General features: G+C 61.0%; 54 protein-coding genes, 1 other RNA gene and 1 pseudogene (1 of these 56 cut by a window edge). 34 read left to right on the top strand and 22 right to left on the bottom strand.

Annotated features, from left to right (window positions below):
* Window positions 1-315, top strand: partial view of a 2,3-bisphosphoglycerate-dependent phosphoglycerate mutase gene (locus ACPYOI_RS10820; protein ID WP_481415689.1) — the final stretch only. The gene continues 321 nt to the left of window position 1, outside the view; 315 of the gene's 636 nt are visible here — the last part of the coding sequence; the start codon falls outside the window, past its left edge; its stop codon occupies window positions 313-315.
* 46 nt (window positions 316-361) lie between these two features.
* Here ACPYOI_RS10820 and phnF read toward each other — a convergent pair whose 3' ends face one another.
* Complete coding sequence (phnF, locus tag ACPYOI_RS10815) at window positions 362-1,093, bottom strand: phosphonate metabolism transcriptional regulator PhnF (protein WP_481415688.1); 732 nt, start codon at window positions 1,091-1,093, stop codon at window positions 362-364.
* Between the two features lie 99 nt (window positions 1,094-1,192).
* On the opposite strand from phnF, the gene phnG reads away from it, so the two are divergent.
* The 15 genes from phnG (at window position 1,193) to ACPYOI_RS10740 (ending at window position 13,801) form a co-directional block, all read left to right on the top strand.
* Window positions 1,193-1,660, top strand: a complete 468-nt coding sequence (gene phnG, locus ACPYOI_RS10810; RefSeq protein WP_481415687.1) for a phosphonate C-P lyase system protein PhnG — start codon at window positions 1,193-1,195, stop codon at window positions 1,658-1,660.
* Window positions 1,660-2,268 (top strand): phosphonate C-P lyase system protein PhnH, encoded by a 609-nt coding sequence (gene phnH, locus ACPYOI_RS10805; RefSeq protein WP_481415686.1) that lies wholly within the window; start codon window positions 1,660-1,662, stop codon window positions 2,266-2,268. Before phnG ends, phnH begins: the two co-directional genes overlap by 1 nt.
* A 4-nt stretch (window positions 2,269-2,272) precedes the next feature.
* Window positions 2,273-3,379: a carbon-phosphorus lyase complex subunit gene (locus ACPYOI_RS10800; RefSeq protein ID WP_481415685.1), complete on the top strand. Its 1,107-nt coding sequence runs from the start codon at window positions 2,273-2,275 to the stop codon at window positions 3,377-3,379.
* The gene (locus tag ACPYOI_RS10795) at window positions 3,376-4,254 is read left to right on the top strand and encodes an alpha-D-ribose 1-methylphosphonate 5-phosphate C-P-lyase PhnJ (RefSeq protein ID WP_168827894.1); all 879 of its coding nucleotides are present in this window, start codon (window positions 3,376-3,378) and stop codon (window positions 4,252-4,254) included. Before ACPYOI_RS10800 ends, ACPYOI_RS10795 begins: the two co-directional genes overlap by 4 nt.
* Window positions 4,251-5,027 (top strand): phosphonate C-P lyase system protein PhnK, encoded by a 777-nt coding sequence (gene phnK, locus ACPYOI_RS10790; RefSeq protein WP_481415684.1) that lies wholly within the window; start codon window positions 4,251-4,253, stop codon window positions 5,025-5,027. The genes ACPYOI_RS10795 and phnK overlap by 4 nt, the downstream gene beginning before the upstream one ends.
* Before the next feature lie 12 nt (window positions 5,028-5,039).
* Complete coding sequence (gene phnL, locus ACPYOI_RS10785; protein ID WP_168827892.1) at window positions 5,040-5,750, top strand: phosphonate C-P lyase system protein PhnL; 711 nt, start codon at window positions 5,040-5,042, stop codon at window positions 5,748-5,750.
* Window positions 5,747-6,364, top strand: coding sequence for a DapH/DapD/GlmU-related protein (locus tag ACPYOI_RS10780; RefSeq protein ID WP_481415683.1), 618 nt, complete (start codon window positions 5,747-5,749; stop codon window positions 6,362-6,364). The genes phnL and ACPYOI_RS10780 overlap by 4 nt, the downstream gene beginning before the upstream one ends.
* A 110-nt stretch (window positions 6,365-6,474) precedes the next feature.
* Entirely contained in the window at window positions 6,475-7,320 is an 846-nt protein-coding gene (phnC, locus tag ACPYOI_RS10775; protein ID WP_481415682.1) for a phosphonate ABC transporter ATP-binding protein, read from the top strand.
* Between the two features lie 90 nt (window positions 7,321-7,410).
* Complete coding sequence (gene phnD / locus ACPYOI_RS10770) at window positions 7,411-8,316, top strand: phosphonate ABC transporter substrate-binding protein (protein WP_168827889.1); 906 nt, start codon at window positions 7,411-7,413, stop codon at window positions 8,314-8,316.
* A gap of 68 nt (window positions 8,317-8,384) precedes the next feature.
* Window positions 8,385-9,356, top strand: a complete 972-nt coding sequence (phnE, locus tag ACPYOI_RS10765) for a phosphonate ABC transporter, permease protein PhnE (protein ID WP_168827888.1) — start codon at window positions 8,385-8,387, stop codon at window positions 9,354-9,356.
* 7 nt (window positions 9,357-9,363) lie between these two features.
* Window positions 9,364-10,704 (top strand): phosphonate ABC transporter, permease protein PhnE, encoded by a 1,341-nt coding sequence (phnE, locus tag ACPYOI_RS10760; protein WP_481415681.1) that lies wholly within the window; start codon window positions 9,364-9,366, stop codon window positions 10,702-10,704.
* Between the two features lie 131 nt (window positions 10,705-10,835).
* A complete protein-coding gene (locus ACPYOI_RS10755) occupies window positions 10,836-11,531 on the top strand; it encodes a DUF1045 domain-containing protein (protein WP_481415680.1) in 696 nt (231 codons plus the stop codon).
* 11 nt (window positions 11,532-11,542) lie between these two features.
* The gene (locus tag ACPYOI_RS10750) at window positions 11,543-12,682 is read left to right on the top strand and encodes an alpha-D-ribose 1-methylphosphonate 5-triphosphate diphosphatase (RefSeq protein ID WP_481415679.1); all 1,140 of its coding nucleotides are present in this window, start codon (window positions 11,543-11,545) and stop codon (window positions 12,680-12,682) included.
* Entirely contained in the window at window positions 12,679-13,278 is a 600-nt protein-coding gene (phnN, locus tag ACPYOI_RS10745; RefSeq protein WP_481415678.1) for a phosphonate metabolism protein/1,5-bisphosphokinase (PRPP-forming) PhnN, read from the top strand. Before ACPYOI_RS10750 ends, phnN begins: the two co-directional genes overlap by 4 nt.
* A gap of 16 nt (window positions 13,279-13,294) precedes the next feature.
* The gene (locus ACPYOI_RS10740) at window positions 13,295-13,801 is read left to right on the top strand and encodes a GrpB family protein (RefSeq protein ID WP_481415677.1); all 507 of its coding nucleotides are present in this window, start codon (window positions 13,295-13,297) and stop codon (window positions 13,799-13,801) included.
* 150 nt (window positions 13,802-13,951) lie between these two features.
* On the opposite strand, the gene ACPYOI_RS10735 is transcribed toward ACPYOI_RS10740, so the two are convergent.
* Together ACPYOI_RS10735 and polA are read right to left on the bottom strand one after the other, a co-directional pair.
* On the bottom strand, window positions 13,952-16,276 hold the full coding sequence (locus tag ACPYOI_RS10735) for a DNA translocase FtsK (protein WP_481415676.1): 2,325 nt from the start codon (window positions 16,274-16,276) through the stop codon (window positions 13,952-13,954).
* 167 nt (window positions 16,277-16,443) lie between these two features.
* A complete protein-coding gene (gene polA / locus ACPYOI_RS10730) occupies window positions 16,444-19,434 on the bottom strand; it encodes a DNA polymerase I (protein WP_481415675.1) in 2,991 nt (996 codons plus the stop codon).
* Window positions 19,435-19,841: 407 nt separating this feature from the next.
* On the opposite strand from polA, the gene ACPYOI_RS10725 reads away from it, so the two are divergent.
* The 7 genes from ACPYOI_RS10725 to ACPYOI_RS10695 all read left to right on the top strand — a co-directional run bounded on the left by ACPYOI_RS10725 (window position 19,842) and on the right by ACPYOI_RS10695 (window position 29,945).
* Window positions 19,842-20,258 carry a MarR family winged helix-turn-helix transcriptional regulator gene (locus tag ACPYOI_RS10725; protein WP_168828728.1) on the top strand — a complete coding sequence of 139 codons (417 nt, stop codon included), beginning with the start codon at window positions 19,842-19,844 and terminating at the stop codon, window positions 20,256-20,258.
* Between the two features lie 168 nt (window positions 20,259-20,426).
* Complete coding sequence (locus ACPYOI_RS10720) at window positions 20,427-21,815, top strand: M20/M25/M40 family metallo-hydrolase (protein WP_481415674.1); 1,389 nt, start codon at window positions 20,427-20,429, stop codon at window positions 21,813-21,815.
* 446 nt (window positions 21,816-22,261) lie between these two features.
* Window positions 22,262-23,068, top strand: a complete 807-nt coding sequence (locus ACPYOI_RS10715; protein WP_481415673.1) for an SH3 domain-containing protein — start codon at window positions 22,262-22,264, stop codon at window positions 23,066-23,068.
* A gap of 599 nt (window positions 23,069-23,667) precedes the next feature.
* Complete coding sequence (locus ACPYOI_RS10710; protein ID WP_481415672.1) at window positions 23,668-25,998, top strand: transglycosylase domain-containing protein; 2,331 nt, start codon at window positions 23,668-23,670, stop codon at window positions 25,996-25,998.
* Between the two features lie 273 nt (window positions 25,999-26,271).
* On the top strand, window positions 26,272-28,188 hold the full coding sequence (dnaK, locus tag ACPYOI_RS10705; protein WP_168827877.1) for a molecular chaperone DnaK: 1,917 nt from the start codon (window positions 26,272-26,274) through the stop codon (window positions 28,186-28,188).
* Window positions 28,189-28,266: 78 nt separating this feature from the next.
* Window positions 28,267-29,409, top strand: a complete 1,143-nt coding sequence (gene dnaJ / locus ACPYOI_RS10700) for a molecular chaperone DnaJ (protein WP_481415671.1) — start codon at window positions 28,267-28,269, stop codon at window positions 29,407-29,409.
* Window positions 29,410-29,738: 329 nt separating this feature from the next.
* Window positions 29,739-29,945, top strand: a complete 207-nt coding sequence (locus ACPYOI_RS10695; RefSeq protein ID WP_481415670.1) for a hypothetical protein — start codon at window positions 29,739-29,741, stop codon at window positions 29,943-29,945.
* A gap of 44 nt (window positions 29,946-29,989) precedes the next feature.
* Here the strand turns inward: ACPYOI_RS10695 and ACPYOI_RS10690 are convergent, their stop codons facing one another.
* Window positions 29,990-30,346, bottom strand: coding sequence for a helix-turn-helix domain-containing protein (locus ACPYOI_RS10690; protein ID WP_168827874.1), 357 nt, complete (start codon window positions 30,344-30,346; stop codon window positions 29,990-29,992).
* 265 nt (window positions 30,347-30,611) lie between these two features.
* On the opposite strand from ACPYOI_RS10690, the gene ACPYOI_RS10685 reads away from it, so the two are divergent.
* On the top strand, window positions 30,612-31,400 hold the full coding sequence (locus ACPYOI_RS10685; protein ID WP_481415669.1) for a YdcF family protein: 789 nt from the start codon (window positions 30,612-30,614) through the stop codon (window positions 31,398-31,400).
* A gap of 4 nt (window positions 31,401-31,404) precedes the next feature.
* Here ACPYOI_RS10685 and ACPYOI_RS10680 read toward each other — a convergent pair whose 3' ends face one another.
* Complete coding sequence (locus ACPYOI_RS10680; RefSeq protein WP_481415668.1) at window positions 31,405-31,875, bottom strand: hypothetical protein; 471 nt, start codon at window positions 31,873-31,875, stop codon at window positions 31,405-31,407.
* Window positions 31,876-31,993: 118 nt separating this feature from the next.
* Here ACPYOI_RS10680 and ACPYOI_RS10675 point away from each other — a divergent pair, with 118 nt between their 5' ends.
* Window positions 31,994-32,629, top strand: a complete 636-nt coding sequence (locus tag ACPYOI_RS10675; RefSeq protein ID WP_481415667.1) for a trimeric intracellular cation channel family protein — start codon at window positions 31,994-31,996, stop codon at window positions 32,627-32,629.
* 4 nt (window positions 32,630-32,633) lie between these two features.
* Here the strand turns inward: ACPYOI_RS10675 and irrA are convergent, their stop codons facing one another.
* The gene (irrA, locus tag ACPYOI_RS10670; protein WP_481415666.1) at window positions 32,634-33,050 is read right to left on the bottom strand and encodes an iron response transcriptional regulator IrrA; all 417 of its coding nucleotides are present in this window, start codon (window positions 33,048-33,050) and stop codon (window positions 32,634-32,636) included.
* Between the two features lie 302 nt (window positions 33,051-33,352).
* Here irrA and fabA point away from each other — a divergent pair, with 302 nt between their 5' ends.
* Genes fabA through fabI form a run of 3 tightly spaced genes read left to right on the top strand, consistent with a single transcriptional unit; the run spans window position 33,353 to window position 35,962 of the window.
* Window positions 33,353-33,868, top strand: a complete 516-nt coding sequence (gene fabA, locus ACPYOI_RS10665) for a 3-hydroxyacyl-[acyl-carrier-protein] dehydratase FabA (protein WP_481415665.1) — start codon at window positions 33,353-33,355, stop codon at window positions 33,866-33,868.
* Between the two features lie 59 nt (window positions 33,869-33,927).
* A complete protein-coding gene (gene fabB, locus ACPYOI_RS10660) occupies window positions 33,928-35,151 on the top strand; it encodes a beta-ketoacyl-ACP synthase I (RefSeq protein ID WP_481415664.1) in 1,224 nt (407 codons plus the stop codon).
* A 4-nt stretch (window positions 35,152-35,155) separates the two neighbouring features.
* On the top strand, window positions 35,156-35,962 hold the full coding sequence (fabI, locus tag ACPYOI_RS10655) for an enoyl-ACP reductase FabI (protein WP_481415663.1): 807 nt from the start codon (window positions 35,156-35,158) through the stop codon (window positions 35,960-35,962).
* 112 nt (window positions 35,963-36,074) lie between these two features.
* Here the strand turns inward: fabI and ACPYOI_RS10650 are convergent, their stop codons facing one another.
* The 10 genes from ACPYOI_RS10650 to rimP all read right to left on the bottom strand — a co-directional run bounded on the left by ACPYOI_RS10650 (window position 36,075) and on the right by rimP (window position 47,671).
* Window positions 36,075-36,422, bottom strand: a complete 348-nt coding sequence (locus tag ACPYOI_RS10650; protein WP_481415662.1) for a nuclear transport factor 2 family protein — start codon at window positions 36,420-36,422, stop codon at window positions 36,075-36,077.
* A gap of 65 nt (window positions 36,423-36,487) precedes the next feature.
* Window positions 36,488-37,504: a class I SAM-dependent methyltransferase gene (locus ACPYOI_RS10645; protein ID WP_481415661.1), complete on the bottom strand. Its 1,017-nt coding sequence runs from the start codon at window positions 37,502-37,504 to the stop codon at window positions 36,488-36,490.
* 74 nt (window positions 37,505-37,578) lie between these two features.
* A complete protein-coding gene (gene pnp, locus ACPYOI_RS10640; RefSeq protein ID WP_481415660.1) occupies window positions 37,579-39,720 on the bottom strand; it encodes a polyribonucleotide nucleotidyltransferase in 2,142 nt (713 codons plus the stop codon).
* 333 nt (window positions 39,721-40,053) lie between these two features.
* On the bottom strand, window positions 40,054-40,323 hold the full coding sequence (rpsO, locus tag ACPYOI_RS10635; protein WP_168827862.1) for a 30S ribosomal protein S15: 270 nt from the start codon (window positions 40,321-40,323) through the stop codon (window positions 40,054-40,056).
* 170 nt (window positions 40,324-40,493) lie between these two features.
* A complete protein-coding gene (truB, locus tag ACPYOI_RS10630; RefSeq protein ID WP_481415659.1) occupies window positions 40,494-41,426 on the bottom strand; it encodes a tRNA pseudouridine(55) synthase TruB in 933 nt (310 codons plus the stop codon).
* Window positions 41,427-41,438: 12 nt separating this feature from the next.
* Window positions 41,439-41,846 carry a 30S ribosome-binding factor RbfA gene (gene rbfA, locus ACPYOI_RS10625; protein ID WP_168827860.1) on the bottom strand — a complete coding sequence of 136 codons (408 nt, stop codon included), beginning with the start codon at window positions 41,844-41,846 and terminating at the stop codon, window positions 41,439-41,441.
* A 74-nt stretch (window positions 41,847-41,920) separates the two neighbouring features.
* Window positions 41,921-44,617 carry a translation initiation factor IF-2 gene (gene infB, locus ACPYOI_RS10620; RefSeq protein WP_481415658.1) on the bottom strand — a complete coding sequence of 899 codons (2,697 nt, stop codon included), beginning with the start codon at window positions 44,615-44,617 and terminating at the stop codon, window positions 41,921-41,923.
* 98 nt (window positions 44,618-44,715) lie between these two features.
* Window positions 44,716-45,402, bottom strand: a complete 687-nt coding sequence (locus tag ACPYOI_RS10615; protein ID WP_168827858.1) for an RNA-binding protein — start codon at window positions 45,400-45,402, stop codon at window positions 44,716-44,718.
* Window positions 45,402-47,006 (bottom strand): transcription termination factor NusA, encoded by a 1,605-nt coding sequence (nusA, locus tag ACPYOI_RS10610; protein ID WP_168827857.1) that lies wholly within the window; start codon window positions 47,004-47,006, stop codon window positions 45,402-45,404. The genes ACPYOI_RS10615 and nusA overlap by 1 nt, the downstream gene beginning before the upstream one ends.
* 59 nt (window positions 47,007-47,065) lie before the next feature.
* Window positions 47,066-47,671, bottom strand: coding sequence for a ribosome maturation factor RimP (gene rimP / locus ACPYOI_RS10605; protein ID WP_481415657.1), 606 nt, complete (start codon window positions 47,669-47,671; stop codon window positions 47,066-47,068).
* A gap of 236 nt (window positions 47,672-47,907) precedes the next feature.
* Here rimP and ACPYOI_RS10600 point away from each other — a divergent pair, with 236 nt between their 5' ends.
* Both ACPYOI_RS10600 and ACPYOI_RS10595 read left to right on the top strand, forming a co-directional pair.
* Window positions 47,908-49,539, top strand: coding sequence for an MFS transporter (locus ACPYOI_RS10600; RefSeq protein WP_481415656.1), 1,632 nt, complete (start codon window positions 47,908-47,910; stop codon window positions 49,537-49,539).
* 8 nt (window positions 49,540-49,547) lie between these two features.
* The gene (locus tag ACPYOI_RS10595; RefSeq protein WP_481415655.1) at window positions 49,548-50,003 is read left to right on the top strand and encodes a GNAT family N-acetyltransferase; all 456 of its coding nucleotides are present in this window, start codon (window positions 49,548-49,550) and stop codon (window positions 50,001-50,003) included.
* A 3-nt stretch (window positions 50,004-50,006) separates the two neighbouring features.
* On the opposite strand, the gene ACPYOI_RS10590 is transcribed toward ACPYOI_RS10595, so the two are convergent.
* Both ACPYOI_RS10590 and recR read right to left on the bottom strand, forming a co-directional pair.
* Window positions 50,007-51,257: a lytic murein transglycosylase gene (locus ACPYOI_RS10590; RefSeq protein WP_481415654.1), complete on the bottom strand. Its 1,251-nt coding sequence runs from the start codon at window positions 51,255-51,257 to the stop codon at window positions 50,007-50,009.
* A 12-nt stretch (window positions 51,258-51,269) separates the two neighbouring features.
* Window positions 51,270-51,875, bottom strand: a complete 606-nt coding sequence (gene recR, locus ACPYOI_RS10585; protein ID WP_168827853.1) for a recombination mediator RecR — start codon at window positions 51,873-51,875, stop codon at window positions 51,270-51,272.
* A gap of 56 nt (window positions 51,876-51,931) precedes the next feature.
* On the opposite strand from recR, the gene ACPYOI_RS10580 reads away from it, so the two are divergent.
* On the top strand, window positions 51,932-52,549 hold the full coding sequence (locus tag ACPYOI_RS10580; RefSeq protein WP_481415653.1) for an MOSC domain-containing protein: 618 nt from the start codon (window positions 51,932-51,934) through the stop codon (window positions 52,547-52,549).
* Between the two features lie 2 nt (window positions 52,550-52,551).
* Here the strand turns inward: ACPYOI_RS10580 and ACPYOI_RS10575 are convergent, their stop codons facing one another.
* The 4 genes from ACPYOI_RS10575 to ffs form a co-directional block, all read right to left on the bottom strand.
* Window positions 52,552-53,163 carry a LysE family translocator gene (locus ACPYOI_RS10575; protein ID WP_481415652.1) on the bottom strand — a complete coding sequence of 204 codons (612 nt, stop codon included), beginning with the start codon at window positions 53,161-53,163 and terminating at the stop codon, window positions 52,552-52,554.
* A 35-nt stretch (window positions 53,164-53,198) separates the two neighbouring features.
* A complete protein-coding gene (locus tag ACPYOI_RS10570; RefSeq protein ID WP_168827850.1) occupies window positions 53,199-53,522 on the bottom strand; it encodes a YbaB/EbfC family nucleoid-associated protein in 324 nt (107 codons plus the stop codon).
* Between the two features lie 19 nt (window positions 53,523-53,541).
* Window positions 53,542-55,419, bottom strand: coding sequence for a DNA polymerase III subunit gamma/tau (locus ACPYOI_RS10565; RefSeq protein ID WP_481422860.1), 1,878 nt, complete (start codon window positions 55,417-55,419; stop codon window positions 53,542-53,544).
* A gap of 46 nt (window positions 55,420-55,465) precedes the next feature.
* Window positions 55,466-55,562: signal recognition particle sRNA small type (ffs, locus tag ACPYOI_RS10560), an RNA gene on the bottom strand.
* 89 nt (window positions 55,563-55,651) lie between these two features.
* Here ffs and ACPYOI_RS10555 point away from each other — a divergent pair.
* From ACPYOI_RS10555 to ACPYOI_RS10545, 3 genes and pseudogenes are all read left to right on the top strand, one after another.
* Entirely contained in the window at window positions 55,652-56,062 is a 411-nt protein-coding gene (locus tag ACPYOI_RS10555) for an HIT domain-containing protein (RefSeq protein ID WP_481415650.1), read from the top strand.
* On the top strand, window positions 56,059-57,018 hold the full coding sequence (nudC, locus tag ACPYOI_RS10550; protein ID WP_481415649.1) for an NAD(+) diphosphatase: 960 nt from the start codon (window positions 56,059-56,061) through the stop codon (window positions 57,016-57,018). Before ACPYOI_RS10555 ends, nudC begins: the two co-directional genes overlap by 4 nt.
* Before the next feature lie 9 nt (window positions 57,019-57,027).
* Window positions 57,028-57,133: pseudogene (locus ACPYOI_RS10545) on the top strand (transcriptional regulator); the annotation flags it as partial.

The following is a 57,133-nucleotide window of genomic DNA, read 5'->3' as shown; positions in this document are numbered from 1 at the left end:
GAGGAGCAGGTGCATATCTGGCGCCGTTCCTACGACATTCAGCCTCCGGGCGGCGAGAGCCTGCGTGATACCGGCGCCCGTGTCTGGCCGTATTATCTCATGGAAATTCTTCCGCGCGTTCTCCGCGGTGAGAAGGTGCTTGTTGCCGCGCACGGCAACTCGCTGCGCTCGCTGGTCATGGTGCTTGATCGCCTCAATCGTGAGCAGGTTCTTTCGCTGAACCTCGCGACGGGCGTACCCATGGTCTACAAACTGAACGCCGACTCGACCGTCGCTTCCAAGGAAGTGCTCGGCGACATGTCGAACGCGCACTGATTGCTTCACGCACTCGTGTTGAAGGCCGGGCTTGTGCCCGGCCTTTTCAGTTTTCAATGGTGAACTGCACTCTATCGGCGGAAAACCGGCTGATCGCATATTGAACAGGTATGCCTTCGAGGTCGGTATTCATCGCCTTGGTGATCAGCACGATCGCACCGGGCGTCAGTTCGAGCGCCGCAATGTCGGCGTCGTCGGCATGGGAGGCCGTGATCTCGGTCGTTGCGCGCACATAGTCGGCCAGCCCAAGCTCGGCGAAGGCCTTCGTGATCGACTCGGTCCTCTTGTAGGCATCCGGCAGGCCGGCAAATCGCCGAGCCGGAAACCACGCCGTCGCGCATGAAACCGGGCGACCGTCCGCCTTGCGGACGGTTTCCATGCGGATCACGGGCTCGCCCTCGCGAAGCTTCAACCAGCGCGCCACCTCCGCGTCGGCCTTCTCCTCGGAATAGGAAAGCAGCAATCCGCGCATTTCGCGTGCCTGCTCGCCGATGCCGGTGGTGAACCGCGTGCGTCGTGTGATCGGAAAGTTCAGCCGTTCCTTGCGCTCGATCAGCGTGCCGCGCCCCTGCACGGCGCGCACGATGCCTTCCTGTGCGAGAGCCGCCAGCGCACTGCGTACCGTGTGCCGGTTGACGCCGAACTGGAGCGCCAGAACCGTTTCCGGCGGCACCATGCCGGTTTCGTCATAAGCGCCGGCGCTGATCGCCTGACGGATGCGATCCGCGATCTGGCGCCAGAGCGCCACCCCAGTTTGCCTTTGTACCTGCCCAGCCATTTTGCCCCCTTGATGTCACACGCTTGTCACGTCGGCGATTTAAGCGTAACCATATCTTGTATAGTTGTCTATATCAATAGACATTTAAAGGATGTGGCAATGACCTTAGCGGAGAAGAATGAGGCGGCGGCAGGCGGGCGCAAGCGCGTCGCCGACCTGCTCGCGCGTGCTGAACGAAATGAGCTCGTCGAGGCTTTCGAGGCACTCGCGGAAAAGCCGGCAGTGCAGACGGTGCGCGGGCCGGAAACCGGCCTCGTCATGGTGCGCGGCCGCATCGGCGGCGGCGGAGCGCCGTTCAATCTCGGCGAAGTGACGGTAACGCGCGCGACGATCCGGCTCGGCTCCGGCGCCGTCGGTCATGCGCAGGCGCTCGGAACGGATCACGAGAAGGCACGGCTTGCCGCCATCTTTGACGCCCTTTGGCAGGAGCCGGCCACACAGCGCTTCGTCGAGCAGACGCTGCTTGAGCCTATCGCCGCCCGCGTCACGGATGCCGATCGCCGCAAGGCGGACGAGACGGCAGCAACGCGGGTCGATTTCTTCACCATGGTGCGGGGAGACAACTGATGAGCCTCAAGACAGAAGCGCTAACCGGCGGTTTTGCTGAACCGGTCTTCCACGCTCAGAGCGTCTTCAAGATCCTGATGGACGGCATGGCGCGCCCCGGCACGATACAGACCGTTGCACCCGAAGTGGCGCCGCCTGCGCAGCTCGGCATTGCCGCTGGCGCAATTGCGCTGACCCTCTGTGATCACGATACACCGGTCTGGCTTTCCTCCGGGCTCGCGAAATCCGCCATGCCCGAATGGCTCGGCTTTCACACAGGTGCACCCGTCGTGCCGGAAAAGGCCGAAGCCCGCTTCGCCTTCATCGAAGGCGGCGTGACGCTTTCCTCCTTTGGGCTGTTTGCCCTCGGTACCCAGGAATACCCCGATCGTTCGACGACGCTTGTCATCGAACTTGCAGGACTGGAGGGCGGCCGTCGATTGGCGCTGACGGGTCCCGGCATTCAGAGCGTGACGGAAATTGCGCCGGCGGGACTGCCCGAGACCTTCCTGCGCCTCTGGGCCGACAACCGCGCCCTCTTCCCACGCGGCATCGACCTCGTGCTGACGGCGGGCAGCCGTTTTCTATGCCTGCCGCGGACCACCAAGATTATCGCAACGGAGATGTGACCCCATGTATGTTGCCGTTAAAGGGGGCGAGGCCGCCATTGAAAACGCCCATCGCCTGCTTGCCGACCGCCGCCGCGGCGACCGTTCGCTGCCGGCGATCGGGATCGACCAGATCGTCGCGCAATTGGCACTTGCCGTTGACCGGGTCATGGCGGAAGCCTCCCTCTATGACCGTACCCTCGCCGCACTCGCTGTCCGCCAGTCCCGAGGCGACATGATCGAGGCGATCTTCCTGCTCCGCGCCTACCGCACGACGCTGCCGCGCTTCGGTTATTCGAAGCCGCTCGACACGGCCGCAATGAAGATCGAGCGGCGCGTCTCGGCGACCTACAAGGATTTGCCGGGAGGGCAGCTTCTCGGCCCCACCTTCGACTATACCCACCGGTTGCTAGATCCTTCGCTGCTGTCTGACGAGACGGTCGAGGAACCTGTGCAGCGTCCCGCCGAAGCCGGCCGCGTCATCCGCGTTTCGGAGATCCTCGGCCAGGAAGGCCTGATCGAAGGCGACGGCGATTTGCCGGAGGATCACGAGATCGGCGATCTTACCCGCGAGCCGATGGAATTCCCGATGACCCGCGACCTGCGTCTTCAGGCGCTCGCGCGCGGCGACGAGGGCTTCCTCCTGGCGCTCGGCTATTCCACACAGCGCGGCTACGGCCGCAATCATCCCTTCACCGGCGAAATCCGCATCGGCGAGGTCGAAGTGGAGTTCGAAGTGCCGGAGCTTGGCTTTGCCGTGTCGCTCGGCGTGATCCAGGTAACGGAATGCCAGATGGTCAACCAGTTCAAGGGTTCGGCCAAGGCACCGCCGCAATTTACGCGCGGCTATGGTCTCGTCTTCGGCCAGAGCGAGCGGAAGGCAATGTCGATGTCATTGGTGGACCGTGCCCTTCGGGCCGAGGAGCTCGGCGAAGACATCACGGCACCGGCACAGGACGAGGAATTCGTCATTTCCCACTCCGACAACGTCCAGGCGACCGGCTTCGTCGAGCATCTGAAACTGCCGCACTACGTGGACTTCCAGGCCGAGCTCGACCTTGTCCGCCGCATGCGCCGCGAATTCGAAGCCGCCCACCATGGTGGCGATGACATCAAGGAAGCCGCCGAATGACCGATCTCGCCAGCTACAACTTCGCCTATCTCGACGAACAGACCAAGCGGATGATCCGCCGCGCCATCCTGAAGGCGATCGCGATTCCCGGATATCAAGTGCCCTTCGCCTCGCGAGAAATGCCCATGCCCTACGGCTGGGGTACGGGGGGCGTGCAGGTGACGGCTTCGATCATCGGACCGGACGACGTTCTCAAGGTCATCGACCAGGGTGCCGACGACACGACGAACGCGGTCTCGATCCGCGCCTTCTTCCAGAAGGTCGCGAACGTCGCGGTAACAACGCATACCAAGGATGCGACGATCATCCAGACGCGCCACCGCATTCCGGAAGAAAAGCTCGGTGCCGGCCAGGTTCTGGTCTATCAGGTACCGATCCCGGAGCCGCTCCGCTTCCTCGAGCCGCGCGAGACCGAAACGCGCAAGATGCATGCGCTGGAAGAATACGGCCTGATGCATGTGAAGCTCTATGAGGATATCGCCCATAACGGCCGTATCTCCAAGACCTATGCCTATCCGGTCAAGGTTGCCGGCCGCTACGTCATGGATCCCTCGCCGACGCCGAAGTTCGACAATCCGAAAATGCATATGTCGGATGCATTGCAGCTCTTCGGCGCCGGGCGCGAGAAGCGCATCTATGCCGTACCGCCCTATACCGAAGTCGTCAGCCTCGATTTTGAAGACTACCCCTTCGACATCCAGCGCTTCGGCAAGCCCTGCGCGCTTTGTGGCGCGGAGGATGTCTACCTTGACGAGGTGATCCTCGACGACAAGGGCGGACGCATGTTCGTCTGCTCCGATACCGACCATTGCGAAGACCGCCGCGAGCATGGACATGCCGGCGAGATGCTTGCGCCGAAGGAGGCTGCGGAATGACTAACACCCCTCTCCTCAAGGTCCACGACGTTTCGAAGTTCTATGGCAGCCGTATCGGCTGCCGGAATGTCTCCTTCGAGCTATGGCCCGGCGAAGTGCTCGCCATCGTCGGCGAATCCGGCTCCGGCAAGACGACGCTGCTCAACTGCATCTCGACCCGCCTGATGCCGACGACCGGCAGCGTCGAATATCACATGCGCGACGGAGACTATCGCGATCTCTACCACATGAGCGAGGCCGAGCGGCGCTTCCTGATGCGGACCGATTGGGGTTTCGTGCATCAGAATCCGGCCGACGGCCTGCGCATGACGGTGTCGGCCGGCGCCAATGTCGGCGAACGGTTGATGGCGGTCGGCGAACGGCATTACGGCAAGATCCGCTCGACGGCGATCGATTGGCTGGAACGTGTCGAAATCGATGCCGGGCGCATCGACGACCAGCCCCGCGCCTTCTCCGGCGGCATGCGCCAGCGCCTTCAGATCGCCCGCAATCTCGTCACCGGCCCGCGTCTCGTCTTCATGGACGAACCGACCGGTGGCCTCGATGTCTCGGTTCAGGCGCGACTGCTCGATCTCGTTCGCGGTCTCGTCAACGATCTCGGCCTTTCGGCGATCATCGTCACGCATGACCTCGCCGTCGCGCGTCTTCTCTCCCACCGGATGATGGTGATGAAGGACGGCTATGTGATCGAGCAGGGTCTGACCGACCGCGTGCTTGACGATCCGCGCGAGCCCTACACCCAGCTTCTCGTTTCTTCGATCCTTCAGGTCTGAAAGGCAACAATCATGGCAACGCCCCTCGTCGTTTCCGAAGTCTCGAAGAGCTTCACCATGCATCTGCGCGACGGCATCAAACTGCCGGTCGTTTCCGATGTCGCCTTTTCCGTCGCCTCCGGCGAATGCGTCGTTCTCGGCGGCCCCTCGGGGATCGGCAAGAGTTCCCTGCTCAAGATGATCTACGGCAACTACGCCGTGGATACCGGCCAGATCCTCGTCAATCACAAGGGCCGTATCGTTGATCTCGCGGCCGCCGATCCACGCACCGTTATCGATGTCCGCCGCCATACGCTCGGCTATGTCAGCCAGTTCCTGCGCACCGTGCCGCGCGTTGCGGCAATCGATGTCGTTGCCGAACCGCTGCTTGCTCGCGGAGAGAATGCGGCTTCCGCCCGGCAAAAGGCAGCAGCCCTGCTTGAAAAGCTGAACCTTCCCGAAGCGCTCTGGCAACTGCCGCCTGCGACCTTCTCGGGCGGCGAACAGCAGCGGGTCAATATCGCCCGCGGCTTCATTACCGATCATTCGATCCTGCTTCTGGATGAGCCGACAGCTTCGCTCGACGCGAAGAACCGCGCCGTCGTCGTCGGCATGATCAAAGAGAAGAAAGAAGCGGGCGTTGCCCTGCTCGGCATCTTCCATGACGAGGAAGTGCGCGAGGCTGTCGCCGACCGCATTCTCGACGTCCAGCAGTTCTCACCGCGAAAGGCAATTGCAGCATGAGCCGGAAGCTTGGCGAAAAGCCCTATATTCATGAGACGGCATCCGTCCGCGATACGATGCTTGGCCGCTACACGGAGATCTCCGAACGTTGCCGGATCAGCGAAGTCGAATTCGGCGATTATTCCTACATCATGCAGGATGGCTCGATCTGGTGCGCGACGGTCGGCAAGTTCGTGAATATTGCCGCTGCAGTTCGCATCAATGCCACCAATCATCCGACCTGGCGGGCGACGCTGCACCATTTCACCTATCGCGCTGCCGACTACTGGCCCGACGCCGACATGGACACCGATTTCTTCGCATGGCGGCGCTCAAACCGGGTGGTTATCGGCCATGACGTCTGGATCGGCCATGGGGCCACCATCCTGCCTGGCGTCACTGTCGGCAACGGCGCAGTGATCGGCGCAGGTGCGGTCGTCTCCAAGGATGTTGCACCCTATTCGATCGTCGGCGGCGTCCCTGCAAAGCTCATTCGCGAGCGCTTTCCCAAGGAAATCGGCGAGCGGATGGACAAGCTTGCCTGGTGGGATTGGGAGCATTCGAAGCTGCGCGCAGTACTCGATGACTTCCGGACGCTTTCGGCCGAGGATTTCCTTAGCCGGCACAGCAACTGAAACCTGCCGATGAAGCCAATTGTGACAGCAGTTACATAAAAGTGACATTGGAGCTTCATGAAGCCGGACTAATGCACTGGCGCACTGGTTTAAACGCGAGGAAGAGCATGATGTTCGAGCTGAAGGATGTCACCCGCCGCTTTGGTAACAAGACTGCTGTCGACTCCGTGACACTGGCAATTCCTCAGGGGCAGATGGTCGGCGTCATCGGACGCTCGGGCGCCGGCAAATCCACCCTCCTGCGTATGATCAACCGCCTGCAGCAGCCGACATCCGGCTCCATTCACTTCGCAGGTGTCGAGGTTTCCGCTCTTCGCGGGCAGGCATTGCGCCACTGGCAGCGCGACTGCGCGATGATCTTCCAGCAGTTCAATCTGGTTCCGCGCCTCGACGTTCTTACCAACGTCATGCTCGGCCGTCTCAACCATCGCCCGACGATGCTGAGCCTCTTGAATATCTTCAGCCGCGAGGAGCGCATTCACGCGATTGCGGCTCTGGAGCGCCTTGGGATTGAGCAGACGGCGCTGCAGACGGCCGGGACGCTTTCCGGTGGCCAGCAGCAGCGCGTGGCGATCGCACGCGCCTTGATGCAGAACCCAAAGATGGTGCTCGCAGACGAGCCGATCGCCTCCCTTGATCCGCTGAACGCCAAGATCGTCATGGATGCGCTGCGCGACATCAACGAGCGCGAAGGTATCACGGTCATCACCAACCTGCATACGCTCGATACCGCGCGCAATTACTGCGAGCGCATCGTCGGCATGGCAGCCGGGCGCGTCGTTTTCGACGGCAAGCCTTCGGAGCTGACGGCGGCTGCCGTCAAGGAAATCTACGGCACCGACAAGGACGGCGCCGGCATCGATGAAACCATGACCTCGACATCGATCAATATTCCCGCGGCTGCCGCGGCTCAAGCATCCGCCGGCCTGCAACCGCTGGCGCTGGCCGGTCTCTGAACGGGACGGCCGCGATCGAGCGCCCGCGTCAAGGGCACACTTCTTCGTAACAGCAAGACGACCGGAATACCGGTCAATCAGGAGAGACCAATGTTGAAGAAAGCACTCTTTGCCGCCACGGCGCTTCTGGCGCTTGCCGGCTCTGCCGCTGCTGCGGACCTCAAGGAATTCCGCGTCGGCATTCTCGGCGGGGAAAACGAAACCGATCGCCTGCGCAACTATGCCTGCCTTGCCGATCACCTGAAGCAGGAATTCGGCTTCGAGAAGGTGTCGCTGTTCCCGGCCGCCGACTATGACGGCGTCATCCAGGGCCTGCTCGGCGGCACGCTCGACTTCGCCGAACTCGGCGCTTCCGGCTATGCGGCCGTCGCCATCAAGGACCCGAACGCCGTTACCCCGATCCTGACCACTCAGCAGGCTGACGGTTCGACCGGCTACTACTCGATCGGTCTCGCCCTGAAGTCCTCCGGCATCAAGACCATCCAGGACGCCAAGGGCAAGAAGCTTGGCTACGCCGATCCGGACTCCACCTCGGGTTACCTCGTTCCGCTGACGCAGATCCCGAAGACCACGGGCGAGCCGAACGACAAGTTCTTCGCCTCCACGCAGTTTAACGGCGGTCACGAAAACAATCTGCTCGCTGCTTATGACGGCAAGGTCGACGTTGCGGTCGATGACTCCTCGGGCCTCGGCGACTTCATGGACGGCTACACCTCCGGCACGTTCCGCAAGGAAGTCGACAAGGGCGCTGTCGACCCGAACAAGCTGGTTGAAGTATGGCGTTCGCCGCTGATCCCGAACGGCCCGCTCGTCGTTCGCAACGCTCTCGGCGCTGAATGGCAGACCAAGCTCACGGACTTCTTCCTGAAGCTTCCGGAAAAGGATGCCAAGTGCTTCTCCGCTCTCGAAGGCGGCGACTTCAAGGGCTACTCCAAGGTTACCCCGGACTTCTATAACGCTGTTATCGACGTTCGTAAGGCTGCCATCGGCGGCTGATCGACCAGTATGAATGCGGGGCGGCCAGTCGTGGCCGCCCTTTTTCTTGCGAGCGAGCGGAAGATGCCATGACCTTTGCCGATCCCCATTCCGACATGCGAGGCGCTCAACCAAGCGCCAAGGACATCGGCGACGCCTGGAGCAAGATGGTGGCGCGCCGCCGTCTCTACACGGGTCTCGGCCTGCTCGTTCTGTTCGTCGCCTTCGTGGCTTCCGTCCGCTTCGCCGACGAGAGCAATGCCGGGCATTTCTTCGAGCGCCTGCCGCATCTCTTCGACTTCCTGAACTGGCTCATTCCGAAGGACTGGGACGATGTCTGGCGCGCGCTTTTCGACATAGCGAGCCCCAACGACAAGGGTGGCGAGGAATTCAACTTCGCCAAAGGCCGTGTCTATGTCTGGGGCGACTTCTATATTCCCGAATACTTCGAGCTGATGATCACCACGATCAACGTCGCGCTCGTTTCCACGCTGATCGGATTCATTTTCGCCACGCCGCTTAGCTTCATCGCCGCACGCAACATGACGCCTTCCTGGCTGCCGCGCATCGCGACCAAGCGCGTCATGGAATTCCTGCGCGCCTTTCCGGAAATCGTCATTGCCGGTCTTTTCGCGGCAATCCTTTCGATCGGCTCGATCTCGGCGATCATTGCGGTCAGTTTGCACACGATCGGTGCGCTCGGAAAACTCTTCTACGAGGTCGTCGAGAACATCGACATGAAGCCGGATGAAGGCATGAAGGCGGTGGGCGCCAACTGGTTCGAGCGCGTGCGCTTCGGTGCCATGCCCCAGGTCATGCCGAACTTCGCCTCCTATGCGCTGCTGCGCCTCGAGATCAATGTGCGCGCCTCGACGATCATCGGCGCCGTTGGCGGCGGCGGTATCGGCGAGGAGCTGAAACTTTCGATCTCGCGCGGGTTCGGCGCAAAGACCGTCGCTCTCGTTCTGCTGCTCTTCGTGACCATCGTCGCCGTCGACCAGTTCTCCGCCTGGCTCCGCCGCCGTCTCGTCGGCGAGCACGCTTTCCTCCTGCAACATTGAGGCTGCCATGACGGTGATCGACGCAAACCGTATGCACGAGATCGAAACGCGGTACCCGGAGGTTCTCCATCGCTCCTTCCGGCAACGTTTCGGCGGCTTGATGCTTTTCATCGGAGCGCTGCTCTACAGCATCTACGCGGTCTGGTTCTTTGATCTGCCGAAGATGATCGCCGAAGCCCATTGGGAGCGTGTCGGGATCTACCTCAGCCAGTGGGTGAGCTACGATGTTCAGCCGGAATTCCGCATTTCCGGCGACAAGATCACCATCAAATACCCGCGCTTCTCGCCGCTTGGTGACGATCCGCATCCCGATTGGGTCGTGAACAATCCCGACGGCAGCCTTACTGTTTCCGTCAGCGGCACCAGCCGTACGGTCACGATCTCCAAGACCCAGACGATCATCGCGGCGCACGGGATCACCGTTCCGGTCGACTTTACCGGTGGTGCTCTGAAGGTCGAAGGAGAGATCCCGTCATGGATGACGGTCTATGATGACAACGTTCTTGCAGACCTGGGGTTTGCCGGTGAAGTCAGCATCTCGGCCGACCGCGTGAAGGTTCGCAAACGCTTCCTCGGTTGGGCGAACTTCGTGTTCGACACGCACTCACCCTTCTTCGACAAGCCGGCGAGCGAGGTGATCGGCCTCATCATTTCTGGTCCGCGGATCGATCCCGAGCAGTCCAACCTGTCGCTCGCCTTCGACAACATCTGGAACAACAGCGCATGGCAGCACGGCGACGTCTGGACCAAGCTCTTCCAGACCATCGTCATGGCGTTTCTGGGCACTCTGCTTGGCGCTGTAGCGGCCTTCCCGCTTGCCTTCCTCGCAGCGCGCAACATCACGCCGAGCCGCGCGCTCAATCAGGTTCTGAAGCGCTTCTTCGACTTCCTGCGCTCGGTCGACATGTTGATCTGGGCGCTCTTCCTGACCCGTGCCTTTGGTCCCGGGCCACTTGCCGGCAGTGGTGCGATCTTCCTCACGGAGACCGGCACGCTCGGCAAGCTCTACTCCGAAGGCCTCGAAAACATCGACAACAAGCCGCGCGAAGGCGTGCGCTCGACCGGGGCCTCCACTGTGCTGGAGCACCGCTACGGCGTTGTCCCGCAGATCATCCCCGTCATCGTCAGCCAGACGCTCTACCAGTGGGAATCGAATGTGCGCGGCGCGACGATCATTGGCGCAGTCGGCGCCGGCGGCATCGGTCTCAAGCTCTGGGAAGCGATGCGCACCAACGCCAACTGGGAAAACGTCGCCTACATGGTGATCCTCATCCTGATCGTCATCTTCTTGTTCGATGGCGCCTCGAATGCGCTCCGCCATCGTCTGATGGGCACGAAGACGCCTTAAAAAAGATGTTGGCGCCACCGCGCCATCATCATTCTGTCATGGAAATCTTTTAGCCGGGAGCCTGCTTGCGGGGCGCTGCCAAATCGCTGACATTGCGGCTCCCGACTTGAACATATTTTCAGGACAAGACCTTGCGTTACGCACTCTATTTCACGCCGCCGAAGGACGATCCCCTGACCGGTGCGGCTTCGATCTGGCTCGGTCGCGATGCATTTACCGGCCAAACTTATCCGGCTTCTGAAGAAGAAGGGATGCCAGCCGCCGAACAGTTCGAGCTGACGGCGGACCCCCGCCGCTACGGCTTTCATGCGACGATCAAGGCACCTTTTGCACTTGCCTCCTCGGTAACCGAAAAAGACTTCATGGCTGTCGTCGAAGATTTCGCCGCCCGCACGCCGGCGTTTGAAATTCCTGAACTCATCCTCGGTCAACTCGGCCGGTTCTTTGCGCTCGTCCCGGGTTCTCCGCATACGCCGCTTCAGGATTTCGCTGCAAGCGTGGTAAAATCGTTCGAGCCGTTTCGGGCATCCCTTTCTGAAGCCGACATTGCCAGGAGGAATCCGGAAAAGCTGACGGAAAGCCAGCGCGCCAACCTCATGCGGTGGGGTTATCCCTATGTAATGGAGGACTTCGGTTTCCACATGACGCTGACGGGGCAGGTACCAGAAGAGCGCTCGACGCTGATGAGATCGATCCTGGAAAGACGTTTTGCCGCCTTCACGGGCCGGCCGCTTTCCATTTCCAGCCTTACGGTCTTCACTGAGGAAGAGCGGGGCGGGCCGTTTAAAATTCATTCCTGGCTGCCGCTTGCCGGCGCCGAACGTTGAAAGTCGACGATATGACCAGAGAGACTGTCCTTTCCAACGCACGCATCGTCCTTGAGGACGAGATCGTCGACGGCTCGCTTTTGATCCGCGACGGCAAGATTGCCGATATTTCTGAAGGCAATTCGGCAATCGGAGAGGATTTCGAAGGCGATTACCTGATCCCCGGCCTTGTCGAACTTCATACCGACCACCTCGAGGGCCATTATTCGCCGCGCCCGGGCCTGCGCTGGAACAAGACGGCTGCCATCCAGGCCCATGACGCCCAGATCGTCACTTCAGGCATCACGACGGTGTTCGACTGCCTGCGCATGGGCGCGGACGAAGACGGCGGTTTCGAGCATGGTGAAATGCGCGACATGGCCGACGCCATTCAGAAGGCCGAGGAGCAAGGCCGGCTTCGCGCTGAACACCTGATCCACCTGCGCTGCGAGGTTTCGGCCGATAACGTGCTGGAACATTTCGTCGACTTCGAAAATGATCCCTACGTCCGCCTCGTATCGCTGATGGACCATGCGCCGGGCCAGCGCCAGTTCCAGACGATGGACCAGTACATCTTCTACTACCAGAAGAAGCGCGGCCTTTCGGACGAACAGTTCGCACGGTTCATCGAGAAGCGCCTCGGCGAATCGGCACGCAATTCGACTCCGCACCGCACCGCGATTGCAGAGGTCTGCAAGGAGCGCGGGATAACTGTTGCGAGCCACGACGACGCAACGCTTGCCCATGTCGACGAGGCGATCGAAAACGGCGTGCGCCTTGCGGAGTTCCCGACGAGCTTCGATGCCGCCAAGGCATCGCACGAGCATGGCATGAGCGTGCTGATGGGCGCCCCGAACATCGTTCGCGGCAAGTCGCATTCCGGCAATATAGCCGCCCGTGATCTCGCCGAGCGCGGTGTGCTCGACGTGCTCTCCTCCGACTACGTGCCGCTCAGCCTGCTGTACGCACCTTTCATTCTCGCCGACGAAGTCGAGGCGATCTCGCTGCCGAAGGCAATCGCCATGGTGACGGCAACGCCGGCGCGCACGGTGAGCCTCAACGATCGTGGCCGTATCGAGACCGGCCTGCGTGCCGATCTGGTCCGCGTTTTCCGCGATGAAGGTGTGCCGGTTACCCGTTCGGTGTGGCGTGAAGGACGCCGGGTCGCATGATCCCCTCGCACGAACCCCACGCAGTACCCGGCACCGAACACGGCATCATGGTTGTCGTCGTCGGGCCGAGCGGCGCCGGCAAGGACACGCTGATGGCGCTGGCGGCCAAGCATTTTTCAGGCCGCGCCGACGTACACTTCGTCCGCCGTGTCATCACCCGAGACGGCGGCGCAGGCGGCGAGGGCCATCTCTCCGTTTCCGATGCCGGGTTCGCCTCGATGGAGCAATCCGGCAGCTTTGCCGTATGGTGGGAAGCGCACGGCTTGAAATACGGCATTCCCGCGGAGGTTTCCGTTGCGCTGGGCAAGGGCCATCTGGTGATCGCCAATGGCTCCCGCTCTGCACTTCACCACTTCAAGGCCGTTTTCCCGCGGCTTAAGGTCATCAACGTGACGGCCCGCCCGGACGTTCTGGCTGCCCGTCTCGAGACCCGCGGGCGCGAGACCCATGAGGACATCATGGCTCGCCTGGCGCGCGGCCCACTGACCGTACGCGGCGACTACAACGTGACCGAACTGGACAACAGCGGCTCGCTTGAAGAGGCCGAGCGCAAGATCCTTGATGTGATCAACGAGTTCCTGAAGGAAGTGCACTAATCAGATCGGGAGGAGCATGCGCGCCATTAAAGTGGTGGATTACGATCCGTCCTGGCCGCTGCTCTTTGCCGAGATGCGCGCGGAGGTCTCTGATCGGCTCGGCGATCTCCTGCTCCGTGTCGAACATATCGGCAGCACCGCGGTGCCCGGTCTTGCCGCCAAGCCGAAGATCGATCTCGATGCCGTGATGGTTTCCGATGCCGTTCTGCCCGCAGCAATCGAACGAGTGCAAATGGGGGATTTCGCCTTTCACGGCGATCTGCACGGCGCTGGCCGCTGGGCTTTCACGCGGGACCGTGAGGGATATGGATTTCGGCTCTATCTTTGCGGGCCGGACAACGTGGCGCATCGGGAGAGGATTTTGTTTCGCGATTACCTGCGAGCGCATCCCGGGAGGGCAGCGGAGTATGCGGCACTGAAACGGCAGTTGGCGACCGAGGCCAACGGCGACTGGGATTTCTATACGGGCGGAAAAGGCGAGTTTGTCGTGGAAACTGTGCGGCTGGCTGAGCTCAAACTTTAGACGTCGCGGAGCTTGGCCCCCTCACCCTGCCCTCTCCCCTTGGGGAGAGGGGGATGTCGAGTATGCCGCAAGTCCCTTCTCCCCAGCGGGGAGAAGGTGGCCCGAAGGGTCGGATGAGGGGGCCAGGTCCTCGACGAATCCGTTATCGCTCTACTCGCCATCTCCTCGCCCCGAAACGATCTCGCGCTTGCCGACGTGGTTTGCAGGGCCCACGAGGCCTTCCTTCTCCATGCGCTCGACAAGCGAAGCGGCGCGATTGTAGCCGATGCCGAGGCGGCGCTGGATGTAGGAGGTCGAGCACTTCTTGTCGCGCAGCACGACCTTGACCGCCTGCTGGTAGAGCTCATCGCCATCTTCCGAGCCCATTGCGCTCTTGTCGAAGACGGCACCGTCTTCGACCTCGTCCTCTTCCTCTTCGTCGGCCGTGACGGTCTCGAGATATTCCGGACGGCCCTGGGTCTTCAGATGTGCGACGACCTTTTCGACTTCGTGGTCGGAGACGAACGGCCCATGGACACGGGAAACCCTGCCGCCCCCCTGCATGTGCAGCATGTCGCCCTGGCCGAGCAACTGCTCGGCGCCCTGTTCGCCAAGGATCGTGCGGCTGTCGATCTTCGATGTCACTTGGAAGGAGATGCGGGTCGGGAAATTGGCCTTGATCGTGCCGGTGATGACGTCAACGGACGGACGCTGCGTCGCCATGATCAGATGAATGCCAGCAGCGCGCGCCATCTGGGCAAGCCGCTGGATTGCGCCTTCGATCTCCTTGCCCGCGACCATCATCAGGTCGGCCATCTCGTCGACGATGACGACGATGTAGGGCATCGGCGTCAGGTCCATTTCCTGCTGTTCTTCGATCGGCGCGCCCGTGCTTCTGTCGAAGCCGGTCTGGACCATGATGTGGATCGTCTCGCCCTTTTCGCGGGCCTGGGCCACACGGCCGTTGTAGCCGTCGATATTGCGCACGCCGAGACGCGACATCTTGCGATACCGCTCCTCCATCTCGCGCACGGCCCATTTGAGGGCCATGACGGCCTTCTTCGGATCGGTGACGACAGGCGTCAGCAGGTGGGGGATGCCGTCATAGACGGAAAGCTCCAGCATCTTCGGATCGACCATGATCAACCGGCACTGCTCCGGCGTCATGCGGTAGAGCAGCGAAAGGATCATCGTGTTGATGGCGACGGATTTGCCGGAGCCGGTGGTGCCGGCGACCAACAGGTGCGGCATCTTCGCCAGCTCCGCGATCACCGGCTCGCCGCCGATCGTCTTGCCGAGACCAAGGGCGAGCTTGTAGCCGCTCTTCTCGAAATCGGGACTTTCGATCATCTCGCGGAAGTAGACCGTTTCGCGCACCGCGTTCGGCAGTTCGATGCCGATGACGTTGCGGCCGGGAACGACGGCAACGCGCGCCGACAGCGCCGACATCGAGCGGGCGATATCGTCGGCAAGGCCGATGACGCGCGACGACTTCACGCCGGGCGCGGGTTCGAATTCGTAAAGCGTGACGACCGGACCGGGACGGACATGGATGATTTCACCCTTGACGCCGAAGTCCTCCAGCACGCTTTCAAGCAACCCTGCATTCTGCTCCAGCGTTTCCTGCGACATGATCTCGCCGAAACGCTCGGGCGGCTCCTGCAGCAGCGACCGTGACGGAAATTCGTAGCCGGACGGGTCGATGTTTGCCGGGATGACTTTCTGCGTTACTGCGCGCGGCGCAGGGGCAAGCGGTGCGGCTGCGTGCACGCGCGTCGGCATCGGTGCGATCGGCTGGATTGCTAGAATCTCCGGAGTGGCAGCCGGGCTGGCCGCGGGCGCAGCTTCGTGCGGGCTGGACTCTATCGGCGAAGGAGCGGCAGGTGCCGCAGCCGGTATAATAATCGGCTCTCGCAATTGCCCTCCAGGGCGCCATTCCATCACGCGGAAGCGCGATACGATCGCCTCCGGCGAGATCTCGATCTTCCGCACTGCAACAGGCGGAACGACAACCGGGGCGGAAGCAACAGCCTCCTCGAAGGCCATGACTTCCCAGAAGGCGAAGTCGGAAATGGCTGAAAGCTCAGATGATGCACGGAATTCCAGGTCGGTCCGAACTTCGGCAACCTCCGCAACATGAACGACGTGCGGAACAGACGGCTCGGCTTCCGGCAGGTAAATGTCGAACGGCACGTCGACCCTGATCGGCGCGGCGGGCTCGACATGAATAGCCTGCTGTTCGACGATTTCCTCGCGATCCGGCTGTACCGGCTCGGTCGGAGTGCGATGCTTGCTGATCGGCTCTTCGGCCATGCGGCGCTTGCTGATCAGGTTTTCGGGCGTGCGCGTAAAGCGCACGTTCGGCGCAAGCGTGAAATTGCTCTGCCAGATCGGAGCGGCCGGAGGAACGTACGCTTCTTCGCCCGCATGCTCTACGTCTGTCTCCGAAGAAGGAAAGTCTCCGGCATCCGTCAAGTTCGTTCTGGGAAAACGCATGCGACCGCTACCTGCTCACTTAATTTCTGACCCGATGGGATTAGAAAATGAAGGTTAACAAGTTCCTTCCAGCCGCATCAAAGTGACACGCAAATGGAACACAATAGCCAGCGTTTGCAATGTTTTAGCCTCAAAGAAAAATCTTTGAGGCTAGACGGACGAAGCGCTTAGTGCGCTTCGTCCCAGTTGGTCGCGGCGCGTGCGTCGACCTTCAAGGGCACCCGCATTTCCAGAGCAGGCATGGCGGCATTTTCCATAACGGAAACGACGGTCGGCATCGCCTTTTCGACGTCGCTGTCCTCGACTTCGAAAATCAGTTCGTCGTGCACTTGCAAGAGCATACGCACCCGATCAGCGAGGCCCGCTTCGGCAAGGGCCGGTTCCATCTTGATCATGGCCCGGCGGATGATATCGGCCGCCGAGCCCTGGATGGGCGCATTGATTGCGGCACGCTCGTTGAAGGCGCGCACTGAAGGATTGGACGAGCGAATCTCCGGATAGTTGATTCGCCGGCCGAAGATGGTTTCGACATAGCCCTTGTCGCGCGCCATCTGCTTCCGGCTCTCCATGTAGTCGCGGATGCCGGGGAAGCGTTCGAAATATTTCTTGATGTAATCGCCCGCCTCCGACCGCTCGATCGAGAGCTGGTTTGCAAGACCGAAGGCGGAAATGCCATAGATGATGCCGAAGTTGATTGCCTTGGCCCGGCGGCGCACCTCGGATGGCATGCCGGCGACCGGAATGCCGAACATTTCGGAGGCGGTCATTGCATGAATATCGATACTGTCAGCGAATGCCTGTGTCAGCTGCGGGATCTCGGCGACGTGGGCAAGCACGCGCAGCTCGATCTGGCTGTAGTCCGCCGAAACCAGCTTGTGGCCGGGGGTGGAGATGAAGGCGGTGCGAATCTTGCGACCTTCGGCGGTGCGCACCGGAATGTTCTGCAGGTTCGGTTCGGAGGACGAAAGCCGCCCCGTTGTCGTTGAGGCGAGCGAATAGGACGTATGGACGCGCTTCGTCTGCGGATGCACGTATCCCGGCAGCGCATCGGTATAGGTGGATTTCAGCTTGGTCAGCTGACGCCAATCGACGATCTTGCGCGGCAGCTCGAAACCGGCAGCGGCCAGATCTTCCAGAACGCTCGCCGAAGTCGACCATTGCCCGGTCTTCGTCTTGCTGCCGCCTGCAAGGCCCAATTTGCCGAAGAGAATATCGCCAAGCTGCTTCGGGGAGCCGATCGTGAACTTCTCGCCGGCCAGCGTGTAGATTTCGTCTTCCAGCCGGGCGGCGCCCTGGGCCAGTTCGCCCGAAAGGCGGGAAAGAATCTGCCGGTCGACGGTGATGCCGCGCTCCTCCATACGCGCCAGAACCGGCAGCAGCGGCCGCTCCAGGCGCTCGTAGACGGCTGTCAGTCTGGTTGCGGCGAGCCGCGGTTTCAGCACACTCCAAAGCCGGAGCGTCACATCTGCGTTTTCGGCGGCATACTGCGTTGCGCGATCGATATCGACGAGGTCGAATATCACGTTCGCCTTGCCGCTGCCTGCCACGTCCTTGTAGGTGATCGGATTATGGCCGAGGAATTTCTCGGCAAGCGCGTCCATGCCATGGCCACCAGGTCCGGCGTCGAGCACATAGGACATCAGCATCGCGTCGTCGAAGCTCTTGGTTTCGACGCCATAACGCTTCATCAGCAGGTAATGGTATTTCAGGTCATGCGCGATCTTGAGAACGGACTCGTCCTCAAGTAGCGCTTTTAGCCGTGGCAAAGCATCCCGCATCGGGATCTGGTCGATCGCCGGCCCACCGCCGAGAAGATCGCTGACGCCACTCTTATGCCCGAGCGGCACGTAGGCCGCCCGGATCCGTGCGCCCGCCGGGTCCTTTTCATTGTCGGCAATCGCCATCGCGACGCCGACCAACTCGGCCTGCATCGCATCAAGCGACGTCGTCTGCGTTTCGAAAGCCACCAGGCCGGTGTCCCGGGCATCGGCAATCCATTGATCGAGCGTCGCGAGGTCGCGGATCGTCACATAGGAAGAGCGATCGAACGGCAGGGTCGCAAAGGTTGCGGCTCGAGCATTGGCAAGGTCGGCCGGGCTGAAGCCGCGCGCCGCCGGCTTCGCTCTGCCTGGAACCGGCACTGATGGACCCTCGATGTCAGGAATGCCGCCCGCAACCGGTTCCGGTTCAGCCGCATCGAGATCGGGCCCGCGTGCGGCAGGACCCCACTCGACCTTCACGTCGGCCACCTCGATGGCGCTCGCATCGCAATCGCAAGCGTCCGCCACGCGGCGCGTCAGCGAGTTAAATTGCATCGCCTTGAGGAAGCCGATCAGCTTCGGGCCGTTCTGCACTTCGAGAACGAGGTCATCCAGGCCAAGCTCTAGCGGCACATCGGTGCGCAGCCTGACCAGTTCGCGCGAAAGCCTCGCCTTGTCGGCATTTTCCAGAATCGTCTGCCTGCGCTTTTCCTGCTTGATCTCGTGCGCACGGTCCAGAAGCGTGTCGAGGTCGCCGTATTCCTGAAGAAGCTGTGCTGCAGTCTTCGGGCCGATGCCGGGAATGCCGGGGACATTGTCGACCGAATCACCGGTCATCGCCTGCAGGTCGATCATCTTTTCGGGCAGCACGCCCCATTTCTCGATGACGTCCGGAATGCCGATCTGCTTGTCCTTCATGCTGTCGTACATGTGGACATTCGGCGTGACGAGCTGCATCAGATCCTTGTCCGAAGAGACGATCGTGATGTCAGCGCCGGCCGCTTCCGCCTGCCGGGCATAGGTGGCGATGATGTCGTCTGCCTCGAAGCCCTCCGTCTCGATGCAGGGCAGGTTGAAGGCGCGCGTTGCTTCGCGGATTAGCCCGAACTGCGGTATCAGCTCATCGGGCGGTGCGGAACGGTTCGCCTTGTAGGCATCGAACAGATCCTTACGGAAGGTCTTTGCGGAATAATCGAAGATAACCGCAAAATGCGTCGGCGGGACCCCGACCGACGTATCGCGCGCATCGGTCAACAACTTCCATAGCATGTTGCAGAAGCCGGAGACGGCGCCGACCGGCAGGCCGTCGGATTTGCGCGTCAGCGGCGGCAGGGCATGGAACGCCCGGAAGATGAAACCCGAGCCGTCAACGAGGAAGAGATGATCGCCTTTTTTCATGGTTGCATGGATAGCGTGGCGGCCCGGCGAAATCCATATAAAGTTCGGCAGCACGCGATTTCATGGCTCACCGAACTGTTACCAATTTGTAATTAGCAGTTCGGCCGACTTCCCTTGAAAAACCACATTCCCGGTCACAAATCAGATCTACCGGCGTTTGATCGCGCCGAGGGTCTGATCACCGGCTTGTCCCCCGCCGCATCAGACTTGGACAAAGGCCTTATCCCCCTCTCCGGGCCTTTGTCCCCATTTAAAGCCGCCGTGGTCCACCTCCAGGCCATGGCGGCTTTTGTTCTTCAACCAATGCTCATTTCGCGCGCAACGGCGAATTTGGTTCATCGCATACAATTTGTTGCATTGTTTCGGATCCGTTTTTGCGTCTAACTACAATCATGGGATTTAAAAGGATAGACTCGGGAGCTTACCTTGCCAGCCAGCTGGCCAAGGGGTTTGCCCGCTCGCTGCAGCAGCGAGCGGCAGGGCTCGGCTTTTCTCCCGGCCAATTCCCGATTCTTCTCGAACTTTGGGCCGAGGATGGCCTGACGCAGAAGCAATTGCTCGAACGCGTCGATATCGAACAGGCGACAATGGCCAATACGCTTGCACGAATGGCACGCGATGGCCTTATTGAGCGCAAACCGCACCCTTCCGACAAGCGGGCGCAATTGATCTTCCTGACGCCCAATGCACGAGCGATGGAGGATGAGGCGGTAAAGATAGCGCGGGAAGCGGACCTGGCGCTTTTCGACGGGTTCAGAACCTTCGAGCGGGAGCTGATGCTGGAGTACATCCGCCGCCTTCTCGAAAACGCCAAGAAAATCTGATCGCTCAGAACGGCCCAGCGACAGCCGCAGGCTTGCATCCCTGAGGCAGCCCCCCGCTGTCCCGGCGCCGGAGAACCGTGCGTTCACGCCTTCCAAAATTCCGTTTTTCCTGCTCGAAACGCGCCAGCCTTTGGTCTATCGTCCGGCCAATTTCGAAAGGAGTCGACAATGACGGACATTACCCCGGTACTCTCGCGGGCGGATCAGAATCTCGGTTCGAGCCTCGAAAACCTGTTTGAGTTGCTGCGTATCAAATCGATCTCGACCGATCCGGCTTACAAAGCCGATTGCCGCAAGGCAGCCGAATGGCTGGTCGCCTATTTGAAGATGCTGGGCTTCGAAGCCTCCACCCGCGACACCCCCGGTCACCCGATGGTGGTTGCGCATCATGCCGGCGCCAGCGCCGATGCGCCGCATGTGCTGTTCTACGGCCACTATGACGTTCAGCCGGTCGATCCGATCGAGCTCTGGGAGAACGATCCCTTCGAGCCCGCCATCAAGGAGGTGGAAAACGGCCGCAAAATCCTGACCGGCCGCGGCACCGCAGACGACAAGGGTCAGTTGATGACCTTCGTCGAAGCTTGCCGCGCCTACAAGGAGGTCAACGGCTCGCTCCCCTGCCGCATCACGATCCTCTTCGAAGGGGAGGAAGAATCCGGTTCTCCGTCGCTCAAGCCCTTCCTCGAGGCGAATGCCGCCGAGTTGAAGGCTGACTATGCGCTTGTCTGCGACACCAGCATGTGGGACCGCGATACCCCGGCTATTGCCGCTGCGCTTCGCGGCCTTGTCGGCGAAGAAGTCGTGGTGACGGCGGCCGACCGCGACCTGCATTCTGGCCTCTTCGGCGGTGCAGCGGCGAACCCTATCCATGTGCTGACGGCAGCCCTCGCCGGGCTTCATGACGAAACCGGCCGCATTACGCTTGAGAACTTCTACGACGGCGTCGAGGAAACCCCAGCAAACATCAAGGCCTCGTGGGAGAAGCTCGGCCAGACCGCAGAAAGCTTCCTCGGCCAGGTCGGTCTGTCGGTACCCTCAGGCGAAAAGGGCCGCTCGGTCCTGGAGCTCACCTGGGCGCGTCCGACGGCCGAAGTCAACGGCATAGTGGGTGGCTATACCGGGGAAGGCTTCAAGACGGTGATTGCCGCCAAGGCATCCGCCAAGGTCTCCTTCCGCCTTGTCGGCAAGCAGGATCCGGCCAAGATCAGAGAGACTTTCCGAACCTATGTGCGCTCGAAGGTTCCGGCCGATTGCTCGGTCGAGTTCCATGCCCATGGCGGCTCGCCGGCGATTCACCTCTCCTACGATTCTCCGGTGATCACCAAGGCGAAGAACGCGCTTTCCGACGAATGGCCGAAACCCGCCGTCGTCATCGGCATGGGCGGCTCTATCCCGATCGTTGGCGATTTCCAGCGGATGCTTGGCATGGAGTCCCTGCTCGTCGGTTTTGGTCTTTCCGACGATAGAATCCATTCGCCGAACGAGAAATACGAGCTTGCCTCCTACCACAAGGGCATCCGCTCCTGGGTGCGCATCCTCGAAGCCCTGGCAGCCTGAAGATAAAAAAGCGTGCCTCGCGATTTACCGGAGCACGCCGTACAGACAAACAAAAAGGCCGGTTAAAACCGGCCTTTCGTCATCCGCTCGCTTCGATGCCAGTACATCCGTGGTCAAGGAGAAAGCGGACTCTGCAGCCGGAGCGATCGGAGGGAGAAGGCTCATGATCGGAATTAGGCTCGCTCGAAGCGCGCACAGCTTCCGACGGCTGCAATCTGTTGAACCTCATATCGGAAGCCGTTCCGGCGATTTCAAGGCCTCCCAGACATTTCAGCTTCTTCCATTCAAGCTGCGTTCATAAGTGACTTGTTATAAATCATTGAAGACAAAGTGAATGATTGCCGAGGAAATCGGCAAGCGCTTAGCTATGTCACGAACCGGCACAAAGCCGGAGCAAGAACAAAAACGGTGTGGCATGCGCGCACACCCACCTTGGGAGTTGAAACGTGAAAACCACCCTTTTGAAGATTGCCGCCGCGGGCATGCTGCTGCTTGCCCCCGCTATCGCCCAGGCGGCGGAAGGCTTCGCAACGGCGAACGTTAATATGCGCGCCGGCCCGAGCACCGGCTACCCGGCCGTCGCCGTGATCCCCGCAGGCGAATCCGTTGAAATTTACGGCTGCCTTGCCGATACACCATGGTGCGACGTGGAGTTCTACGGTGGCCGCGGTTGGGTGCATGGTCGCTATGTCCAGGCCATTTACCAGGAGCGCCGCGTTTACCTCGGACCCGAATATTATCGCCCGCTCGGTATTCCGGTGGTGGTCTTCAGCTTTGGCAACTACTGGGATCGCCATTACCGCAACCGCGACTTCTACCGCTACCGCGACCGCTGGAGCCGCGGTCCGAACGTCTATCGCGGCCCCAGCCGCGGACCTGATTTCGAATCCAGACCAGGACCGGGTCGGCGCCCGGATTTCGACCGGGAACCGGATCGCCGGCCCAGCTTTAACCGAAGCCCTGGCATATCCCCCGACTTCGGTAGTCCCGAGCGTCGGGATTTCAATCGTCGTCCCGAGCGTAGCCCCGATATCCAACGAAGGCTGGATAGCGATCGCCCGCAGAATTTCGGCCGTGGCTTTGAACGCAGGCCCGATGTCGACACGGGTTCGGACAGGGGCCGGCGCCAGGAATTCGATCGCGATCGCCGCAATTTCGAGCGTCAGGACAATGGCGGCAACCGCAATCGCGGCGGCGATGGCGGCCGGCCAAGGCGTCCCGTTTGCCCGGGCGATCCGGCTTGCCGCGACTAACAGACCTAGGCGGCAGAGATGCCGCCGTCCACTTCACCCGAATGGAAAAAGCCCGGCGCTCCGAAAGAGCCACCGGGCCTGATTTCGATCGGCACGCCTTGAGGGGAAACGGCCGATCTTTGCGGGACTTGAGGGCTGTCCCGCTCTCAAATAAACGAGCAGAGGACCTAAAGGTTCCCAATTACCGAGGGGCAGTTGTTCGTGCCGCTTGTTACGAGTTGGTGCCTCTCGCAAGCGGACCATGCAGCATCTTCAATCGGCTTTCTTCCATCTTGCTCAATCGGGACTGCCGGGCAAATTCATGGGCGGTCCAGATCTCGCGGAGCCTGTTTTCGTCGATTCTTTCAGGATAAGTATTCATCGATAATGCCTAGCTACTGCGCTTATTGCTTATTTATTCGGCGCAAGATGGCGCGATATATGTCAGTTTTGTGACAATCGCAACGAATGGCAGCTATGCGAAAATCCCTGGGCTGAAGCTCGGCTGAGGTCACTCGTTCCCGGTCTTAACCACCCCTTAAATCGCCGTATTTACACTCCAACCGGATGATTGCGCGCAAGGGCGTGCGTTCGCGACATATGGGGTGCGACCGTCCGGAATGGCAGGCAGAGGCAGATCACGCGATAGAATCGAACCGTCCTTCGGCGGCCGCGACCGCTATGAAGACGACGACGATTTCGCGCTGGATGATGAAGACCGCATCGACGGCCGCCGTGGCGCCAAACGCCCAGCCCAAAAACCATCCCGCAACCGCGCTCCTGAACGCAGGCGCCGCGAAAGGCGCGCCCCCCCGGAGCGGGACGGCGGCGGGCTCTTCGCTTTTCTGCGCCGGGTCATCTACTGGTGCATCGTCCTCGGTATCTGGGCCGGCATCGGCGTTGCGGGCCTCGTGTTCTATTACGGCTCGCGCATGCCGAGCGCCAGCACCTGGGCGATCCCAGACAGGCCGCCGAACGTCAAGATCACTTCGGTCGACGGCAGCGTGATCGCCAATCGCGGCGCCACCGGCGGCGAGGCACTCTCGCTCGATCAGATGTCGCCCTACATTCCGCAGGCGATCGTGGCGATCGAGGACCGGCGCTTCTACTCGCATTTCGGCGTTGACCCGATGGGGCTGGCGCGTGCCTTCATCAACAATCTGACCGGCCAGCCGATCCAAGGCGGCTCGACCCTGACGCAGCAGCTCGCCAAGAACCTGTTCCTCTCGCCGGAGCGCACGCTGGAGCGCAAGGTGCAGGAGGTGCTGCTCTCCTTCTGGCTCGAGCAGAAATACACCAAGGACCAGATCCTTGCGATGTATCTGAACCGCGTCTATTTCGGCTCGAACGCCTATGGCGTGGAGGCGGCAGCACGCCGTTACTTCAACAAGTCGGCACGGGACGTGAATCTTGGCGAAGCGGCCTTGCTTGCCGGCCTCGTCAAAGCGCCGTCGCGCCTTTCGCCGGCGCGTGATCCGGAAGCTGCCAATGCCCGCGCGCAGGTGGTGCTGCTGGCCATGCGGGACCAGGGCTACATTACCGACGACGAAGTGAAGACGGCGATGACGCAGGCGCCCTCCAAGGCGAAAAGCTATTGGTCCGGCGCTGGCCAGTATGTGGCCGATATGGTTATGGACGAACTGCCGGGCCTGATCGGCGACGTCAAGGAAGACCTCATCGTCGATACGACAATCGACAAGGGGCTGGAGAAGAAGGCCGATCAGTCGCTGAACGATATTCTTCGCAAAGAGGGCGCAAAGCTCGTCGCTTCGCAGGCGGCTCTCGTCTCAATCGATGGCACGGGGGCAATCCGGGCGCTCGTCGGCGGCAGGGACTATGCCGAAAGCCAGTTCAATCGCGCCGTCAAGGCAAAGCGTCAGCCTGGCTCCTCCTTCAAACCCTTCGTTTATGCCGCTGCACTTGAAAAGGGTTTGACGCCGTTTTCCGTCTTCAACGACGCGCCGATCCGTATCGGCAACTGGACGCCCGAGAATTACGAGAAGAAATACAATGGCGAGGTAACGCTCGCAACGGCGCTTGCGAAATCGCTGAACACGGTCGCCGCCCAGCTGGTGATGTACGACGGGCCGGAGCAGGTCATCAAGCTTGCCCACCGTCTCGGCATCGAGACCGAACTGCAGCCGAATGCCTCGATCGCACTTGGCACATCGGAAGTGTCGCTCATGGAGCTGACGGCCTCCTATGCCGCCTTCATGAACGGCGGCTACAAGGCAACGCCCCACGTGATCCGGCGGGTGACAACGGCCGACGGCAAGGTGCTCTACGAGAACACCTATGACAACCCGCCACGCGTTCTGTCAGAAGCCGTCGTCGCCAACATGAATGCCATGATGATGGGCACGATCGAAACAGGGACAGGCAAAGCCGCCAAGATTCCCGGTTGGCAGGCGGCCGGCAAGACGGGCACGACGCAGAACTCCCGGGACGCCCTCTTTGTCGGCTTCACCAGCAATCTGACGACCGGCGTCTGGTTCGGCAATGACGACGGCACGCCGATGAAGAAGGTCACCGGCGGCGGCTTGCCTGCGAAGGCATGGCAGGAATTCATGATTGCCGCGCATAAGGGTCTTTCTCCGGCTCCTCTATTCGGCAGCGGCCAATTCATCGCGGACCCGAATGGCCTCGGTAATCAACCGATGGTCCAGGGAGAACCCCAACCGATGCAGGAGCAGCCAACGACGATCGGCGGAATCATTTCCGGTGTTTTCGGCGGCGGGGATAGCGCCGAGGAGCAGAGGCGGTTTCCTCCTCCACCTGGCCAGCAACAGCAGGCCATCGCGACGCAAGGAGGACCGGTTCCGCCTGGCGACATCGGACCCGACGGTGGTTATGGAAATGTTGTGCCGCCGGAAGAGATCGGCGGTCCGTCATCGACGTCTTCCGTTCAGCCGCGTCGGACCACGCTGCTCGATCTCATCATGGGGCAATAGCCAGCGCTCTACTGTCGGCACACGGCGCCCGGGGATGAAAACTGCAGACACCCGAAGGAGCCTGGCAGCTCGATCCCTTATAGAAAGTGAATGCAACACGTTCGCTTTGCTGGATCTCGGGTATTTCCCGCCTTGCAGTCCAGAAAACCGCTCCTTATATACCCCGCATCACCGCAATCACGATTGCGTTAATTCCGGAGACCCCATCCCGTAAGGGGCTGTCAGGGAAATGCCTTTTCGGGTTCCGACAGCTTGCTTCAAGGAGTAAATGACATGGCAAAAGTAATTGGTATCGACCTCGGAACAACAAATTCCTGCGTCGCTGTCATGGACGGCAAGGACGCGAAGGTCATTGAAAATGCGGAAGGCGCGCGCACGACCCCTTCCATGGTGGCATTTACCGACGACGGCGAACGCCTTGTCGGCCAGCCGGCGAAGCGCCAGGCCGTCACCAACCCAACGAACACCCTCTTCGCGGTCAAGCGCCTGATCGGCCGCCGCTACGAAGATCCAACCGTTGAAAAAGACAAGAGCCTCGTCCCCTTCAATATCGTCAAGGGCGACAATGGCGACGCCTGGGTCGAAGCCAACGGCAAGGGCTATTCGCCCGCGCAGGTCTCCGCAATGATCCTTCAGAAGATGAAGGAAACAGCCGAATCCTATCTCGGTGAGAAGGTCGAGAAGGCCGTCATCACCGTTCCGGCCTACTTCAACGACGCGCAGCGTCAGGCGACGAAGGATGCGGGCAGGATTGCAGGCCTCGAAGTTCTCCGCATCATCAACGAGCCGACCGCAGCGGCACTCGCCTACGGCCTCGACAAGAAGGAAGGCAAGACGATCGCCGTCTACGACCTTGGCGGCGGTACCTTCGATATCTCGATCCTCGAAATCGGCGACGGCGTCTTCGAAGTGAAGTCGACCAACGGTGACACCTTCCTCGGTGGTGAAGACTTCGACATGCGTCTCGTCGAATATCTCGCAGCCGAGTTCAAGAAGGACAACGGCATCGACCTGAAGAACGACAAGCTTGCCCTGCAGCGCCTCAAGGAAGCTGCTGAAAAGGCAAAGATCGAACTCTCGTCCTCGCAGCAGACCGAAATCAACCTGCCGTTCATCACGGCTGACGCTTCCGGCCCGAAGCACCTGACGCTGAAGCTGACGCGCGCCAAGCTCGAAAGCCTGGTCGACGATCTCGTCCAGCGCACGATCGCTCCCTGCAAGGCAGCGCTCAAGGATGCCGGCGTTACGCCCGCCGATATTGACGAAGTCGTTCTCGTGGGCGGCATGAGCCGCATGCCGAAGGTCCAGGAAGTCGTCAAGCAGCTGTTCGGCAAGGAACCGCACAAGGGCGTCAACCCGGATGAAGTCGTTGCTCTCGGCGCCGCCATCCAGGCTGGCGTTCTGCAGGGCGACGTCAAGGATGTCCTGCTTCTCGACGTAACCCCGCTGTCTCTCGGCATCGAGACCCTCGGCGGCGTCTTCACCCGTCTGATCGAACGCAACACGACGATTCCGACGAAGAAGTCGCAGACCTTCTCGACCGCTGACGACAACCAGCAGGCCGTTACCATCCGCGTTTCGCAGGGCGAGCGCGAAATGGCTGCCGACAACAAGCTGCTCGGCCAGTTCGACCTCGTCGGTCTTCCGCCGGCGCCGCGCGGCGTTCCGCAGATCGAAGTCACTTTCGACATCGACGCGAACGGCATTGTTCAGGTTTCGGCCAAGGACAAGGGTACCGGCAAGGAACAGCAGATCCGCATCCAGGCGTCTGGCGGCCTTTCCGACGCCGACATCGAAAAGATGGTCAAGGATGCCGAATCGCATGCCGCCGAAGACAAGAAGCGCCGCGAAACCGTGGAAGCCAAGAACCAGGCAGAGAGCTTGGTCCACTCCACGGAAAAGTCGCTGAAGGATTATGGTGACAAGGTCTCCGAGGCCGACCGCACCGCGATCTCCGACGCGATTGCCGCTCTGAAGTCTGCAGCCGAAGCAACCGATCCGGATGCTGAGGACATCAAGGCGAAGACGCAGACCCTTATGGAAGTTTCCATGAAGCTCGGGCAGGCGATCTACGAAGCCCAGCAGGCTGAAGCCGGCACGGCTGATGCCTCCGCAGCCGGTGGCGATGACAATGTCGTCGATGCCGACTACGAAGAAGTCAAGGACGACGACCGCAAAAAGTCCGCGTAATCCGCGGCAGGGTGGTTATGCTAAATACTGCGATCCGGCTGCCTCAGGGCAGCCGGAAATCCATTTCCGGGGTGTAAATTGGCAAAAGCGGACTTTTACGAAACGCTCGGTGTCGCTAGGACGGCAGACGAAAAAGAGCTGAAAAGCGCTTTCCGCAAGCTGGCGATGAAATTTCATCCGGACAAGAACCCAGATGACCAGGCCGCGGAACACAAGTTCAAGGAAATCAACGAGGCTTACGAAATCCTCAAGGATCCGCAGAAGCGGGCCGCCTATGATCGCTATGGCCACGCAGCCTTCGAACACGGCGGCATGGGTGCCGGCGGCTTCGGTGGCGGTGCGGGCTTTGCCGGCGGTGGTGGCTTCTCCGACATCTTCGAGGACATCTTTGGCGAGATGATGGGCGGCGGCCGCGGACGACAGCGCTCTTCGGGCGGACGCGAACGCGGCGCTGATCTTCGCTACAACATGGAAATCTCGCTGGAAGAGGCCTTCTCCGGCAAGACGGCGCAAATCCGGGTTCCGACGTCGATCACCTGCGATGTCTGCTCCGGTTCGGGCGCCAAGCCGGGTACTCAGCCGAAAACCTGCGGCACCTGTCAGGGGTCCGGCCGCGTTCGCGCCGCACAGGGCTTTTTCTCGATCGAGCGGACCTGCCCGACCTGCCACGGCCGCGGCCAGATCATCCCCGATCCGTGCCCGAAGTGCCATGGCCAGGGACGCGTGACGGAAGAGCGTTCGCTCTCCGTCAATATCCCGGCCGGTATCGAAGACGGCACGCGGATCCGCCTGCAGGGCGAGGGCGAAGCCGGGGCGCGAGGCGGGCCGTCTGGCGATCTCTATATCTTCTTGTCGGTGAAGCCGCATGAATTCTATCAGCGCGATGGAGCGGACCTCTATTGTGCCGTTCCGATCTCGATGACGACGGCAGCCCTTGGCGGGACCTTCGATGTCGCTACGCTCGACGGCACCAAGTCCCGGGTCTCCGTTCCGGAAGGGACGCAGGCCGGCAAGCAGTTCCGTCTCAAGGGCAAGGGCATGCCCGTGCTGCGCTCAAGTCAGACGGGTGACCTCTACATCCAGATCCAGATCGAGACGCCGCAGAAGCTCTCCAAGCGCCAACGCGAACTGTTGCAGGAATTCGAGCAGCTTTCTTCGAGGGAGAACAATCCGGAATCAACGGGCTTCTTTGCCCGGATGAAGGAATTCTTCGAAGGCTGAGGTCAGCGACAGTATTTAAATCGAAGCCGGGAGACTTTCTCCCGGCTTTTTGTTTGCCGAGTTGCACAGATCGAAACTCGGACTTTGAATACGAAAGCTCGAAGCGTGATCGATGCCAGGGCTTTAGTTGAGAAATCTAGGCATGGTCCAAAATCGCACGCTATCGGCGCCGCCCCCGCCGAAGGGTGACTTGTGTTTCAATTTGAAACATGACGAGCAACCAATATGGCCAGCGTTAACGCAGGCTGCTGATGCTGCTTGCAACTTGCCGAAATAGCAGCCTTCCTAGCCGTGGAATACTGGGGAACAACTAATCAAAGGTCACTACCATGACGGCAGCAGCCTCCTTGTCCTTTCAGCGGGACGACATCGACGTCCTTGCCGGCGCACTTTATACTTGGTGTGCGGAGCGCAACATCAAGCTGCGCAGCCAGCAGGGGCTATCGATCGCCAGTGTCGCGATCGATCTCTACGAAGCCGGGCATCACACGCAGGACGAACTGCTCGTCGCGCTGCACGAGCGCGAGCTTCACTAGAAAATCGAAACTGCTTTGAAGCAGGCGTTTGACGTCTCAACGCGTCAGACAGCCTTTTCCGCGCCCATCAACGTCAGAATCGTTTTGACTGCCTCCTTGCCCGCCGGCGAGTGAAGCCTGTCATAGTTGACCGCCAATTCGTAAGCCTCCGGGCTCAGCTCGATCCTTCCCGGAGAATCGGACGTGTGCACCCCCTCGAAAAGGGCGGAGATTTCGACACCCAGAAAAACCGCGATCTGGTGCAATTTGCTGGCTGAGACGCGATTGGTGCCCTTTTCGTATTTCTGGATCTGCTGGAAGGTCAGGCCGAGCGCTTCACCCAGCTCGAGTTGCGAGACGCGGCGACGGGCGCGAAGCTTTCTGACGTTGCGGCCGACGAGAATATCTACCGGATCTGGCACCTGCGCGTTCCCTTCTAGAAGTTGTTGACGCTACTATGCTGGTTATAAAAATAACTCAATCCACCAGTTGCGAGATTTAACCGACTTTTCGGGGCTAGGCCGCACAAAGAGAGCTGAGCGTCACCTTTGCAACCGGCGCATATGCAGCTCGGTCTAACCGTTCAATTCTCCCAGCGGCGGCTGCCTGGCGGGCGTCGCACGCCTGTTATTTCCGTTAACCTCGAATCGGATAGGATGCCGCTGTCTTTCGCGTGAGGTGAAATCGTTGTTTCTATTTTCGAAGTTGGTCTGGGTTTTCGGCCAGCCGCTCTCGCTGGCCTTCTTCCTTGCGCTATTTGCATTCCTTGCGATCGTACTCGGCCGCGGGAAGTTCGGCGCATTTTTCTCGGCACTGGCTGCACTCCTGCTCTTCGTCGTCCTTTTCACCACCACGGGCAATTTCCTTCTCCAGGGACTTGAAACACGGTTTCCAAAGCCGGATCGTGATCCGGATAATTTGCAGTGCATGATCGTTCTCGGCGGCGCCTTCGAAAACGAGGTCAACACTGCCAAACACGGAATCGAGTTCAACGCTGCCGCGGACCGCTTTCTCGAGACACTGCGGCTGGCACAGAAATACCCGCAATCGCGAATCCTGATCTCAGGAGGCGACGGCTCGCTGTCCGGAGGCTATGAGGGCGACGCGGCAGCTTCGGCGCGCTTCTTTCCGGCCTTTGGAATTCCACGCGAACGGCTTGTCGAAGAGACGACATCACGCACGACGTTCGAGAACGCGCTGAATACCAAGAAGCTGCTTGAAAGCCAGGGATTGTCGAACTGCCTGCTGATCACATCCGGCTATCACATGCCACGTTCGGTCGGCATTTTTCGCAAGCAGGGCATCGAGATCGCGCCATGGCCGACAGATTACCGGACAGACGGCAAGGTGACCCTCGGCATCGATTTCACGCAGCCGAGCCTGAATGCGCAGAACATGGCAACGGCCGTGCGCGAATGGTACGGCCTCGTCGGCTATTACTTTGCTGGCCGGACGTCCGAGCTCTATCCCGGCTGAGACGCTATTTCTTCGAGATGGTGACGAACTTCGTGCCCCGAACGCGCGCCGTTACAATGCAGGCTTCGCCGTCGGTGCGATCGCAGAAGCGCGGGTGCATCTTCATGGCCAGCACCATATTGCCGAACCGCTTGACGAAATCGTAGCCATAGATTTGCGCCGTCGCGATCATGAAGTAGCCACCCTCGGCCACCTGCAGGTAGAAGTTATAGGTGCAGCCGTCGTCGTTGCACTGCGGCCCCTTTTTTCCATCGCAGGTCAATTCACCCTCATTGACCACCGCATCGATAAGACCATCGTTGTTGATGTCCTGGCGCGTCACGAACGTGTCCGAAAACTCGGCCTTGGTGCACTGCTCGGTGAAATGCTTTTTTTCATAGATTTCCGGATCCGAGATCAGCGATTGCTGCGCCAATGCGGCCGTGGGCACGACAAGCAGAGCGATGAGGTTCAGAACGATAAGAAGCGTTTTCACGGCTTTCCTCTTTTGGGCGGTTTGACGCTGACAGCCGCGCATTCTGGAGGATCCGCCTTGCGCCGCCCTTGCCGCCGTGATTCAGTTTGTCATCGTCTGCCGGCTTTGAGGTCCGACCATGTCTCTGCTTGTCTATCTCGATTATGCCGGCGTCGCGCTCTTTGCGGCAACGGGGGCACTCGCTGCCTCGCGCAAGCAGCTTGACCTGATCGGCTTTCTTTTCTTCGCAATGGTGACGGGCACAGGCGGCGGAACGGTGCGCGACATCGTCCTCGGCCGCGTGCCGGTCTTCTGGGTGCTGAACCCCGACTATATCGTCATCTGCTGTGCGATGGGTATTGTGGTCTTCTTCACGGCGCATCTGGTGGAATCACGCTATCGCCTTCTCATCTGGCTCGATGCGGTAGGTCTTTCCGCCTATTGCGTCATGGGTGCGGCCAAGGGCCTCGCGGCGACCGGCTCGCCGACGATCGCACTCGTCACCGGCACATTGACGGCAACCTTCGGGGGCATCCTGCGCGATCTGATGGCCAACGAACCCTCGGTGCTTCTCAGGCCCGAGATCTACATTACGGCGGCGCTTGTCGGCGCAGGCGTCTTTACCGGAGCGACCGAACTCGGCCTGTCGCTCTACATAGCTTCGGCTGTCGGCGTTATCGCCGCCTTCGCGGTGCGCGGCGGGGCCTTATGGTTCGGGTGGACGTTCCCTGTCTACAGGCACAAGCCCGGACGTCACCCTGATGATGTGATGTAAAAAATCAGCGCTTCGGCCGCAGGCGAATCACCACGTCGACATGGGCGATTTCCATGCCCTCGGGCGGCTCCGGCAGATTGTCGATCGTCAGGTTGCTGACCGGAATATCCAGTACTTCATTCTCGCCTTCGACGAAGAAATGGTGGTGATCGGAGACGTTGGTGTCGAAATAGGTCTTGGCGCTCTCGACGGCGAGAACGCGGATCATGCCCGCTTCGGTAAACTGGTGCAGCGTGTTGTAGACCGTCGCCAGGGAAACCGGCACGCCTGCAGCCACTGCTTCTTCGTGCAGCTCCTCGACCGTCAGATGCCGGTCGCCCTTTGCAAAGAGAAGATCGCCGAGCGCAACGCGCTGGCGGGTCGGCCGCAGGCCCGCGCAGCGCAGTCTGGCTTCGATAGCAATCGGCGCTTCAGCCGCCATCAGGGAGGAACTCCGGTTATTCTAGCGTCAATCAATCAGGTTTCTTTAAGCCATATAACTTTTGCGCCGAAGCGTTTCAATAGCTTCGATGGGGACAATGGACCCTGAAACGCCGGAAAATCGGGCTTCTGACGCAATTGGGTCTGGCAGCAGCCCTAGCCTTCCTGTATGCGACCACCAAATAACGCAACAGGTTAGTTGAGGACAGGGAGGTGAACCCAGCCATGCTTATGCTTCATTTTCCTTTGAACTTGGACTAAACACTCACATCCATCGGCTCGTGGCGAGGGAACAGAATTTTCATGACAACGAAACAATCCAGCTTCACCTATGAGGAAATCCTGACTTGCGGCCGCGGCGAAATGTTCGGCCCGGGCAATGCGCAGCTGCCGCTGCCGCCCATGCTGATGTTCCATCGCATCACGCAGATTTCTGAAGAGGGTGGACCCCATGGCAAAGGTTTCGTACGCGCAGAGTTCGATATCACGTCGGACCTGTGGTTCTTTCCCTGCCACTTCATGGGCGATCCCGTGATGCCTGGCTGCCTCGGCCTCGATGCCATGTGGCAGCTGACGGGCTTCTTCCTCGGCTGGTTGGGCGAACCCGGCAAGGGCCGGGCGATCTCGACCGGCGAAGTGAAGTTTACCGGCATGGTGACGCCAAAGACCAAGCTGGTCGAATATGGGATCGACTTCAAGCGCGTCATGCGCGGCCGCCTCGTGCTCGGCATCGCCGACGGCTGGATGAAGGCGGATGGCGAGGAAATCTACAAGGCGACCGATCTGCGCGTCGGACTTTTCCAGGACAAAGTCGCATGATCGCTCCGGGCGGAACGGCCCGGCTCCTTCACGAATAAAACAATGAAAAGGTTGAAACGATGAGACGGGTAGTTGTCACGGGTCTGGGTATAGTGTCCTCGATCGGCAATGATGCTGCGGAAGTCACCGCCTCGCTGCGCGACGCCAAGTCAGGCATTTCCTTCTCCAACGATTTTGCAGAGCATGGCTTCAAATGCCACGTCTGGGGCCGCCCGAGCCTCGACCCCACCGATCTCGTCGACCGCCGAGCCATGCGCTTCCTGTCGCAGGGCGGTGCTTGGAACCATGTTGCCATGAAGCAGGCGATTGCCGATTCCGGTCTCGAGGAGTCCACGGTGAGCGGCAACGAACGCACCGGCATCATCATGGGCTCCGGCGGGCCATCCACCCGCACCCTGATCGAAGCCGCCGAGATCACCATTAAGAACAACAGCCCCAAGCGCATCGGCCCGTTTGCCGTGCCCAAGGCAATGTCGTCCACGGCATCGGCAACGCTTGCAACCTGGTTCAAGATCCACGGCGTCAACTATTCGATCTCCTCGGCCTGCTCGACGTCCGCGCACTGCATCGGCAACGCCACGGAAATGATCCAGTGGGGCAAGCAGGACGTGATGTTCGCCGGCGGTCACGAGGACCTCGACTGGACGATGTCCAACCTCTTCGACGCCATGGGTGCGATGTCCTCCAAGTACAACGATACGCCGGAAAGTGCCTCGCGCGCCTACGACGTCAGCCGTGACGGCTTTGTGATCGCCGGCGGCGCAGGCGTTCTCGTGCTCGAAGAACTGGAGCATGCCAAGGCGCGCGGCGCCAAGATCTACGCCGAGATCGTCGGCTACGGTGCGACCTCGGACGGCTACGACATGGTTGCTCCCTCGGGAGAGGGTGCGGTGCGCTGCATGCGTCAGGCGCTTTCCACCGTCAAAGGCAACGTCGACTACATCAACACGCACGGCACCTCGACACCGGTGGGTGACAGCAAGGAAATCGGCGCGATCCGGGAAGTTTTCGGCGACAGTATCCCTCACATCCAGTCGACCAAGTCGCTGACCGGCCACTCGCTGGGGGCTGCCGGCGTTCAGGAATCGATCTACTCGCTTCTCATGATGCAGGAAGGCTTCATCGGCGAAAGCGCCCACATCACGGAACTCGATCCGGAATTCGAGGGCGTGCCGATCGTTCGCAAGCGCATCGACAACGCCAAGGTAGATATTGCTCTCTCTAACTCCTTCGGCTTCGGCGGTACCAACGCCACGCTCGTCTTCCAGCGCTACAACGGATAGTAACATGGCAGGAATAATGCACGGTAAGCGCGGGCTCATCATGGGCGTCGCAAACAACCATTCTATCGCATGGGGCATATCAAAGGCGCTCGCAGCCCAAGGCGCTGAGCTTGCGTTCACCTACCAAGGCGAAGCCCTTGGCAAGCGGGTGAAGCCGTTGGCAGCAGAAACCGGATCGGATTTCATCGTACCCTGCGACGTGGACGACATCGCCTCGGTTGATGGCGTCGTCGAGGCGATCAAGGAGCGCTGGGGCAAGCTGGATTTCATCGTCCATGCCATCGGCTTTTCCGACAAGAACGAACTGAAGGGTCTTTACGCAGACACCACCCGCGAAAATTTCAGCCGCACGATGGTGATCTCCTGCTTCTCCTTCACGGAAATCGCCAAGCGCTGCGCGCCGCTGATGAACGAGGGCGGCTCCATGCTGACGTTGACCTATAACGGGTCGACGCGCGTCATCCCGAACTACAACGTCATGGGCGTGGCAAAGGCAGCTCTCGAAGCTTCCGTCCGTTATCTCGCCGCCGACTATGGCCCGCGCGGCATCCGCGTCAACGCGATCTCCGCGGGCCCGATCCGGACACTCGCAGGCGCCGGTATCTCGGATGCGCGCGCGATCCTCTCGTGGAACCAGCGCAATGCGCCGCTCCGCAAGACCGTAAGCATCGATCAGGTCGGCAATTCCGCGCTCTACCTGCTGTCCGATCTCTCCACTGGTGTTACCGGCGAGATCCACTTCGTGGATGCCGGATTCAACATCACCTCGATGCCGACGCTCGAAACGCTGCGCACGGCGGATGTCGAGTAAGAACAGGAAGCCGGGCTTGAACACGAGCCCGGCTTTGTTCCGAGACGCATGCTTTAGGCGTGCGCGACCTGCCGCAGGATGGCGGCGGAGTCTCTGGCGCCCCATCGGGTCGCTATCTTCCCATTGTCGACGACGAACCACTCCACCGCGGTAATTCATAGTTCTTGCCGGTCGGATTATGGCCGACGAGGCCGCGGAAGAATCCCGAATAGCGCCCAGTTTCCCTGTAGCGGACCACGACATTTTCTCCCTCGGCGGCGATATCGAGGATCTCAAGGTTTACGTTCATGCCCTCGTGGAGCTCTCGCCAGATGGGTTCGACATCATCCAGACCACCATAGCCCAGAACACCGTAAATCCGCGCGGCGTCGGCAAATAGCGCGCGCAGCGTCTTCATGTCGAAGCGGTTGAATGCCTCGACATAGGCCCTCACGAGTGTCTTGTTCGCTTCCGTATCCATGGCTCTCTCCCCTCGACTTCAGCGCATTGGCAACAAGTCTAGCCGGGAGAGGCTGCCTATGCGGATTACTTCTTCGCCCACAGCACCTTGAAGCGCGCGTTGCGGCAGGTCTCGCCGCTCTCCTTGAAGTTTGCGGCAAGCACGGGCTCATAGGGCAGGCCACGATTGGCGACGAGCATCAGGCGGCCACCGCCGCGCAGGGATGAGGCGGCGGTCTTGATCATCGCCTGACCGAGCGAGGGCTCGGCCGCATGGCTTTCGTGGAAAGGCGGGTTCATGATGATCAGGTCGTACTTGTCCTTGACCGGCTCAGCCGCCAGATCGTGCCAGAAGAAGCGCGCTGGCGCGTCAGGGCAGTTCTCTGCCAGATTGCCCTTCGCAGCCTCGAGGGAGGCGTAATTGGCCTCATAAAGGTCAAGCCGCTCGAGCTTCGGCGACTTCTCGGCAAGCTCGACCGACAGATAACCCCAACCGGCGCCGAAATCGGCTGCGTCGCCTGTGAAATCCGTCGGCATGCGCGATGCGAGCAGCTCCGAGCCGTCGTCAATGCGGTCGTGCGAGAACATGCCTGGCGAGGCGATGAAGCGGCCGTCGACGCGGACAGGTGCCTTGGCGAGCTTCGCCAAGGCTTCCTTGACATCTTCGGGACGAACGAACCAGAAGGCGACGCCGTGATATTTCGGCATGTGTTCGACATCGAGGCCGAGGCCTTCCATGCGCTTGCGCAGCGGCTGGATACCGTCTTCCTTGCCGCCGGCGACAACGACCAGGCCACCCACCTTAACGCGGGAAAGCGCTGCGGCGATGTTGGCCTCGTTCTCGCCCTTGTGCTTGGTGCAGAGCACGAGAGCCGCATCATAGTCGTCGCCTTCGATCTCAGGCGATGTTTCGATACGCTGCGACAGCAGCTGTCTGTAGAGCGCTCGGCAGCCCTGTACGGCGCTCAGCGAGGCGGCAAACCCTTCCGGCAGTGCAAAGCCTGCTTCGGCGCCCAGAAACAGCACACGCTCGCCCTCGCCCGGCGCATCGATGGTACGGGTCACAAAGGGATGGAACAGGGTCTTCAGCGTCTCGCGGCTCATGATCTTTTCTCATCTTCGAATACAAAAAGGGCGCGGGAAACTCCCGCGCCCATGAACGATTGGAAGGGTGCGGCTTACTCGGCCGCTTCTTCCTTCTTCTTTTCGGCAGCCGGGAGTTCCTGGCCGGTCGCCTGGTCGATGACCTTCATCGACAGGCGGACCTTGCCGCGCTCGTCGAAGCCGAGGAGCTTAACCCAGACCTTCTGGCCTTCCTTGACGACATCCTGCGTCTTCGCCACGCGCTCGGAAGCGAGCTGCGAGATGTGGACCAGGCCGTCACGGGCGCCGAAGAAGTTGACGAAGGCGCCGAAGTCGGCGGTCTTGACGACCGTGCCTTCGTAGATCTGGCCAACTTCCGGCTCAGCAACGATCGAGTGGATCCACTTGCGGGCCGCTTCGATTTCCTTGCCGGAGGACGAGGCAATTTTGACGGTGCCGTCGTCTTCGATGTTGATCTTGGCGCCGGTCTTTTCGACGATTTCGCGGATGACCTTGCCGCCGGAGCCGATGACTTCGCGGATCTTGTCGACCGGAATGTTCATGACTTCGATGCGCGGTGCGAACTCGCCGAGCTGGCCACGGCTCTCGGTGATGGCCTTGGCCATTTCGCCGAGAATGTGAGCGCGACCGCCCTTTGCCTGGCTGAGCGCAACCTTCATGATCTCTTCGGTGATACCGGCGATCTTGATGTCCATCTGCAGCGAGGTGATACCGTCAGCGGTACCGGCAACCTTGAAGTCCATGTCGCCGAGGTGGTCTTCGTCACCGAGGATGTCGGAGAGAACGGCGAAACGGTCACCTTCGAGGATCAGGCCCATGGCGATACCGGCAACTGGCTTTGCAAGCGGAACGCCTGCATCCATCAGCGCCAGAGAGGTACCGCAAACGGTTGCCATCGAGGACGAGCCGTTCGACTCGGTGATTTCGGAGACAACGCGCAGCGTGTAGGGGAACTGCTCAGCCGACGGCAGCATCGGGTGGATCGCGCGCCATGCAAGCTTGCCGTGACCAATTTCGCGGCGGCCCGGAGAGCCCATGCGGCCGGTTTCGCCTACGGAGTAGGGCGGGAAGTTGTAGTGAAGCAGGAAGCGCTCCTTGTACATGCCCGTCAGCGAATCGACGTACTGCTCGTCTTCGCCGGTGCCGAGCGTGGCAACGACGATCGCCTGCGTTTCACCGCGGGTGAAGAGCGCCGAGCCGTGGGTACGCGGCAGCAGGCCGACTTCCGAAACGATCGGACGAACGGTTTCGAGGTCGCGGCCGTCGATACGGCTCTTGGTGTCGAGGATGTTCCAACGAACAATCTTTGCCTGCAGGTGCTTGAAGATGGCGCCGACTTCTTCGGCCGTGTACTTGGCTTCGCCTTCTTCCGGCAGGAAGTGGGCCTTGACCTTTGCCTTGACGGCGTCGACGGCGGCGTAACGGTCGGCTTTCTGGGTAATCTTGTAGGCGTCGCGAAGTTCAGCTTCGAAATGCGTCAACATCTCGCCTTCGAGTTCGGAGTAGTCTTCCGGCTGGAACTCGCGCGGCTCCTTGGCAGCCACTTCGGCAAGCTTGATGATCGCGTCGAGAACCGGCTGGAAGCCTCGGTGACCGAACATGACAGCACCGAGCATGATGTCTTCGTTCAGTTCCTTGGCTTCGGATTCGACCATCAGAACGGCATCGTGCGTACCGGCAACGACGAGGTCGAGCACCGATTCGTCCATCTCGTCGAGATGCGGGTTCAGGACGTATTCGCCGTTGATATAGCCGACGCGCGCGCCGCCGACCGGACCCATGAAGGGAACGCCGGAGAGAGTCAGAGCGGCGGAAGTGGCAACCATCGACAGGATGTCCGGATTGTTTTCCAGGTCATGCTGAATGACGGTGACGACGACCTGCGTGTCGTTCTTGTAGCCTTCCGGGAAGAGCGGACGGATCGGGCGGTCGATCAGGCGGGAAACGAGGGTTTCGTTTTCGCTCGGGCGGCCTTCGCGCTTGAAATAGCCGCCGGGAATCTTGCCGGCTGCGTAGGTCTTTTCCTGGTAGTTGACGGTCAGCGGGAAGAAATCCTGACCGGGCTTCGGAGCCTTGGCGGAAACAACAGTCGCCAGAACGACGGTTTCGCCGTAGGTAGCCAGAACGGCGCCGTCAGCCTGACGGGCGATCTTGCCGGTTTCCAGCTTTAGCGGGCGGCCTGCCCACTCGATTTCCACGGTATGGGTATCGAACATATGTCTTGTCCTTCAATGCGGGAGCGCGTGCCATCGCCAGAAGCGCAGCGCACAGTCGACCGCAATTAATGTGACACATCATGGGCAAGACAACGGGAGGCTTTTCATCCTCGGTTTACTGAGAAACCGGACCAAAGCCTCCTGAAAGACTTTGGTCGAAAGCATCCGGCAATCCTGCCCCATGACAGGTCAACGGTTGGTTTGGCAGAACCGGCCCATCCGGGTCCGCCGTGTTTCCTCCACGCGAAGATAGGGCGCGGCGGTAGAAATTCAGGGGTTCTCGACCCTCAAAAGAATCCGGCGGGCGCCCGAAGAGCGCCCGCCGGAAAACCGTCAGCGGCGGATACCCAGGCTGGAGATCAGCTTGGAGTAACGGCTTTCGTCCTTCTTCTTGAGGTAATCAAGAAGCGAACGGCGGCTGGAAACCATTGTCAGCAGACCACGGCGGGAATGGTTGTCCTTCTTGTGGCCCTTGAAGTGTTCCGTGAGGTTGTTGATCCGCTCGGTCAGGATCGCAACCTGGACTTCCGGAGAACCGGTGTCGCCTTCGAACGTTGCGTATTCCTTGATAAGGGCGGTCTTGCGCTCAGCAGTAATCGACATCGGATGTTCCTTTCCATGAGAGGAGAATGAAGTCGCCAAAAGCCGGGATGTCGTCCAGCTTCGGCCGCGAATGCAATCAGGCCTGCCTGATGCTGGCGCTGCCTATAAACCATTCAGACAGCAAAGGGAAGAGGCATGCCGGGCACCCCTCTTCCGGCTGGAACTGAAGCTCAGACGAAGACACGCTTCGGGCGGAATTCCCCCTGGCCGATCTCGCCGATCGCGATCAGCTTGCCACGCGCCGTCGCATAAGCTTCGCTTTCGGCAACCGGTGCATCACGGCCGCGCACGAGGATCGGATTGCCCATCTTGAGCCGGTGCGCCTGGTCATCGTTGACGACAAGGTGCGGCAGCGAGGAGAGTGCTTCACTGGTATCAATCAGAAGCGCGTCCAGTGCGGCAAGGCGTTCATCCGCATCCTCGATCGCCTCAAGCGCGACGAGATCGGCGAGCGGTACCATTGTTTCCTCGGCAAAGGGCGCAACGAAGGTCCGGCGAAGGCCCGAGATATGCCCGTAGCAGCCGAAATCGCGGCCTAAGTCGCGAGCGAGCGCGCGCACATAGGTGCCCTTGCCGCATTCCACTTCGAAATGCGCGGTATTTTCATCCGGGCAGGCAAGCAGCGTCAGCCGGAAAATCTCGACTTCACGGGATGGAATCTCCACCGCCGCGCCATCGCGCGCCAAATCGTAGGCGCGCTCACCGGCGATCTTGATCGCCGAGAACTGCGGGGGAACCTGACTGATGACGCCTGTGTATTTCGGCAGGAGGTCGCGGATCTGCTGTTCGCTCGGGCGCTTATCGGAGCTCTGGGTCACATCGCCCTCGAGATCGTCCGTTGCGCGTTCCTCACCCCAGGTTACCGTGAATTCGTAGATCTTGCGGCCGTCCATGACATAAGGAACGGTCTTGGTCGCGTCGCCGAGCGCTACCGGCAGCATTCCCGAAGCAAGAGGATCGAGTGTGCCGGCATGGCCGCATTTCTGGGCCTTGAAGAGCCATTTGATCTTGGAGACGGCTTCCGTCGAGCCGAAATCCACCGGCTTGTCGAGGATCAGCCAGCCGGAAACCGGGCGGCCCTTGGGTTTGCGTGGTTTTGACATTCGTTTCTTCTGCTATTGCTCTTCAGTATCGCCGTCGAGGTCGCGCTGAACCTCGGGCGAGCGGAGCAGTTCGTCGATCTTTTTGTAGTTGTCGAAGCTGGTGTCGTCGCGGAAACGCACTTCCGGCATGTACTTCATCTGTCGCAGCTGCGGTCCGAGCCGGCCGCGGATGAACTTCGCATTGCGGTTCAGCGCAGCGATCACCGCATCATGATCCGTCACACCGAGCGGCGTAACATAGGCTGTCGCGATCTTCAGATCGGGCGACATGCGGACTTCGGAGATGGAAATGACGGTCTTCTCGATCACGTCATCGCGCACTTCACCGCGTTGCAGAACCTGCGTGATAGCGGCGCGAACCTGCTCGCCGACGCGCAGCATACGCTGCGAAGGTGCGGAGGTTGTTGGTCTTGTTGCCATTTTTCTTTGCCTCAAAAGGTTCGGGCGCCGGCCTCAGTGATCCGGCGCCCGTCCAAATTTCCAATATCACACGATCAGAGCGTCCGCGTGATGTGCTCGACGCGGAAGCATTCGATCGTGTCGCCTGCGCGGATGTCTTCGTAATTCTCGAAAGCCATACCGCATTCCTGGCCGGCATGCACTTCCGAGACCTCGTCCTTGAAGCGCTTGAGCGTCTTGAGCTTGCCTTCGTGGATGACGACGTTGTCGCGGATGAGGCGGACGCCGACACCACGCTCGACCTTGCCTTCGGTAACGCGGCAACCTGCAACCTTGCCGACCTTCGTGATGTTGAACACCTCGAGGATCTCGGCATTGCCGAGGAAGGTTTCGCGGCGCTCCGGAGAAAGCAGGCCGGACATTGCCGCCTTAACGTCATCCACGAGGTCGTAGATGATGTTGTAGTAGCGGATTTCGATGCCCTGACGCTCGGCCAAGGTACGGGCCTGTGCATTGGCACGGACGTTGAAGCCGATGATTGCGGCACCGGAAGCCTCTGCCAGAGAAATATCCGACTCGGTGATACCGCCAGCCGCAGAATGCACGATGCGGGCGCGAACTTCGTCGGTTCCCAGCTTGTCGAGCGCGCCGGCAATCGCTTCGATCGAACCCTGCACGTCGCCCTTGACGACCAGCGGGAATTCCTTGACGCCTGCCGCCTGAAGCTGGCTCATCATCTGTTCCAGCGAACCACGCTGACCCGAATGGCGGGCAGCAGCCTTATCGCGGGCCAGACGCTGGCGGTACTCGGAGATTTCACGCGCACGAGCCTCGTTTTCGACGACGGCGAACCTGTCACCGGCCTGCGGTGTACCGGAAAGGCCAAGCACCTCGACCGGCATGGCCGGCGGGGCTTCCTTGACGTGCTCGCCCTTGTCGTTGACGAGTGCGCGGACACGACCCCAGACATCGCCAGCAACAATGATCTGGCCGGGCTTCAGCGTGCCGTTCTGGACGAGAACGGTGGCAACCGAACCTCGGCCGCGGTCGAGCTGGGCTTCGATGACCGTCCCTTCCGCCGTGCGGTTCGGATTGGCCTTGAGGTCCAGAATTTCGGCCTGCAGCAGAATGGCTTCCAGCAGCTTGTCGAGGTTCAAGCCCGTCTTGGCCGAAACTTCGACGTCGAGAACTTCACCGCCCATCGATTCCACGAAGACTTCGTGCTGCAGGAGCTGCGTGCGCACCTTCTGCGGATCGGCGGTCGGCTTATCGACCTTGTTGATCGCCACGATGATCGGAACACCGGCCGCCTTGGCGTGGTTGATCGATTCAATCGTCTGCGGCATGACGCTGTCGTCAGCTGCAACGACGAGGATTGCGATGTCGGTGGCCTGCGCACCGCGGGCGCGCATGGCCGTGAACGCAGCGTGGCCGGGGGTGTCGATGAAGGTGATCTTCTGACCGTTCTGTTCGACCTGGTAGGCGCCGATATGCTGCGTGATACCACCGGCTTCGCCGGCAACCACGTTGGCATGACGGATGGCGTCGAGCAGCGAGGTCTTGCCGTGGTCGACGTGACCCATGATCGTAACAACCGGCGGACGCGAAACGCGATCGCCTTCCTGATCGGCAACATTGAAGATGCCGAGCTCAACGTCGGATTCGGAGACGCGCTTGACGGTATGGCCGAATTCGCCGGCAATGAGTTCAGCTAGGTCGGCGTCGATTACGTCGCCCGGCTTCATCATCTGGCCTTCCTTCATCAGGTACTTGATGACGTCGACGGCGCGTTCGGACATGCGCTGCGACAGCTCCTGAATGGTGATGGTCTCAGGCAGGATGACTTCGCGGACAACCTTCTCGCGGGTTTCCTGCATCTGGCTGCGGCGGAACTTCTCCTGGCGGCGGCGCATAGCGGACAGCGAACGGCCGCGCGCATTGCCGTCGTCATCGACGTTTGCGGTGGTGATCGTCAGCTTGCCGCGGCGGCGCTCCTCTTCGGTCTTCGGACGCGTCGTCACCGGCTTTGCCGGTTCCGGGCGAACAACCCTGCCGCGGGCGGGAGCCCCACGAGGCGCTGCGCGCTCCTCGTCTTCAGCTTCCGGACGGCGGGCGCGTCCTGCCGGTGCGGGCGCACCAGGCGCCGGGCGGGCGGTGGCAGGGGCCGGAGTATCCGGACGGCGCACTGCCGGAGCAGGGCGCGGCGCCTCGACCTGGACTGCTTCCGCAACCGGAGCGTTTTCGACTGGCGCCGGGGCACGGGCGGCTTCTTCGGCTGCGCGGCGTGCCGTTTCAGCTGCTTCAGCTGCTTCCGCTTCGCGCCGGGCGGCTTCCTCGGCTGCACGGCGCTTTTCTTCCTCGGCGCGGCGAACCGCATCCTCGGCATCGCGGACCTGTGCCATGGCGAGCGCGCGGCGGCGAGCATCCATTTCCTCGGGCGACAGATGGTTCAGAACCACCGGACGCGGACGGTCCTGCTGGCGGGTAGCCTGCGAAGACTGCTGCTGCGGACGCGGCGGCTGGCCCCCCGGTGGATGGATACGCGGCGCAGGCGCCTGCTTTGCCGCCGGAGCGGATTCTGCCGCACGGGGCGCAGGTGCCGGGGCCTGAGCCGGCGTGATCGGACGCTCGTCTTCAGGGCGCATCGGGCGCCGCTTGCGAGTCTCGACAACGACCGCCTTGGTGCGACCGCGACCCATATCCTGGCGCACGGTGCCCTGGCTCATCCCCGATGGCTTCAGGGTAAGCGTCTTCTTTGCTCCAAGCGTCTTGTCGTCATTGCTATCGGTCATTCGTTCCCGTTCCTTCGGACAGGGAGCGATGACGTCATCAGACCCTGTCGTTCAAATACTGTCGATCAATGATGGGCCGGCCGGTGCCGGTCGCCGCATCATTGTTTTTGCCGGCCAGCGCCGCCTGGTGCCCGGGACTGACCGCCGCTGCGGTACCTTTCGAGCATCTTTGCGCGCTTCACTACACCCTCACCTGCCTGCCCTGCAAGCGCTGCGGCATGGATAAAAGCATTCTGGCCCATCACGCCTTCCATTTCGCTCTCCGAGAAGAGACGGAAGGAAGGTATTTCCTCCTCGGTTTCCATTCCGAGGTGCCAGGCCTTGCGAGCCTGGTCGATTTTTCTCACACCATCGTCCGCAGCATCCGTCGAATGGAATACTGCCAGCGCCGCTCCGCTGCGGACCGCGGCATCCACTTTCGAAGAGCCGCTGACGAACTGGCCCGCTTTGCGCGCCATGTTCATCATCTGCATCAGTTGCTGCGCGAGCAGATGGTCAACGGTTTCACCAAGATCACCCGCTGCCTTCACATCGGCTTTCAGGGCGCGGGCGAAGGATTTCTTCGCCACGGCCTTGTCGACCAACGCGCGATCGAGCTTGACCCAGCAACCGCGTCCCGGAAGCTGGCGCTTCAGGTCGGCGATCACTGTCCCATCGGGAGCTGCAACAAAGCGGATCAACTCATCCGGCGATCCGCTTTCGCGCGTCACGATGCACATGCGGCCGTTCACGTCATAACCTGCAAGATCATCATCCTCAGGAGAAGTGTCCGGCTGCGCGGTCATTACGCTTCCTGCTCGGCTGCATCGGCCTCAACGGCTTCGACATCCTTCGCAAGATCTTCCTCGGTGATCCAGCCGGCAGCAAGCCGCGCCTGAACGATCATCTGCTCGGCCTCGACGCGCGAAACGTCGAACTTCGAGAAGAGGCCCTCGAATTTCTTGGTCTCGCCGTTCTTGCGTTCGGTCCAGCCGACGAGATCGTCTGCGGCACAGCCTGCGAAATCTTCCATCGTCTTGATGCCGTCTTCGCCGAGGGCGACCAGCATCTGACCGGTCATGCCGTCGATCTGGCGCAATTCGTCGGAGACGCCGAGCGCCTTGCGCTTCTCGTCCATCTCTGCTTCGAGCTTTTCGAGATATTCGCGGGCGCGCTGCTGGATTTCCTGCGCCGTCTCCTCGTCAAAGCCGTCGATCGATGAAATTTCATCGAGATCGACATAAGCGAGCTCTTCAACGGCAGCAAAGCCTTCCGAGGCCAGGACCTGGCCGACCATCTCGTCAACGTCGAGCGAGTCCATGAAGAGGTTGGTGCGCTCGTTGAATTCCTTCTGACGGCGCTCGGACTCTTCGGCTTCGGTCATGATGTCGATGTCCCAGCCGGTCAGCTGCGACGCGAGGCGGACGTTCTGGCCGCGGCGGCCGATCGCGAGCGAAAGCTGCTCGTCCGGAACCACGACTTCGATGCGCTCCGCGTCTTCATCGAGAACGACCTTGGCGACTTCCGCCGGCTGCAGGGCATTGACGACAAAGGTCGCAGGATCCTGCGACCACGGAATGATGTCGATCTTTTCGCCCTGGAGCTCGCCAACGACGGCCTGGACGCGCGAACCGCGCATACCAACGCAGGCGCCGACCGGATCGATCGAACTATCGTTCGAGATGACGGCGATCTTGGCGCGCGAGCCCGGGTCGCGGGCAACGGAGCGGACCTGAATGATGCCGTCGTAAATTTCCGGCACTTCCATGGTGAAGAGCTTCACCATGAACTGCGGATGCGTGCGCGACAGGAAAATCTGTGGGCCGCGCTGCTCGCGACGAACGTCATAGACGTATGCGCGCACGCGATCGCCATAACGGACGTTTTCGCGCGGGATCATTTCGTCGCGGCGGATGATGCCTTCGCCACGGCCAAGATCGACGATGACATTGCCGTATTCAACACGCTTGACGGTGCCGTTGACGATCTCGCCGACACGATCCTTGAATTCGTCGAACTGACGGTCACGCTCGGCTTCGCGCACCTTCTGGACGATGACCTGCTTGGCCGACTGCGCCGCGATACGGCCGAAATCCATCGGCGGCAGCGGATCGGCGATAAAGTCGCCGAGGGCGGCGTCGGGATTACGGTCGCGGGCGAGTTCCAGCGGGATCTGCGTCGAGTAGTCCTCGGCCTTCTCGACGACTTCGAGCAAGCGCTGCAGGCGGATTTCGCCGGTCTTCGGATTGATATCGGCGCGGATGTTCGATTCAGTGCCATAACGGGAGCGTGCCGCTTTCTGGATCGCATCCGCCATTGCGGCAAGCACGATTTCGCGGTCGATGACCTTTTCGCGCGCCACTGCATCCGCGATCTGCAGAAGTTCAAGCCGGTTCGCACTGACTGCCATTGTCTTATCTCTCCGTCCTGGCTTACCGGGTTCCCGCCCCTGGAGCCGTAGTTGATCGGTTATTCTTCGTCTTCCGCATCGTTCTGATTTGCGGCCTGCGCCTTCGCGGCCTTGTCGGCGCGCAGCGCGTCGCGGATCAGATCGTCGGTCAGAATGAGCTTCGCATCGCTGAGCGCGGTGAACGGAATGGTGACCTTCTGCTCTTCGCCATAGGCGACCTGGTCACGCTCGAGCGTGAAACCATCCGCGTCCACTTCGATGATCTTTCCGCGGAAGCGCTTTCGGTTGCCGATCATGATCGACGTTTCGCACTTCACAATGTGCCCTTGCCAACGGGTAAAATCCGACTTCCGCACCAGCGGACGGTCGATACCCGGCGAAGACACCTCCAGATGATACTCCCGATCGATCGGATCTTCCACATCAAGAACCGGAGAAATGGCCGTCGAGACCTCTTCGCAGTCTTCAACAGTCATCGTGCCGTCGTTGCGCTCAGCCATGATCTGCAGCGTCGCGCCATTCTGGTTGAGCATGCGCACGCGGGTCAGACGGAAGCCCATGCCGACGAGCACGGGTTCGATGATGTCGGCAAGGCGCTGGTCGAGCCCGGTCTCGGTAATCAGCCGCGGCTCAAGTTCGTTTTCTGCGTTTGTCTGATCCGACAAGCGGTGCGCTCCTTGCAAATTTCAAGCATTTTGCATGATCGCGCTAATAAAAAAGAGCGGGTCCTTGCGGCCCACTCTTCATCGTACGATCAAGAATTTGCGCTGCATATAGGCCTGTTTTTTCGAAATTGCAAGCTCTCGGCTGAAATGCGCCGGGGGCAGGCAATCGCGCCTAGCCAGCATAAGGCTTCGTTATATATTGGAGCCGAGGGAGAACAAAACAAGGCGGAGGAATCGTGCTGTCCAATTCACCAACGCTGGCACCACTGAGGCACGAGACCTATCGCACGATCTGGGTTGCAAGCATCGCCTCGAATTTCGGGGGGCTGATCCAGGTGGTCGGAGCCGCCTGGATGATGACGACGCTTGCCGCTTCGGAGGACATGGTGGCACTGGTCCAGACATCGACGGCGCTGCCGATAATGCTGATTTCGCTCATTTCCGGTGCGCTTGCCGACAATTTCGACCGGCGGCAAGTGATGCTCACCGCCCAGTTTCTGATGCTCATCGTCTCGGCCGCACTCACCGCCTGCGCCCTGCTCGGCTGGATCACGCCCTGGCTGCTCCTGCTCTTCACCTTCCTGATTGGTTGCGGCACGGCACTCAACAATCCCTCCTGGCAGGCCTCCGTCGGCGACATGGTTCCGCGGGAGGACCTGCCAAACGCGGTGACACTGAACAGCATGGGGTTCAACCTGACCCGCAGTGTCGGTCCCGCGATCGGCGGCCTCATCGTCGCCACCGCAGGTGCCGCCGGCGCCTTTGCTGTCAACACGGTCAGTTACCTGGCAATGATCTACGCGCTGCTCCGCTGGAAGCCGGCGCTGCCTGTTTCCTCGCTGCCGAGGGAAAATCTTGGAGGCGCGATCGCCGCCGGCCTTCGATACGTCTCGATGTCGCCAAACCTTGAGAAGGTCCTGCTCCGCAGCATGACCTTCGGCATCGGCGCAAGCTCGGTGCTCGCCCTCCTGCCGATCGTTGCGATCGACCTTGTCTCCGGCGGACCGCTGACCTATGGCCTCATGCTCGGTTCCTTCGGCATTGGCGCAATCGGTGGCGGCGCCCTCAATGCCCGGCTGCGTGAGATACTGAGCAGCGAAAGTATTATCCGCTACTCCTTTACCGGCTTTGCGATCAGCATGGTGATCGCCGGCTCGAGCCCCTTTGCGATCCTCACCTCGGTCGGTCTGCTCATTGCCGGCGCATGCTGGGTGCTGGCGCTTTCCCTGTTCAATACGATCGTCCAGCTTTCGACGCCGCGCTGGGTGGTCGGACGCGCGCTCTCGCTCTATCAGACGGTCACTTTCGGCGGCATTGCCGGGGGCAGCTGGCTCTGGGGCCTGCTTGCCGATCGCTTCGGCGTCTCGTATGCGCTCTACAGCTCCGCCGCGGTCATGCTGATCGGCATCGTCATCGGCCTTCGCTTCTCGATGCCGGCCTTTGCCTCGCTCAATCTCGATCCCCTCAACCGCTTCATCGAGCCCGCACTCGGTCTCGACATCACGCCCCGCAGCGGGCCGATCGTCGTTCAGATCGATTATCAGATCGGCGATGACGACCTGCCGGAATTCCTGAAGCTGATGGGAGAGCGGCGGCGCATCCGCATCCGCGACGGAGCACGCAACTGGGCGCTGATGCGCGACCTCGAGAATCCCGGCATCTGGACCGAGACCTACCACACGCCGACCTGGGTCGAGTACATCCGCCACAATCAGCGCCGCACCCAGGCCGATGCGGAGAACTTCGATCGCCTGCGCGCCCTTCACCGCGGCACCGAAGCGCCGCATGTTCACCGGATGATCGAACGGCAGACCATCCCGCCATCCGACGACGTCTTTCACAAGGCACCCATCGATCTCCACCACTAAGGCAAGACATGCATTCCTTTCGCCGCGCCCGCCGTTCCGATCTCACGGCAATCATCGGCCTGCTCACCGATGATGAGCTCGGGCAAAGCCGAGAGATTGCCTCCGATCCGCCGGATGCCAGATATCTTGCGGCATTCGATGCTATCGAGGCCGATCCGAACCAGTTGCTAGGCGTCGCCGTAAACGGCGAGGACAAGCCGGTTGGCTGCCTGCAGCTGACCTTCATTCCCGGACTTTCACGCACAGGCATGTGGCGCGGGCAGATCGAAAGCGTGCGCATCGCGCAATCGGAACGCGGCAGCGGGCTTGGCACGCGCTTCATCGAATGGGCGGTCGCGCGCTGTGAGGAACGCGGTTGCGGATTGGTGCAGCTGACCTCGGACAAGGCCAGGGACGATGCGATCCGCTTCTACGAGAAGCTGGGCTTCGTTGCGAGCCACGAGGGCCTCAAGCGCAACCTCTAGGCCCTACCTCAGCTTTCCGATCATCGAGGCTTCGGGATAGCAGGTGGGATTTTCACCGTTCTTTGCCTGCCACTGGCCGATGGAGCGGCGCGTCTTGTAGCCGGGAAGGCCGTCGGAGCCGCCGACATCGTAGCCCTTCTTCTCCAGTGCCTTCTGCATGGCCGCAACATCGGAGCGCAGCATCTTGCCGACATCGCCCCACGCTCCCTGAAAGGCTCCGGAGCCATCGGCGATCCGGTCGGCGAGGTTGCCGATATAGAGAGCATAGAGATCGGAGTTGTTGTATTCCTTTATGATGTAAAAGTTCGGCGTGACGATGAATTCCGGCCCATCGCGGCCGGCCGGCACCAGCATCATGCCTTCCGCTTTCATCTCGGCAGACGGGAAGCCCTTGCCGGAAATGCGATCGATCCCGAGCGAAGCCCAATGCGACAGAGGCTTTGCGAGATCCGGGCCTTCCTGCGCACAGGAGACCCGCGCGGGGATCGTCACCTCAAAGCCCCAATCGCGATTGCGCTGCCAGCCTTTTTTAACAAGATAGTTGGCTATTGATGCCAGCGTGTCCGGCACGGACGTCCAGATGTTGCGGTGCCCGTCGCCATCGAAATCGACGGCATATTTGAGATAGCTGCTCGGCATGAACTGCGGCTGGCCAAGCGCTCCCGCCCAGGAGCTCTTGAAGTCGGCAGGGGTCACATCGCCGCCATCGAGAATATGAAGTGCGGCGATCAGCTCTGTGCGGAACATATCCTTGCGCGTCGACATGAAGGCTTTGGTCGCCAGCACCCCGATCGCTGAATTCGGAATCTTTGCCGCGCCAAACCCCGTCTCGCGGCCCCAGATGGCCAGCACGATCGAACCCGGCACGCCATAGGTCCTTTCGATGCGCTTCAGCGTCGAGCCATATTGCGAGGCAAAGCCGCGTCCGGTCGCCGCAAGCCTTTTCAGCCGCTCTTCGTTGAAATAAGGCGCGGGTGAGGAAAACTCGGCTTGCGTCTGCTTTTGCGCCTTTGGCGGCGGGAAGCCAGGAGGCGCCAGATCCGGAAGGTCCCAGTTGAGCTCGATGCCTGCAAAGGCCGACTGGAACGTCTTCGCCGAGATGCCATTCTTTTCGGCTTCCCGGCGCAGTTCGGTCTGCACCCAATTTTCGAATTGCGCTTCGACAGCCGCCTTGGAGGGAGCGGCAAGGGCGGGCAAATGAACCGCTGCCACGAGCGCCGCGGTCAGGATCGAAAGGCGCGCAATCGTCTTCAATCTCTTCTCCCCCTAGATGACCGTTCGCGCTCGAAGCGCCGCCGCCAGCGTTCCCTCGTCGAGGTAGTCGAGTTCGCCGCCGACCGGAACGCCATGCGCCAGCCGGGTGATCTTCACGTCCAACCCGGCCAGCTGATCCGTTATATAGTGGGCTGTGGTTTGGCCCTCGACGGTCGCGTTGACGGCGATGATGAGTTCGCGAATGCCGCCCTCGCCGATGCGGTCGATCAGCCCGCGAATGTTGAGATCATCCGGCCCGACGCCGTCGAGCGGTGAAAGCGTGCCGCCGAGAACGTGATAGGCCGCATTCATCGCGCCGGCGCGCTCCAGCGCCCAGAGATCGGAAACGTCCTCGACCACGATGATAACGGAGTGGTCGCGGCGCTCGTCGGTGCACACAGAGCAAGGATCGAGGGTATCGACATTGCCGCAGCGCGAGCAAACCTTCACCTTGTCGTAAGCCTCGCCCATCGCATTCGACAGCGGTCCGAGCAACTGGTCCTTCTTCTTGATCAGGTGCAGTGCCGCGCGCCGTGCCGAGCGCGGCCCAAGACCCGGCACCTTCGCCAGAAGTTGGATGAGTTTTTCGATTTCGGGGCCTGTGACTCGCTTTGCCATGTGCCGTTCTTAGCCCATATGCTGCCAAAACGGCAACGCGGAAGGATCGGTCGCTCATGAAAATACGTGCCGTCTGCACCGGCAGTCCCGAACGGCTGCCCGGCAAGACATACAAGACGGGCATCTACAAACACGCCGTCAACGGTGCCGTAATCATCGGCGGCGACGGGCTTGTCGGCGACGCCGTCTGCAACCGCAAGCATCACGGCGGCGCCGATCAGGCCGTCTATCTGGAAGGCGCGCTGACGCTGGACTGGTGGGCGGAAGAACTCGGGCGCGCGATCTTCCCCGGAACGTTTGGCGAAAACCTTGTCATCGATGGCCTCGACAACCGTGACGTCTCCGTCGGTGATCGGTTCATAGCGGGCAATCTCGTGCTTGAGGTCACCTCCGCACGGATCCCCTGCTCCACATTCGCCGCCAAGATGGGCGACCGGCAATTCGTGAGGCGCTACACTGAGGCTGCTCGCCCCGGAATGTACTGCCGCGTGATCAAGAATGGGGTGGCCGAGGCCGGCACGGCTGTCGAATACGTGCCTTTCGATGGACCCAAGATAACAATGCCGGAACTGATCGCAACCTTTGGCCGCCGCCTCTCATCTGAGGACAAGGCCCGCTATCTCGCAGCACCCGTCCACTTCAAACTGAGGGCGCAGCTTGAGGCGCAGGGCTAGGGTCAGCGCAACGCGATTGCGACGGCGGCGCCCGCCATGGTTCCGGCGCTCGCCCGGTTGGCGATCCGAACCGCACGGCGGCTTTTCAGGAAGCCACGCGCTTTTGCAGCAGCGAGTGCCCATGTGACATCGATCAGGATCAGCACGACAAACATGGTCGTGACGAGCTCAGCCCAGCCGACGATCGTCACCGAATGAATGTCGATGATCGAGGGCAGCAGAGCCACGTAGAACACCATTATCTTCGGATTGCCGAGCGTCACCGTCATGCCCGCAAAGAAGAGCTTTGCCGCGGATTGCGCTTCCGGCAGCGTCTCCTCGCTCTTATCCGGCGAGGCAAACCACATCTTCCAGGCGAGATAGAGCAGGTAGCAGACGCCGAGCCATTTGATCGCGACGAACGCCCAGTGGAAGGTCTCGGCAATCGCGGCAAGGCCCGCGACCGCGCAGGTCAGCCAGATCGCCTCGCCGATCCACATGGCGGCGAGAAAAGGCAGGACATCGCGAGCGCCCTTCGACAGCACGCGTGCGACAAGCGCCGCAATGCTCGGCCCGGGCGAACCGGCGGCCATCAAGAGAGCGCCGGCAAACACAAGCAGACTGGTCAGCGTCATCGCCGCTCTCTCCCCCGTGAACTTGATCTGAAAACTTAGAACGGCATCTTGAAGCCGGGCGGGATCGGCAGGCCGGCGGTCAGCGCCTTGGTCTTTTCGGCAGCGGCGGCCTCCGCCTTGTCCTTGGCATCCTTGTGAGCGGCAACAATCAGATCTTCGAGGATCTCGACGTCGTCCTCCTTGAACAGCGACGGGTCGATCTTCAGGCTCTTCAGCTCGCCTTTACCGCTCATCACGAGGGTCACGAGACCGCCGCCCGCCTTGCCTTCGGCCTGGAGCTCGGCGATCTCCGCCTGCATCTGCTCCATCTTGGCCTGCATTTCCTTGACTTTGCCCATCATGCCCATGATGTCGCGCATCGTCTTCTCCTTCTCGAAACTAGAATTCTATGTCGTCGCCGGGCAGGATGTCGCCTTCTTCGGATTCGGCGACCGCAGGCGGCTTGGCCTCCTCAGCTTCCTCCTCCGGCGTCGGCGCCCTCACCCGCACGTCGATGATCTTGGCGCCCGGGAACTGGGCGAGGATCGCCGCGACGTCGGGATCCTGGCGCGCATCGCTAACCTGCTGTTCCTTGGCCTTGGCTTCGGCCTCCACCATCGTCGGCTCTCCGGCCTCGCGGCTGGTGCTGACGATCCAGTGGATACCGGTCCACTCCTTCAGCTTAACAGCGAGTTCATTGAGCAGCGTTGGCGGCGCACCCTCGGTGAGGTTCACGTCAAGCCGGCCCGCCTCGATCTTTACCGGCCGCACGAAATTGCGCACCAGCGCCTTCAATTTCACGTCGCGCTTTTCGGCGGCGAGATTGACGATATCGGCGATGGAATCGACCGGAATGAGCGGCTTTGGTGCTTCCGCCGGTTTCATCTCGATCCGGCCTGCCTGCAGCGGCTGCGGATCGGGATTGGGTACGGCACGCAGCGTCGCCGTCGGCCCGGACGGCTGCGGACGCGGCGTGTTCTCCGGCGCGCGCGCGGTGACAGATGACTGATAGGGTACGTGGGTTCCGCCACCACCGTTTCCAGACAGCACCGGCGAAGGACGCGAGCCGCCGCTGCTGTTGTCGGAAAGTTCGGCGAGCCTGCGGGCCGCATCTTCCGGGGCCGGCAGATGCGCGGCATGCGCCAGCCGGATCAACACCATTTCCGCGGCGCCGGCCGTGCGCGAGGAGCTTTCCGTTTCCGGAATCCCCTTCAAGAGCATCTGCCAGATGCGCGACAGCGTCGTCACCGCAACGCCTTGCGCGAACTCGGCAGCCTTGGTGCGCTCGACTTCACTGAGCGAAGGATCGTTTGCGGCGTCCGGCACGTATTTGAGCCGGGTGACAAGGTGGGTGAAATCGGCAAGGTCAGTCAGGACGACGACGGGATTTGCACCTGCCTGATATTGCGCCTCGAACTCGGCGAGCGCCGCTGCGACGTCGCCCTTGATGACATGCTGAAAGAGATCGACGATCCGCGCACGGTCGGCAAGGCCCAGCATGCCGCGCACGGCCTCCGCCTGGACCGCGCCGCTCCCATGGGCGATCGCCTGGTCGAGCAGCGAAAGGCCGTCGCGTGCCGAACCCTCGGCGGCGCGTGCGATCATTGCCAGCGCATCCGGCTCGGCGTCGATACCTTCCTTCGCTGCAATTGTCGTGAACAGTCCGACGAGATCAGACGCGCTGATGCGGCGGAGATCGAAACGCTGGCAGCGCGAAAGGACGGTGATCGGAACTTTACGGATTTCTGTGGTCGCGAAGATGAACTTCACATGCTCCGGCGGCTCCTCGAGCGTCTTCAGCAGGCCGTTGAAGGCCTGTGTCGAAAGCATGTGCACTTCGTCGATGATATAAACTTTGTAGCGCGCCGAAACCGGACGGTAGCGCACCTGCTCGATGATTTCGCGGATATCGTCGATGCCGGTGTGCGAGGCAGCGTCCATCTCGATCACGTCGACATGGCGGCCTTCCATGATCGCCTGGCAATGGTCGCCCGGCACGCGAAGGTCGATCGTCGGCTTGTCGATCGCGGGCGTCTTGTAGTTCAGCGCCCGCGCGAGAATACGGGCCGTCGTCGTCTTGCCGACGCCGCGAACGCCGGTCAGCATATAGGCCTGCGCGATACGGCCGGTCTCGAAAGCGTTGGTGAGCGTGCGGACCATCGGCTCCTGGCCGACCATGAGGTCCGTGAAATCCTTTGGGCGGTATTTGCGTGCCAGCACCCGGTATCCGGTGCCCGTCGAGGCGGCATCTTGTGACTGTCGCTCGGTGTCGCTCATCGCCCTGCTTGCCGCCCGGAACGCCGGGCATTGTGGAAGAGAGAAGGTGGGAGGCTGGCACGATGACCCGTGCCTGGCTCGTTAGGGCTGCTTCCTTCCGGACCTGACCCGGTTGGCGAGTGGCTCGTCCACCACCAACCTCCCGGATGCACATATCGGCAATATCGCCATCAAAAGCAAGCCAAGCTAAAAAAAAACTGCTAATCATAGGAAAAGTATGGAGGAATGCCCTTTGACTGATTTCGTGCTTGACCCGCGGCTCGAGAATGACAGCACAAGTATCATGCCGACAGGCCTGTGCGACCTGAGATTGTCGAAGGACGCCCGCTGGCCGTGGCTGATCCTCGTACCCCGCCGCGCCGGCATCACGGAAATCTTCGAACTGACGCCGCTCGACCAGGTGCTGCTGACATTCGAGATCGAGCTGGTGGCGAATGCACTGAAGAACGTTACCGGTGCCACAAAAATCAACGTCGGGGCGCTTGGCAATATCGTCCGTCAGCTTCATGTTCATGTCATCGCCCGCTTCGAAGGCGACGCCAACTGGCCAGGCCCGGTCTGGGGTTTCGGCAAAGCCGAAGCCTATGACGACAGCAAGCGGGATGAATTCATAGCGACATTGCGGGAAGCCCTTTCATCATGAGTCATTCACTTTTCGATACCGATGCGCCCCATCCGGAGCCCAGCAATTTGACGGCTTTCGCCGCAAACGACCTGATCCGCGATTCCGAGCATCGCGACGAGCAATCTGTCGATAGGGCGCTGGCGAAAGACGGCACGCATATCTTCGCCTTCACCAAGGACAAGCTCGTCCTGAAGCATGACGGCCAGGTGCTCGATCCGCTCTTCGCCCGCTACGAGCTGCAAGAGCTGCAGCCGCATTGGGACGAAACGATCCTGCTCGGCTACCGCAAGACGGGCGAGCCGCGGCTTGCTGTTCCCGTCGGTACCCCGGCCGAGGATCTCAAAAGCCATTACAAGCCTGCGGACGGCCGGACGCTTTATCGCGACCAACTCATCGATGACGTGCTGCTCGGCGAATTCGCGCAGGCCGCCAGCCTCATCCGCTGGAATTGCGACAACCGCTACTGCGGCCGGTGCGGCTCGGCGATGGAAATGCGTATCGGCGGCTACAAGCGCGTGTGCACGGCCTGCGAGCACATGATCTTTCCGCGCACCGATCCGGTCGCGATCATGCTTGTCATCGACGAGGAGCGTGACCTTTGCCTGCTTGGCCGCAGCCCGCACTTTGCGCCGGGAATGTATTCCTGTCTCGCGGGCTTCGTGGAGCCGGGCGAGACAATCGAAAATGCGGTCCGCCGTGAAACGCTGGAGGAGTCCGGCATCCATGTCGGCCGCGTCCGCTATCACGCGTCGCAACCCTGGCCCATGCCGCATTCGCTGATGATCGGCTGCTTTGCTGAGGCAAAGTCCAGAACCATCCACCGCGATGAGCAGGAGCTCGAGGACTGCCGCTGGTTCACGCGCGAAGAAACGATCGAAATGCTGGAACGTCCCGGCGCCAATGGCCAGGCATCGCCACCCAAGGGCGCCATTGCCCACCGCCTGATGCGCGACTGGGTGGAATGGAAGCGATAGGTTGATGCAATGGCGCGCTCGGAACGCCTGTTGGCACTGCTTCAGACACTGCGGCGCTATCGCCGTCCAGTGAGCGGCGCCATCCTTGCGGCTGAAACGGGCGTCAGCATCCGCA

The sequence above is a fragment of the Rhizobium sp. SVR5-2C genome (assembly GCF_056755115.1).
Note: the sequence above shows the minus strand (reverse complement) of the source record. Positions and strands in the feature narration are given on the sequence as shown.

Coding starts and splice junctions, on each gene's coding strand:
- phnF (WP_481415688.1), bottom strand. CDS start 1,093: ATGGCTGGGCAGGTACAAAGGCAAACTGGGGTGGCGCTCTGGCGCCAG.
- phnG (WP_481415687.1), top strand. CDS start 1,193: ATGACCTTAGCGGAGAAGAATGAGGCGGCGGCAGGCGGGCGCAAGCGC.
- phnH (WP_481415686.1), top strand. CDS start 1,660: ATGAGCCTCAAGACAGAAGCGCTAACCGGCGGTTTTGCTGAACCGGTC.
- ACPYOI_RS10800 (WP_481415685.1), top strand. CDS start 2,273: ATGTATGTTGCCGTTAAAGGGGGCGAGGCCGCCATTGAAAACGCCCAT.
- ACPYOI_RS10795 (WP_168827894.1), top strand. CDS start 3,376: ATGACCGATCTCGCCAGCTACAACTTCGCCTATCTCGACGAACAGACC.
- phnK (WP_481415684.1), top strand. CDS start 4,251: ATGACTAACACCCCTCTCCTCAAGGTCCACGACGTTTCGAAGTTCTAT.
- phnL (WP_168827892.1), top strand. CDS start 5,040: ATGGCAACGCCCCTCGTCGTTTCCGAAGTCTCGAAGAGCTTCACCATG.
- ACPYOI_RS10780 (WP_481415683.1), top strand. CDS start 5,747: ATGAGCCGGAAGCTTGGCGAAAAGCCCTATATTCATGAGACGGCATCC.
- phnC (WP_481415682.1), top strand. CDS start 6,475: ATGTTCGAGCTGAAGGATGTCACCCGCCGCTTTGGTAACAAGACTGCT.
- phnD (WP_168827889.1), top strand. CDS start 7,411: ATGTTGAAGAAAGCACTCTTTGCCGCCACGGCGCTTCTGGCGCTTGCC.
- phnE (WP_168827888.1), top strand. CDS start 8,385: ATGACCTTTGCCGATCCCCATTCCGACATGCGAGGCGCTCAACCAAGC.
- phnE (WP_481415681.1), top strand. CDS start 9,364: ATGACGGTGATCGACGCAAACCGTATGCACGAGATCGAAACGCGGTAC.
- ACPYOI_RS10750 (WP_481415679.1), top strand. CDS start 11,543: ATGACCAGAGAGACTGTCCTTTCCAACGCACGCATCGTCCTTGAGGAC.
- phnN (WP_481415678.1), top strand. CDS start 12,679: ATGATCCCCTCGCACGAACCCCACGCAGTACCCGGCACCGAACACGGC.
- ACPYOI_RS10740 (WP_481415677.1), top strand. CDS start 13,295: ATGCGCGCCATTAAAGTGGTGGATTACGATCCGTCCTGGCCGCTGCTC.
- ACPYOI_RS10735 (WP_481415676.1), bottom strand. CDS start 16,276: ATGCGTTTTCCCAGAACGAACTTGACGGATGCCGGAGACTTTCCTTCT.
- polA (WP_481415675.1), bottom strand. CDS start 19,434: ATGAAAAAAGGCGATCATCTCTTCCTCGTTGACGGCTCGGGTTTCATC.
- ACPYOI_RS10720 (WP_481415674.1), top strand. CDS start 20,427: ATGACGGACATTACCCCGGTACTCTCGCGGGCGGATCAGAATCTCGGT.
- ACPYOI_RS10710 (WP_481415672.1), top strand. CDS start 23,668: ATGGCAGGCAGAGGCAGATCACGCGATAGAATCGAACCGTCCTTCGGC.
- dnaK (WP_168827877.1), top strand. CDS start 26,272: ATGGCAAAAGTAATTGGTATCGACCTCGGAACAACAAATTCCTGCGTC.
- ACPYOI_RS10695 (WP_481415670.1), top strand. CDS start 29,739: ATGACGGCAGCAGCCTCCTTGTCCTTTCAGCGGGACGACATCGACGTC.
- ACPYOI_RS10675 (WP_481415667.1), top strand. CDS start 31,994: ATGTCTCTGCTTGTCTATCTCGATTATGCCGGCGTCGCGCTCTTTGCG.
- irrA (WP_481415666.1), bottom strand. CDS start 33,050: ATGGCGGCTGAAGCGCCGATTGCTATCGAAGCCAGACTGCGCTGCGCG.
- fabA (WP_481415665.1), top strand. CDS start 33,353: ATGACAACGAAACAATCCAGCTTCACCTATGAGGAAATCCTGACTTGC.
- fabB (WP_481415664.1), top strand. CDS start 33,928: ATGAGACGGGTAGTTGTCACGGGTCTGGGTATAGTGTCCTCGATCGGC.
- fabI (WP_481415663.1), top strand. CDS start 35,156: ATGGCAGGAATAATGCACGGTAAGCGCGGGCTCATCATGGGCGTCGCA.
- ACPYOI_RS10650 (WP_481415662.1), bottom strand. CDS start 36,422: ATGGATACGGAAGCGAACAAGACACTCGTGAGGGCCTATGTCGAGGCA.
- ACPYOI_RS10645 (WP_481415661.1), bottom strand. CDS start 37,504: ATGAGCCGCGAGACGCTGAAGACCCTGTTCCATCCCTTTGTGACCCGT.
- pnp (WP_481415660.1), bottom strand. CDS start 39,720: ATGTTCGATACCCATACCGTGGAAATCGAGTGGGCAGGCCGCCCGCTA.
- rpsO (WP_168827862.1), bottom strand. CDS start 40,323: ATGTCGATTACTGCTGAGCGCAAGACCGCCCTTATCAAGGAATACGCA.
- truB (WP_481415659.1), bottom strand. CDS start 41,426: ATGTCAAAACCACGCAAACCCAAGGGCCGCCCGGTTTCCGGCTGGCTG.
- rbfA (WP_168827860.1), bottom strand. CDS start 41,846: ATGGCAACAAGACCAACAACCTCCGCACCTTCGCAGCGTATGCTGCGC.
- infB (WP_481415658.1), bottom strand. CDS start 44,617: ATGACCGATAGCAATGACGACAAGACGCTTGGAGCAAAGAAGACGCTT.
- ACPYOI_RS10615 (WP_168827858.1), bottom strand. CDS start 45,402: ATGACCGCGCAGCCGGACACTTCTCCTGAGGATGATGATCTTGCAGGT.
- nusA (WP_168827857.1), bottom strand. CDS start 47,006: ATGGCAGTCAGTGCGAACCGGCTTGAACTTCTGCAGATCGCGGATGCA.
- ACPYOI_RS10595 (WP_481415655.1), top strand. CDS start 49,548: ATGCATTCCTTTCGCCGCGCCCGCCGTTCCGATCTCACGGCAATCATC.
- recR (WP_168827853.1), bottom strand. CDS start 51,875: ATGGCAAAGCGAGTCACAGGCCCCGAAATCGAAAAACTCATCCAACTT.
- ACPYOI_RS10580 (WP_481415653.1), top strand. CDS start 51,932: ATGAAAATACGTGCCGTCTGCACCGGCAGTCCCGAACGGCTGCCCGGC.
- ACPYOI_RS10575 (WP_481415652.1), bottom strand. CDS start 53,163: ATGACGCTGACCAGTCTGCTTGTGTTTGCCGGCGCTCTCTTGATGGCC.
- ACPYOI_RS10570 (WP_168827850.1), bottom strand. CDS start 53,522: ATGCGCGACATCATGGGCATGATGGGCAAAGTCAAGGAAATGCAGGCC.
- ACPYOI_RS10565 (WP_481422860.1), bottom strand. CDS start 55,419: ATGAGCGACACCGAGCGACAGTCACAAGATGCCGCCTCGACGGGCACC.
- nudC (WP_481415649.1), top strand. CDS start 56,059: ATGAGTCATTCACTTTTCGATACCGATGCGCCCCATCCGGAGCCCAGC.